At 52.1% G+C, this 57671-nt stretch carries 49 protein-coding genes, 2 tRNA genes and 1 riboswitch (2 of these 52 only partly in view); of the genes, 36 read left to right on the top strand and 15 right to left on the bottom strand.

Annotation, left to right across the window (positions count from 1 at the left end; translation table 11 throughout):
* The 9 genes from mtaB to EOV40_RS11910 form a co-directional block, all read left to right on the top strand.
* On the top strand, positions 1–730 hold the 3' portion of the coding sequence (gene mtaB / locus EOV40_RS11950) for a tRNA (N(6)-L-threonylcarbamoyladenosine(37)-C(2))-methylthiotransferase MtaB (protein ID WP_128106071.1). The gene continues 515 nt to the left of window position 1, outside the view; 730 of the gene's 1245 nt are visible here — the last part of the coding sequence; the start codon falls outside the window, past its left edge; its stop codon occupies positions 728–730.
* Between the two features lies 1 nt (position 731).
* A complete protein-coding gene (ftsY, locus tag EOV40_RS11945) occupies positions 732–1661 on the top strand; it encodes a signal recognition particle-docking protein FtsY (RefSeq protein WP_050818627.1) in 930 nt (309 codons plus the stop codon).
* Between the two features lie 119 nt (positions 1662–1780).
* Positions 1781–2083 carry an AtpZ/AtpI family protein gene (locus EOV40_RS11940; protein ID WP_128106070.1) on the top strand — a complete coding sequence of 101 codons (303 nt, stop codon included), beginning with the start codon at positions 1781–1783 and terminating at the stop codon, positions 2081–2083.
* A 54-nt stretch (positions 2084–2137) separates the two neighbouring features.
* Positions 2138–2887: a F0F1 ATP synthase subunit A gene (locus EOV40_RS11935; RefSeq protein ID WP_003624139.1), complete on the top strand. Its 750-nt coding sequence runs from the start codon at positions 2138–2140 to the stop codon at positions 2885–2887.
* Between the two features lie 55 nt (positions 2888–2942).
* Complete coding sequence (locus EOV40_RS11930; RefSeq protein ID WP_003624142.1) at positions 2943–3167, top strand: ATP synthase subunit C family protein; 225 nt, start codon at positions 2943–2945, stop codon at positions 3165–3167.
* Positions 3168–3216: 49 nt separating this feature from the next.
* Positions 3217–3798, top strand: a complete 582-nt coding sequence (locus EOV40_RS11925; protein WP_050820279.1) for a F0F1 ATP synthase subunit B family protein — start codon at positions 3217–3219, stop codon at positions 3796–3798.
* A gap of 23 nt (positions 3799–3821) precedes the next feature.
* Entirely contained in the window at positions 3822–4325 is a 504-nt protein-coding gene (gene atpF / locus EOV40_RS11920) for a F0F1 ATP synthase subunit B (RefSeq protein WP_019088569.1), read from the top strand.
* A gap of 26 nt (positions 4326–4351) precedes the next feature.
* The gene (locus tag EOV40_RS11915) at positions 4352–5125 is read left to right on the top strand and encodes a glycosyltransferase family 2 protein (protein ID WP_128106069.1); all 774 of its coding nucleotides are present in this window, start codon (positions 4352–4354) and stop codon (positions 5123–5125) included.
* Entirely contained in the window at positions 5119–6810 is a 1692-nt protein-coding gene (locus EOV40_RS11910) for an ArnT family glycosyltransferase (protein WP_128106068.1), read from the top strand. The genes EOV40_RS11915 and EOV40_RS11910 overlap by 7 nt, the downstream gene beginning before the upstream one ends.
* 85 nt (positions 6811–6895) lie before the next feature.
* Here EOV40_RS11910 and EOV40_RS11905 read toward each other — a convergent pair.
* Positions 6896–6968, bottom strand: a tRNA-Thr gene (locus EOV40_RS11905).
* Between the two features lie 171 nt (positions 6969–7139).
* Between EOV40_RS11905 and EOV40_RS11900 the strand changes: the two genes are divergently transcribed.
* Genes EOV40_RS11900 through EOV40_RS11890 form a run of 3 tightly spaced genes read left to right on the top strand, consistent with a single transcriptional unit; the run spans position 7140 to position 11018 of the window.
* Positions 7140–8609, top strand: a complete 1470-nt coding sequence (locus tag EOV40_RS11900) for a paraquat-inducible protein A (RefSeq protein WP_128106067.1) — start codon at positions 7140–7142, stop codon at positions 8607–8609.
* The gene (locus EOV40_RS11895) at positions 8606–10315 is read left to right on the top strand and encodes a PqiB family protein (RefSeq protein WP_128106066.1); all 1710 of its coding nucleotides are present in this window, start codon (positions 8606–8608) and stop codon (positions 10313–10315) included. The genes EOV40_RS11900 and EOV40_RS11895 overlap by 4 nt, the downstream gene beginning before the upstream one ends.
* Positions 10316–10319: 4 nt before the next feature.
* Positions 10320–11018 carry a PqiC family protein gene (locus EOV40_RS11890; protein ID WP_128106065.1) on the top strand — a complete coding sequence of 233 codons (699 nt, stop codon included), beginning with the start codon at positions 10320–10322 and terminating at the stop codon, positions 11016–11018.
* 82 nt (positions 11019–11100) lie between these two features.
* On the opposite strand, the gene purF is transcribed toward EOV40_RS11890, so the two are convergent.
* The 4 genes from purF to metH are packed head-to-tail and all read right to left on the bottom strand — an operon-like array spanning position 11101 to position 17089.
* Entirely contained in the window at positions 11101–12588 is a 1488-nt protein-coding gene (purF, locus tag EOV40_RS11885) for an amidophosphoribosyltransferase (protein ID WP_087651594.1), read from the bottom strand.
* 46 nt (positions 12589–12634) lie between these two features.
* Entirely contained in the window at positions 12635–13159 is a 525-nt protein-coding gene (locus tag EOV40_RS11880) for a CvpA family protein (protein ID WP_128106064.1), read from the bottom strand.
* A 51-nt stretch (positions 13160–13210) separates the two neighbouring features.
* Positions 13211–13561 (bottom strand): phosphoribosyl-ATP pyrophosphatase, encoded by a 351-nt coding sequence (locus EOV40_RS11875; protein ID WP_128106063.1) that lies wholly within the window; start codon positions 13559–13561, stop codon positions 13211–13213.
* Between the two features lie 21 nt (positions 13562–13582).
* Entirely contained in the window at positions 13583–17089 is a 3507-nt protein-coding gene (metH, locus tag EOV40_RS11870) for a methionine synthase (RefSeq protein WP_128106062.1), read from the bottom strand.
* Between the two features lie 170 nt (positions 17090–17259).
* On the opposite strand from metH, the gene EOV40_RS11865 reads away from it, so the two are divergent.
* The 7 genes from EOV40_RS11865 to EOV40_RS11835 all read left to right on the top strand — a co-directional run bounded on the left by EOV40_RS11865 (position 17260) and on the right by EOV40_RS11835 (position 29200).
* The gene (locus tag EOV40_RS11865; protein WP_244296927.1) at positions 17260–17571 is read left to right on the top strand and encodes a hypothetical protein; all 312 of its coding nucleotides are present in this window, start codon (positions 17260–17262) and stop codon (positions 17569–17571) included.
* Between the two features lie 182 nt (positions 17572–17753).
* The gene (locus EOV40_RS11860; protein WP_128106061.1) at positions 17754–20009 is read left to right on the top strand and encodes a peptidase domain-containing ABC transporter; all 2256 of its coding nucleotides are present in this window, start codon (positions 17754–17756) and stop codon (positions 20007–20009) included.
* Positions 20010–20013: 4 nt separating this feature from the next.
* On the top strand, positions 20014–21480 hold the full coding sequence (locus EOV40_RS11855; RefSeq protein WP_128106060.1) for an HlyD family type I secretion periplasmic adaptor subunit: 1467 nt from the start codon (positions 20014–20016) through the stop codon (positions 21478–21480).
* Positions 21481–21528: 48 nt separating this feature from the next.
* Positions 21529–23301 (top strand): SEL1-like repeat protein, encoded by a 1773-nt coding sequence (locus EOV40_RS11850; protein WP_128106059.1) that lies wholly within the window; start codon positions 21529–21531, stop codon positions 23299–23301.
* A 72-nt stretch (positions 23302–23373) separates the two neighbouring features.
* Positions 23374–26454, top strand: a complete 3081-nt coding sequence (locus EOV40_RS11845) for a glycosyltransferase (RefSeq protein WP_128106058.1) — start codon at positions 23374–23376, stop codon at positions 26452–26454.
* Positions 26455–26523: 69 nt separating this feature from the next.
* Positions 26524–27669: a hypothetical protein gene (locus EOV40_RS11840; protein ID WP_128106057.1), complete on the top strand. Its 1146-nt coding sequence runs from the start codon at positions 26524–26526 to the stop codon at positions 27667–27669.
* 76 nt (positions 27670–27745) lie between these two features.
* Positions 27746–29200, top strand: a complete 1455-nt coding sequence (locus EOV40_RS11835) for a glycosyltransferase (protein WP_128106056.1) — start codon at positions 27746–27748, stop codon at positions 29198–29200.
* Positions 29201–29258: 58 nt separating this feature from the next.
* Here EOV40_RS11835 and EOV40_RS11830 read toward each other — a convergent pair whose 3' ends face one another.
* Genes EOV40_RS11830 through EOV40_RS11815 form a run of 4 tightly spaced genes read right to left on the bottom strand, consistent with a single transcriptional unit; the run spans position 29259 to position 32750 of the window.
* Entirely contained in the window at positions 29259–29846 is a 588-nt protein-coding gene (locus EOV40_RS11830) for a PqiC family protein (RefSeq protein WP_196332624.1), read from the bottom strand.
* A complete protein-coding gene (locus EOV40_RS11825; protein WP_003630154.1) occupies positions 29846–30802 on the bottom strand; it encodes an MlaD family protein in 957 nt (318 codons plus the stop codon). The genes EOV40_RS11830 and EOV40_RS11825 overlap by 1 nt, the downstream gene beginning before the upstream one ends.
* A gap of 5 nt (positions 30803–30807) precedes the next feature.
* Positions 30808–31593, bottom strand: coding sequence for an ABC transporter ATP-binding protein (locus tag EOV40_RS11820; RefSeq protein ID WP_128106055.1), 786 nt, complete (start codon positions 31591–31593; stop codon positions 30808–30810).
* Positions 31593–32750: an ABC transporter permease gene (locus EOV40_RS11815; protein ID WP_128106054.1), complete on the bottom strand. Its 1158-nt coding sequence runs from the start codon at positions 32748–32750 to the stop codon at positions 31593–31595. Before EOV40_RS11815 ends, EOV40_RS11820 begins: the two co-directional genes overlap by 1 nt.
* A 306-nt stretch (positions 32751–33056) precedes the next feature.
* Between EOV40_RS11815 and truB the strand changes: the two genes are divergently transcribed.
* The 4 genes from truB to EOV40_RS11795 all read left to right on the top strand — a co-directional run bounded on the left by truB (position 33057) and on the right by EOV40_RS11795 (position 38181).
* Entirely contained in the window at positions 33057–33974 is a 918-nt protein-coding gene (gene truB, locus EOV40_RS11810) for a tRNA pseudouridine(55) synthase TruB (protein WP_035352292.1), read from the top strand.
* 31 nt (positions 33975–34005) lie between these two features.
* On the top strand, positions 34006–34275 hold the full coding sequence (gene rpsO, locus EOV40_RS11805) for a 30S ribosomal protein S15 (protein WP_014457520.1): 270 nt from the start codon (positions 34006–34008) through the stop codon (positions 34273–34275).
* A 277-nt stretch (positions 34276–34552) separates the two neighbouring features.
* Positions 34553–36703: a polyribonucleotide nucleotidyltransferase gene (pnp, locus tag EOV40_RS11800; RefSeq protein WP_050818608.1), complete on the top strand. Its 2151-nt coding sequence runs from the start codon at positions 34553–34555 to the stop codon at positions 36701–36703.
* Positions 36704–36762: 59 nt separating this feature from the next.
* The gene (locus EOV40_RS11795) at positions 36763–38181 is read left to right on the top strand and encodes an NAD(P)H-dependent flavin oxidoreductase (RefSeq protein WP_050818607.1); all 1419 of its coding nucleotides are present in this window, start codon (positions 36763–36765) and stop codon (positions 38179–38181) included.
* Between the two features lie 86 nt (positions 38182–38267).
* Here the strand turns inward: EOV40_RS11795 and EOV40_RS11790 are convergent, their stop codons facing one another.
* On the bottom strand, positions 38268–38453 hold the full coding sequence (locus EOV40_RS11790) for a YqaE/Pmp3 family membrane protein (RefSeq protein WP_050818606.1): 186 nt from the start codon (positions 38451–38453) through the stop codon (positions 38268–38270).
* 194 nt (positions 38454–38647) lie between these two features.
* Here EOV40_RS11790 and gyrA point away from each other — a divergent pair, with 194 nt between their 5' ends.
* The 4 genes from gyrA to EOV40_RS11770 all read left to right on the top strand — a co-directional run bounded on the left by gyrA (position 38648) and on the right by EOV40_RS11770 (position 42746).
* Positions 38648–41413, top strand: a complete 2766-nt coding sequence (gyrA, locus tag EOV40_RS11785; protein WP_128106053.1) for a DNA gyrase subunit A — start codon at positions 38648–38650, stop codon at positions 41411–41413.
* Positions 41410–41949: a pantetheine-phosphate adenylyltransferase gene (coaD, locus tag EOV40_RS11780; RefSeq protein WP_128106052.1), complete on the top strand. Its 540-nt coding sequence runs from the start codon at positions 41410–41412 to the stop codon at positions 41947–41949. Before gyrA ends, coaD begins: the two co-directional genes overlap by 4 nt.
* Positions 41950–41990: 41 nt before the next feature.
* Positions 41991–42482: a peptidylprolyl isomerase gene (locus EOV40_RS11775; protein WP_050818603.1), complete on the top strand. Its 492-nt coding sequence runs from the start codon at positions 41991–41993 to the stop codon at positions 42480–42482.
* Between the two features lie 188 nt (positions 42483–42670).
* A tRNA-Lys gene (locus EOV40_RS11770) sits at positions 42671–42746 on the top strand.
* A 52-nt stretch (positions 42747–42798) separates the two neighbouring features.
* Here EOV40_RS11770 and EOV40_RS11765 read toward each other — a convergent pair.
* The gene (locus EOV40_RS11765) at positions 42799–43716 is read right to left on the bottom strand and encodes a LysR family transcriptional regulator (protein WP_050818602.1); all 918 of its coding nucleotides are present in this window, start codon (positions 43714–43716) and stop codon (positions 42799–42801) included.
* 64 nt (positions 43717–43780) lie between these two features.
* Between EOV40_RS11765 and EOV40_RS11760 the strand changes: the two genes are divergently transcribed.
* The 6 genes from EOV40_RS11760 to gcvP all read left to right on the top strand — a co-directional run bounded on the left by EOV40_RS11760 (position 43781) and on the right by gcvP (position 52638).
* Entirely contained in the window at positions 43781–46207 is a 2427-nt protein-coding gene (locus tag EOV40_RS11760) for a tetratricopeptide repeat protein (RefSeq protein ID WP_208729343.1), read from the top strand.
* 154 nt (positions 46208–46361) lie between these two features.
* Positions 46362–46829, top strand: a complete 468-nt coding sequence (gene speD / locus EOV40_RS11755) for an adenosylmethionine decarboxylase (protein ID WP_014457515.1) — start codon at positions 46362–46364, stop codon at positions 46827–46829.
* A 110-nt stretch (positions 46830–46939) separates the two neighbouring features.
* Positions 46940–47812 carry a polyamine aminopropyltransferase gene (gene speE / locus EOV40_RS11750; RefSeq protein ID WP_128106260.1) on the top strand — a complete coding sequence of 291 codons (873 nt, stop codon included), beginning with the start codon at positions 46940–46942 and terminating at the stop codon, positions 47810–47812.
* A gap of 52 nt (positions 47813–47864) precedes the next feature.
* Positions 47865–47950, top strand: a riboswitch (glycine riboswitch).
* 159 nt (positions 47951–48109) lie between these two features.
* Positions 48110–49246 (top strand): glycine cleavage system aminomethyltransferase GcvT, encoded by a 1137-nt coding sequence (gene gcvT, locus EOV40_RS11745; RefSeq protein WP_050818600.1) that lies wholly within the window; start codon positions 48110–48112, stop codon positions 49244–49246.
* A gap of 45 nt (positions 49247–49291) precedes the next feature.
* Complete coding sequence (gene gcvH / locus EOV40_RS11740) at positions 49292–49657, top strand: glycine cleavage system protein GcvH (protein WP_128106050.1); 366 nt, start codon at positions 49292–49294, stop codon at positions 49655–49657.
* Between the two features lie 20 nt (positions 49658–49677).
* Positions 49678–52638, top strand: coding sequence for an aminomethyl-transferring glycine dehydrogenase (gcvP, locus tag EOV40_RS11735; RefSeq protein ID WP_208729188.1), 2961 nt, complete (start codon positions 49678–49680; stop codon positions 52636–52638).
* Between the two features lie 164 nt (positions 52639–52802).
* Here the strand turns inward: gcvP and EOV40_RS11730 are convergent, their stop codons facing one another.
* The 4 genes from EOV40_RS11730 to EOV40_RS11715 all read right to left on the bottom strand — a co-directional run bounded on the left by EOV40_RS11730 (position 52803) and on the right by EOV40_RS11715 (position 56043).
* Complete coding sequence (locus EOV40_RS11730) at positions 52803–53576, bottom strand: CHAP domain-containing protein (protein WP_050818598.1); 774 nt, start codon at positions 53574–53576, stop codon at positions 52803–52805.
* 293 nt (positions 53577–53869) lie between these two features.
* Entirely contained in the window at positions 53870–54220 is a 351-nt protein-coding gene (locus EOV40_RS11725; protein WP_003624223.1) for a RidA family protein, read from the bottom strand.
* An 87-nt stretch (positions 54221–54307) separates the two neighbouring features.
* A complete protein-coding gene (locus tag EOV40_RS11720) occupies positions 54308–54958 on the bottom strand; it encodes a nucleotidyltransferase family protein (RefSeq protein ID WP_128106049.1) in 651 nt (216 codons plus the stop codon).
* Positions 54952–56043, bottom strand: a complete 1092-nt coding sequence (locus tag EOV40_RS11715; RefSeq protein ID WP_128106048.1) for an XdhC family protein — start codon at positions 56041–56043, stop codon at positions 54952–54954. The genes EOV40_RS11720 and EOV40_RS11715 overlap by 7 nt, the downstream gene beginning before the upstream one ends.
* A 115-nt stretch (positions 56044–56158) precedes the next feature.
* Here EOV40_RS11715 and EOV40_RS11710 point away from each other — a divergent pair, with 115 nt between their 5' ends.
* The 3 genes from EOV40_RS11710 to EOV40_RS11700 form a co-directional block, all read left to right on the top strand.
* Positions 56159–56581: a host attachment protein gene (locus EOV40_RS11710; protein ID WP_003631043.1), complete on the top strand. Its 423-nt coding sequence runs from the start codon at positions 56159–56161 to the stop codon at positions 56579–56581.
* 113 nt (positions 56582–56694) lie between these two features.
* Positions 56695–57366, top strand: a complete 672-nt coding sequence (locus tag EOV40_RS11705) for an MBL fold metallo-hydrolase (protein ID WP_128106047.1) — start codon at positions 56695–56697, stop codon at positions 57364–57366.
* Positions 57363–57671, top strand: the 5' portion of a protein-coding gene (locus tag EOV40_RS11700) for a DUF192 domain-containing protein (RefSeq protein WP_050818593.1). 222 nt of this gene lie beyond the right edge of the window; only the first 309 of its 531 coding nucleotides appear in the window; the start codon lies at positions 57363–57365; its stop codon lies off the right edge, out of view. The genes EOV40_RS11705 and EOV40_RS11700 overlap by 4 nt, the downstream gene beginning before the upstream one ends.

Genomic DNA, 57671 nt, shown 5'->3' with positions numbered 1-57671 from the left:
GCAATCAGGGTATCGGGAAGTGGTGTTGACTGGGGTGGATATGACATCTTGGGGGGAAGACCTGCCTGGCAAACCGGTGCTTGGTCAGCTTTGCCGCCGCGTGTTGCGCCTGGTGCCAGAACTGGAGCGCATGCGCCTTTCTTCGGTTGATCCGGTCGAGATTGATGAAGATATCTGGCAGCTTCTGGCTGAAGAGCCGCGTTTTATGCCCTATCTGCATCTTTCCTTGCAGGCTGGGTCTGACCTTATTCTTAAGCGCATGAAGCGGCGGCATTTGGTGGCAGATGCAGCACGCGTGGTAGAACGTGCGCGGAACCTGCGGCCAGATATTGGTATTGGCGCGGATGTTATTGCGGGTTTTCCAACAGAAGACGAATCGCTGTTTGAAGAAACCCGCAGTTTTCTTGCACAGCAGGCGCTGCCGTATCTGCACGTGTTCCCGTATAGTGAGCGGCCTGGAACGCCTGCAGCGCGTATGCGTGCAGTGCCTGTGCCTGAACGCAAGGCGCGTGCCGCGCAGTTGCGGGAAGTGGGGGCAGCCTCTGCCGCCCGGTATTATGAAAGCCTTATAGGTCAGCCCTTACGTGTGCTGATGGAAACCCCAACCACCGGCCATAGTGAGCAGTTTGCGCCGGTGCGGCTTGCGCAGGGTGAAGCCGAGGTGGGGGAAATTATAACCCTTCAGCCCACAATGGCCGAAAGTGCAGGGCTGGTGGTGGAAAGGATCTGAGATGGCGCTTGGTTTTTTCTCTCGTCTCAAGCAGGGATTGTCACGTTCTACCCAAAAGCTGGGTGGGGGTATTACGGGCATTTTCACCAAGCGCAAGCTGGATGACGAGGCACTGGAAGAGCTGGAAGATCTGCTGATTACAGCAGATATGGGGCCGGCTGTTGCAGAGCGTATTATCGAATCCTTCCGATCCTCCCGTTTTGGCACTGAGGTGACGGACGAAGAAATTCGCACCACCTTGGCAGACGAAATTGCCACCATTCTTGAGCCAGTTGCCAAACCTTTTGAGCCTGACCCCGCGCACAAACCGCATGTTGTGTTGGTGGTGGGGGTAAATGGTGTGGGTAAAACAACCACCATTGGCAAAATGGCCCGCTTTTTTACTGAGGAAGGTAAGAAGGTGATGATGGTGGCGGGTGATACCTTCCGCGCCGCTGCGGTGGAGCAACTGCAGATTTGGGGGGAAAGAACCGGTTGCCCGGTTATTGCTGGCCCCCCGGGTGCAGATGCCGCCGGTTTGGCCTTTGAAGCGCTTAAACGCGGTAAGGCTGAAGGGGCTGATCTGCTGTTTGTGGATACGGCTGGCCGCTTGCACAATAAAAGTGCGCTGATGGAAGAACTTGCCAAGATTATTCGCGTCATGCGTAAGTTCGATGAAACGGCACCACATTCCGTGCTGTTGGTGCTGGATGCCACAACTGGCCAGAATGCTGTGGAGCAGGTGCGGGTGTTTCGCGAACTTGTGAATGTGACCGGTTTGGTGGTGACAAAATTGGATGGTTCTGCCCGTGGAGGCATTGTGGTGGCGCTGGCTGATCAGTTTGGCCTGCCCGTGCATGCCGTGGGTGTGGGTGAACAGGCAGAAGATCTGCGACCTTTCTCCGCAGTGGATTATGCACGCGGTTTAGTGGGTGTGGCTGACACAGTCTGATTTTTTGTGGAGAATTATGGTGGAAAAGACAGATTTTGATGCTTCTATCCATCATGGTTTCTTGACAGGATATGACAGCCCCGTTAGCAAGCGCCTGCACCCCTCTGAAGGGGCGAAGAATGAGTAAGAACGGTGACGATTCCTTTGATGCTCGGCTAAAGGCGGCAGAACGCCGCTCTGGCTTGGAGAAAAAGGGAGATTCAGCCGAGAAAGAAGATGCTGTAGAGCAATCTCTTCCTGGGCTGGCGCTCAGAGCTGGGGCAGAAATGCTTTCAGCACTGATAGTAGGCGTTGCTATTGGGTGGGAGCTGGATCACTGGCTCAAAACCCGGGTAGTTTTTCTCATTATCTTCGCGCTGATGGGCGGAGGTGCTGGCGTGCTGAATGTTTGGCGGCTGGTCAAGTCGATAGACGGCAAGTAAGAAGCTGTAATCCGACACGATTCGGATGCGGTAAAGGGTTTTAGGAGAGCGGTTGTGGCGGGCGGTTCCAGCATCAACGTACTTGAACAGTTTGAGCTTCATCCCGTTCTTGGTGGGCTGGGCGAAGCATTGCGTTTCAGCCAATCCCCCCTGTACATGATTGTGGCAGTGTGTCTGGTTCTGGCGTTCCTGTATTTTGGTATGCGCCCAGCGGCAGTTGTTCCCGGTCGTTTGCAGGCAGCGGCAGAAGTTTGTTACGAATTTATTCATAACATGGCGGTTGATACGATCGGGCCAGAAGGCACGGCGTTCTTTCCGTTCATCTTTACGCTGTTCTTCTTTATTCTGGCCGGTAACTATATTGGTCTGCTGCCGTTTTCCTTTACGTTCACCAGCCATATTGCCGTAACCTTTGCGCTCGCCATGATGGTGTTTGTGCTTACGGTTATTGTCTCCCTTAAGGTGCAGGGGCTGCGTTTCTTTGCGCACTTCATGCCGGAAGGCGCTAGCCCGTTTCTGGCTCCGCTGCTGATCCCGATTGAAATTCTTTCTTTTCTTTCGCGTCCTGTCAGCCTCTCCATCCGACTGTTCGCCAACATGGTTGCCGGGCATGTCATGTTCGATATTTTCGCAAGCTTTGTTATCATGCTCGCCGGTTTTGGTGTGGTGGGTGACGTGTTTGCGGTTGGGCCGATTGCCATTAACGTGGCACTGATGGCTCTTGAGTTGCTTGTTGGTGTGTTGCAGGCCTATGTGTTTGCCATTCTGACGTGCATCTACCTGCGGGAGGCCGTGGCTCACTGAGGAGCTGCTTTGCCCGTTTCGTTTGAACTGTACTTGAAACAAGGAAGTGACTGATATGGACATCGCTGCAGCCCGGGAAATCGGTGCAGGTATCGCCGTGATCGCCCTTGCCGGCGTTGGTATCGGCCTCGGCAACATCTTCTCCACGCTGGTAAGCAGCATTGCGCGCAACCCGGCTTCCCGCCCGCATGTGTTCGGTCTGGGTATGCTCGGCTTTGCTCTGACAGAAGCTATCGCTCTGTTCGCGCTGCTGATCGCGTTCCTGATCCTGTTCGTCTGAGAAAGCTTTCAGGAAAGAGGAGAACATTCCTGTGGGTGTGATTAAGAAGATGCTTCGTGCCGGCCTGTTCGCAACGGTTTCCGGTGTGTCTCTTCTGGCCGTTTCCGCGCCTGGTGCATACGCCACGGGAATGCCTCAGCTAGATTTTGCCAACCCCCTTGTAACCGGTCAGGTTATGTGGGGCGCGGTAATTTTCTTCGTCTTTTATATGGTGCTCAGCAAAGCCATGCTGCCCGGCGTTGCCCGGGTGCTGGAAGACCGTAGCAAGCGTATTTCTGGGGATCTGGAAATTGCACGCGCTGCTAAGCAGGACGCCGATAAAGCTGTTGCTGAACTTCAGCAGGCCCGTAAAGATGCCATGGCAGAAGCCCAGGCGCATCTTGATCAGGTTCTGGCAGAAGAACATAAAGCTGCCGAACAGCAGATGCAGGAAATTAATGCGCGGGTAACAGCAGAAATTGCTGATGCCGAAAAACGCGTGGCTGAGGAAAAAACGCGTGCATTGAGCGCGCTTAAAGAAATTGCAGGTGATACCACGCAGGCTCTGGTTCAGCGTCTGACGGGTATTGTGCCTGATGCTCAGCTTGTTGCCCAGAAGGTTGAAAGCGCTTCGGCGCACAGCACTATCTGACCAGCTCCGGGGGAATTTTCGTCATGTCTGGCATTTTTCACGAAGCGGGTTTCTGGGTCGCTGTTTCGTTCGTTCTGTTCTTCGTGCTGGTTGGTAAAAAGATTTGGGGGCCAATTGCCACCATTCTGGATAGCCGTGCCAACCGTATCCGTGAAGAACTGGATGAAGCTGCCCGCTTGAGAAGAGAAGCTGAGCAGATGCTAGAAGATGCCACGCGTGATCGTGAGCAGGCACTGGCAGAAGCTAAGTCTTATGTAGAGCAGGCACATCAGCAGGCTGCTGAAATGGCCCAGAAAGCACGTGCAGAGGCAGAAGCCGCTGTGCAGCGCCATGAGCAAATGGCGCGTGATCGTATTGCCGCTGTAGAACGCGCTGCTGTTAAAGAAGTGCGCCAGTTGGCAATTGATGTGGCCGTACAGGCTGCCAACGGTGTTATTCCTCAGACGCTTGATGAGCAGAAAGCCGCAGGGCTTGTTGATCAGGCGCTGGCTGGTTTGCCTGCCGCTCTTGCGCGCAAGGCAGCCTGAAACATTATCAGCTGAATGGTGAATACGTGACAGGTCTGGTTTCAGCCTCACCGTCACAGCATAACGATGCTCAGTGTGAACTGAGCATCGTTATTGCTGTTTTGGATGAACAGGATAATCTGCCACAGGTTTGCCGTGAACTGGCCGAGGCCATGCAGCAATTGCCTGCGGCCGAAGTTGTTTTTGTAGATGATGGCAGCCAAGATCAGACCGTAGAAGTTTTGCAGCGCTTGCGGGATGAATGTTTGCCAAGCTTACGCATTCTTTCCCATGATCGACGTTGCGGTAAGTCTGCTGCATTGCGCACAGGTATTACAGCGGCTCGTGGTAGATGGATTGCCACTATTGATGGCGATGGTCAGGATGACCCGCGTGAACTGGGCTCTTTAGTTTCTCTTGCTCAAGCGCAGGCATCCAAGGGCAGGGCACCGCTTGTGGTAGGGGTGCGCACACGCCGTAAAGATGGTTGGTCCCGCCGTTTTGCAACGCGTTTTGCTAACGGGCTGCGGCAGAAACTTTTAAATGATCAGTGCCCGGATACAGGCGCACCTATCAAAATTTTCCAACGAGCAGATTTCCTCCGCTTGCCGCAGTTTGAAGGTTTGCACCGTTTTCTTCCGGCGTTGTTTGGCTCTTACGGTGTGCCGTTGGTGTGCCACCCTGTTACGCATCGGCCGCGTTTGCATGGGCAGTCTAAATATACCAACTTCAATCGTGCGGTGGTTGGCGTGCGTGATCTGCTGGGCGTGATGTGGCTGCGGAATCGTACACATCTTCCAAAATCGATTCGTGAATGCTGAATCAGAAAAACGGTCACCAGCCACTTTCTCTTAAAGCCCTGCTGCTTTTAGGCCTTGCTGCTTTTTTGCTGTTTCTGCCAGGGCGAGCTGTTACGCCACCATTTGATCGGGATGAACCCCGATACATGGAAGCCACGGCGCAAATGCTAGAATCGCACAATTTTGTAGATGTGCGCTTTCAGGACAAACCACGTTATTTGCAACCCGCTGGTATTTACTGGCTGGAGGCCGCGGCTGTTTCTCTTACAGGAATGCAGCATCAGCGGGTTGTTTGGCCGTACCGTATTCCTTCACTTCTGGCTATGTCTGGCGCTGTTGTTCTTACGGCGCTTATTGGCTCCATGCTGTTTGGGGCTTCGGCCGGCTTGGGTGCGGGCTTGTTGTTTATGGCTTCTGTGCTGGTTGCAGCAGAAAGCCGTATGGCCACAATCGATTCCTGCCTGCTGCTTACAGTTTTGCTTGCGCAGTTGGCGCTAACAGGCGCTTTGCGGGATCGCCAGCAAGGTGTGGCCACACCCATAAAACGTGCGTTGCTGTATTGGGGCGCCATTGGCTGCGGCCTCATGTTGAAAGGGCCGGTTATTCTTATCCCATCTCTTGCAACACCGTGGGTGTTGGGAATGCTGGATCGAGATTTTGGTCTGTGGCGCAGAATGCGTCCGGCATGGGGCTGGCTTTTGTCCGCTGCTATTTTGGTGCCGTGGTGCGTTGCTATTGGGGTTGTGAGCCACGGTGAGTTTTTTCGGAATGCTGTTGGCACTAATTTCTTAGGAAAGGTTGCGTCTGGGCAGCAAGCACATGGGCTGCCGCCGGGCTACCACCTGTTGGTTTTTTTGCTGGCGTTTTGGCCTGGCTCATTTTTTGCAGCCTGTGTCGCACCTCTGGTTTGGCGCGCGCGCAAGCAAGAAACGGTGCGCTATCTGCTGTGCTGGATTGTTCCACATTGGGTGGTGTTTGAAGCGATTGCTACCAAGCTCCCGCATTACGTGTTGCCTACTTATCCCGCTATAGCCATTCTTATAGCTGCCTTTTTGGTTCAGGGCGGGGATGTATGGCGTCATTGGCCTGCCCGTGTTTGGGGCAAGGTGCTGCTAAGCATTTATGCTGTTGCGTGGGCTTTGGTGGGCATTGCCTTGGCCGTTGCGGGCCCAACTTTAGTGTGGGTGTTGGAACACAAAATATCTGCAGCAGCTATTGTTCTGGCCTTGGGTGTATTGCCGTTGGTTGGTCTTGCAACGTGGTATATTTCACGCGCACGTTTGCAACAGGCTGCTTTAACCAGTGTGGCTGCGGCTGTACTGCTCTATGTGGGTTTGTTTACGGTTGTGGTGCCGCAGTTGCAGAGCATCTGGTTGGCCCCGCGTCTGACAGCATTGGTGCAAGCACATCAACCGTGTGCAGAGTCGCATGTGGTGTCAGTATCATTTTCTGAGCCAAGTCTGGTCTTTCTGCTGGGCGGCAAGGTGTTGCTAACAGGTGCAGAAAATGCGGCAGCAGCCATAAAGGCAGATGCAAAGTGCACTGTGGCACTTGTTGATCAGCGAGATACCCCCGCATTTATGGCAGCCTTGGGTCATAAAGCAGCGGATGCCGTGAGCCTCGGCACAGTCGGTGGGCTGAATTACTCGAACGGCCATCATTTGCTCATAAGTTTGTACAAGCTGAATACGCCGCCAAAGCAGTAAAACTGTTTGAATGGGCGGATATAAAACGAATTTCTACAGCAGAATGTAAAAGTGCGTTCAGTATTTTGGGAAGTGCAAAGGGAAATGCCCGCTGGCGGATTCGAACCACCGGCCCCATCATTACGAATGACGTGCTCTACCAACTGAGCTAAGCGGGCACATTTTGTTTGCGGGGCGGTGACTATCATGATCCCTGTGCCTACGCAAGGAAAAACTGCAATTCACCCAGAGGTTTGGACGACAACAAAACGTTATTTCTGGCTTTAAGCAGGGGTGCCATTCTGTTTTGAGTGTGACGGAACAGTTTTTTCGTTTTAAGAACTATCCGTATGAACATGTCGCAGTTATTTGGCTTGGTGCGGGAGGCCCTTAATCCCGGGCAGAATGTTCCGGTTGATCAAAAACGGCATGTTCGGCTTGTGAAGGGAATTGTGGAATGCCCTTGCTGTGGTCATTACCAGCACCTGTCAGAACTTAAACCCGGAACACAGGCCCGTTGCTGCCGATGTGGGCAATTGCTGGATCGGCGCAATCGCACTTCTCCCATAGCAACACCCTTGGCTTTTTGTATCAGCTCGGCGTCTCTCTATCTGGCCATGCTGCTTTCCACATTGATGATGCTGGATCTGTATGGGCGAGAGAGAACCGTAGATATTCTGACCGGCCCGATAGAATTGCTGCATGAAGGCTGGGGCGAAATTGGCGTGTTGGTGGCCATAGCCACCATTATTGTGCCTGGGCTTGTGATCAGCATGATGATGCTGGTGCTGGTTGGCGCGCTTCAGCCCAAGTTGCCATTCTGGGTGCCTCACCTTCTTAAATGGTATGAAGGCTTGCGCCCGTGGTCGATGGTGGAAGTGTATATTCTGGGCGTTTTTGTGGCCTACACCAAGCTGTCAGATATGGCTTATGTGCAGGTGGGGGCTGCGGTCTTTCTGGTCGCCTCACTTATGGTCACCATGTCTGCCACAGATGCTACGTTGGATACGGAACTCATTTGGCGGCGCCGGCAAACAGATACCAGCTTGCGGCGTATGGATAACCAGCGCGTACGCCTATCCTGCGAGGAAGTAGGCCCAAGTGACCAAATGCCACCAGCCAGCCATATGGTATCCTGCCTATCTTGCTCTGCCGTGCTGCTGTTTGATGAAAAGCTGGATCAAACAGCCCCGTTAGGGTTCTGCCCTCGCTGCGGCCATGTGCTGCGCCAACGCAAGCCAGATAGCATTGCCCGCACTGTGGCACTGCTTGTTTCCGCTGTGGTGTTCTATCTGCCCGCCAATATCTACCCGGTTATGACCGTTATTCGGCTGGGTGCAGGTACGGGGCATACCATTGTTGAAGGGGCCATAGAGCTGTGGGAAAGCAACATGATACCACTTTCCCTGCTGGTGCTGTTTGCCAGTGTGCTGGTGCCCGTTCTTAAAATTATCGGGCTGATGTTTATGGTGATCAGTACCAAATACCATTCTGCACGAAATCTGGCTGCCAGATCCAGACTTTACAGGCTGGTAGATGTTATCGGGCGCTGGTCTATGATTGATGTATTCATGGTTTCCATTCTGGTGGCCATGGTGCGCTTTAGCAGTATGGCCAGCATTAGCGCTAATGGCGGTGTGGTATGTTTTGCCGCTGTTGTGGTGCTGACAATTTTTGCAGTGCATGCATTTGACCCTCGGCTGATGTGGGATGCAGCGGGCAAAAACGGTGATTCGGCCCCAGCCGATGCCGGGCAAAATTGTCCGGCAAAAATTGAGGCCGCTGCACATTGGGACAACATGGAGCCGGACAGGGCGTGAACGGACACAGTCATAATCATTTCTCTCCTCCAGAAGGGGAAAGTGCTCAGGATGCTCTGGTAAGGCGCATTCGGTTTTCCATTATCTGGATTATTCCCATTGTTTCCGTGCTGATTGCGGGCTTTTTGGTCTGGCGCAGTTTTATGGACAATGGACCAGAAATTACCGTTGTATTTGATACAGCCGATGGCCTGACCAGCGGCCAGACACAGGTCAAAAATAAATCTGTGGTTCTGGGCACGGTGGAAGGTGTTTCGCTGACTGATGACCTGCGGCATGTCAAAGTGCGTATCCGTATGAACAAGGGTACGAATGATATGCTGACGGATAGCGGCCGGTTCTGGGTTGTGCGTCCACGTATCAACGGTGCCAGCATTACCGGTTTGGAAACCCTGATGTCTGGCGCGTATATTGCGTTTGACCCGGGGCTGAACAAGGATGGCCACCCCGCAGGCAAACGCACCACAACCTTTGAGGGGCTGGAAGCTCCTCCGGGTGTGCGTTCAGATCAGCCCGGCCGTATTTACACGCTGGTAGCCGGTAATATTGGGTCTATCGGGCAGGGAGCACCTGTTTTCTTCCGTGATGTGGATGTGGGGGAAGTGCTGGGTTACACCATGCCACCTGGTGGGCGCGGTCCTGTACTGATCCAGATTTTTGTGCGCGAACCTTACGATCATTATCTGAACACCAATTCCCGTTTCTGGAACGTTTCTGGTGTTAAGGTTGGGTTTGGTGCAGGTGGTCTTAAGGTGCAGCTGCAATCTTTGCAGGCATTGTTTTCTGGTGGCGTGGCTTTTGGTCTGCCGCCTGTTGCAGAAAGCCGTTTGCATCCAGCATCAGAAGCTCCAGCCAACACAGTTTTCAAGCTGTATGACACCCATGAAGATGCAGATAACGCAGGCTACCGTGAGCGCGTGCCACTTGCCACTTATGTAATGTCTTCTGTCAAAGGTTTGGATGTTGGCAGCCAGGTGACGATGTTCGGGATCCAGGTGGGGAATGTGACCAGCGTGAAGCTGGATCTAAGTTCCAACCCGGGGCACCCGCGTGTGCGTATTGGTATGGAAGTTCAGCCAGAACGCGTGCTGTCTCCGGCTGAACTGCGGAATAATAATCTGACAGATATGTTCCGCACTCTGGTGGCGAATGGCCTGCGTGCCTCAACAGACAGTGTCAGCTTCCTGACGGGGAAGGGGATGATTTCCCTGAACTTCATCAAGAACCCCGCACCGGCCACAACCAGTATGGAAGGTCCTACGCTGGTTATTCCAAGCCAAGCCGGTGGTATGGGCGGAATTATGGATTCGCTGTCCACGATTACGTCTCGTCTGGCGGCTATGCCGTTTGAACAGATTGGCACAAACGCCAATAACCTGCTGGCTCATGCAGATCAGACGTTGGTTAGCCCGGAAGTTAAGCAATCTCTGGTTGGATTGCGCAATTCCATGCAGAACCTGCAGGCCCTTACGCATGATCTGCGCAATGGCATGGCACCGTTGAGCAAGCGTCTGCCAGAAATGGCACAGCAACTTGATCAAACACTGCAGAATGCCAACCGCCTGCTGGCCAGTTATGGCGGCAACAGTGATTTCCATCGGAATCTGCAATCCATGGTGGTGCAGTTGGGGCAGACAGCGCGCTCCCTGCGGTTCCTGTCAGATTTCCTGACCAACCATCCTTCTGCGCTGCTTTCAGGACGATAAGATCATGACGCAAACTGTTTCTTGCAAGCCCATGAACACCCGTCTTGACCGGCGTATGTTGTTCCGTCTGAGCGGGGTGGCCGGACTGGGTGTTATGGCCTTTACGCTCACGGCCTGTTCTGGCGGGAGCCCATCACTTTACACATTGGCGGTTACGCCCGGCCAACCGCAGCCAGGTGGACCACGCTTTGTAGAAGTGCGCCTGCCTACGGTGGCATCTGGATTGGATAGAGACCGGATTGTTACGGCAGATAGCGGCTATAAGCTTACAGTCTCTTCTGCTGATGCATGGAGCGATTCCCTGCCAGCCCAGATCAGCCGCGTTATGGCGGGTGATCTGGCGCAGCGCCTGCCGGGCACAGGCGTGTTTGTAGAGAATGATACCGTGGCGACTGAGCCGGAAGCCTATGTGGATATGTCCATCAGTCGCTTCTCAACCGGTCCGTCTGGCAATGTGGAGCTGGATGCCACGCTTTCCATCCAGCCCGCATCAGCTGGTGCTCCTGGCAAGGATGAGCAGTATTATATGCAGAACTTTACACTGCAGGGCACACAGGCCAGTGCCACCATGCCAATGGTGCAGGTGTTAAGCCAGTTGCTGGGCCAGTTGGCGGATGTTGCTGCCCAGCAGCTACGTCAGCTTCCTTCCGGTCAATCCACCGGGCGGCACACCATTGTGCGCAAGAAAGCACAGCACGGATGATATCGCTCTAAACTGTGGTGAGTGAAGGTTACAAAAAAAAGCGGCCAATTTGGCCGCTTTTTTATTTGGTCATAAGCTGGCCTCAGGCGGTGCCTGGGCCAAACTCAGCATCGTGGTCGATCAGGGGAATAGGGTAGTCCCCCGTAAAGCAGGCATCGCAATAGCGGGCATCGCTTGCCTGACGGTCTTTGTAACCCATAGCGCGATACAAACCGTCTAGCGAAATAAAGGCAAGGCTATCCACGCCAATCAGTTCCGCCATGGCTTTCAGATCATTCTGAGCTGCCAGCAGTTTGCTGCGTTCTGGCGTATCAATGCCATAGAAGCAGGAATGCCGAGTGGGTGGGGAAGAAATGCGCATATGCACTTCTGTTGCCCCTGCAGCCCGCACCATATCCACAATCTTGCGGGATGTGGTGCCGCGCACGATGGAATCATCCACCAGAATAACGCGCTTACCGCTCAGAATTGGGCGATTGGGGGAGTGTTTCATCTTCACACCCAAATGCCGGATCTGATCTGTGGGTTCGATAAAGGTGCGGCCCACGTAATGGTTGCGGATAATGCCAAGTTCGAACGGAATACCGCTGGCTTCAGCGTAACCGATAGCTGAAGGCACGCCGGAATCAGGCACCGGCACCACCACATCGGCTTCTACATGGCTTTCACGCGCCAGTTCGTGGCCAATCTGCTTACGCACTTCGTAAACAGGCAGCCCTTCCAGAACAGAGTCGGGGCGTGCGAAATAGATGTATTCAAACACGCAAAAACGTGGGTGTGTATCACCAAACGGGCGCAGAGAGCGGATACCGTTTTCATCAATCACAACCAGTTCGCCCGGTTCCACATCACGCACAAATTCTGCCCCGATAATGTCCAGACCACAGGTTTCGGATGCCAGAACCCAAGAGGGTTCTTTACCATCTTCAGAAGGCAGCTTGCCAAGCACCAGCGGGCGTACACCCATGGGGTCACGCACACCGATGAGGGCATCTTCAGACAGCACAACCAATGAATACGCGCCGGTTACCCGTTTTAGCGCATCAATCAGCCGGTCTTCCACTGTTGCGTAAAGAGAAATGGCAATCAGATGGATGAAAACTTCCGAATCCGTGGTGGACTGGAACAGGCAGCCACGGCGTATAAGTTCGCTCCGCAGGGTATCGGCATTTGTCAGGTTGCCGTTATGGGCCACAGCCAAGCCGCCAAACGCAAATTCAGCAAACAGTGGCTGTACGTTACGGAGCAGCGTGGCGCCTGTTGTGGCGTAGCGGTTATGGCCAATGGCACGTGTGCCTTTGAGCGTAGCCATAACGCGGGAATCTGCAAACACATCACTGACAAGGCCTAGGCCTCGGTGAGAGTGAAAGCGACGTTCCTGCGGGTCAAAACAGACAATACCGGCGGCTTCTTGCCCGCGGTGTTGTAGGGCGTGCAAACCCAGAGTGGTAAGGGGAGCAGCATCCTTAGCGTTCCAGATACCAAAGACAGCACATTCTTCGTGTGGATGATCATCATCCAGTGTCAGTGGATCAGGCAAGGAAGCAGACGGCGTGGGATGGGCGAGCATAAGCGTGCAGGGCCTCCGCAGAAGGTCAGAAACTGGCCGTATGGGATCACAAGGTGGCGTCATGACCTGTAGAAGGATTCCGCGCAACCCCTTTTGCGCTTAAATCCGGTAGATATGGCTGGATATGGGATGCGCCGAGCCGGATGTAAGGGGTAAGCCGGCTATCTTCTGTCAGGGCGGCCATGTCTTGGGGTTGTAGTAACCATTGTGCGGCCATGAACAGCACGACCACCAAAAACATCCCCCGCACAATTCCAAAAAGCAGGCCCAGTAACCGATCCAGCGCATCCAAGGGTGTAGCTTTAACGATTCGGACAATGGCAGCAGAAAGCACATAACCCGCGCACAATACCCCAAGCAGAAGCAGAGCAAAGGAGCCTATCTGTGCGCCGGTTGGGGAAGTGATAAATCGCTGCACAAAAGGCAGAAAAGCTGCATGGAAACGCAGCGCCAGCACAATGGCAATGCCCCAGCTTACAAAGCCGAGCGCATGCCGGGTGAACCCTCGCCAAGCACCATGCAGGGCAGACAGGCCAATAATCAGCAGGGAAAGGGCATCTATGGCAGCCATGAGGCAGGCTTTATGCCAATGAATGAGCGACCTGTCATGCGCTTCTGTATTTTATGGCAGTTTGCTGGTGGTAACGCGCCAAGGGCGCATAACCTTGCCATTTCTTTTTTTCCGATGCGGCGGTTGATTCAACTTCATCAACAGCTCTGCCACTTCCAGCCTACGCAGCAGTTCTGTCCATACTTCGGCCGGATCAACATCCTGGCTTTCCCACAATTTGTGCAGGGTTTGCAGAAACAAAGCGCTTTCATGCACAATATCCTGCTCCCGGTTATCTATAAACGCGGCAGTGCAGTTTGTGGCATGAAGCCCGACCTGCCGGCAGAGCCGCTTGAGCGCGGTGCTGGCTGGAGGAGAGGCAGGTGGAAGTGAAGTAACCATAAGGTGAATGATGCGCTGCATCTTCACCCTTGGTCAATGGTATTAGATTGTGAAGTATTTTGCGTGCTTGTTGAGAATAACAAGTGCGGAGGTAGACTGTTCTGGATGGAGTTGATCTCCATCTGTTAAGGAAACCCCAATACGCTCGGCGTCTAGCAGGGCTAGAATGGGGTGTTGATCTTCCAGTCGTGGGCAGGCCGGATACCCGAAGGAATAGCGAGAGCCGCGATATCCCTGCTGAAGCAGTTTTTCCATATCCCGCGCATCTTCCCCAGCAAAGCCGAGTTCTGCCCGGATACGCTTGTGGGTGTATTCGGCCATGGCTTCGGCCATTTCAACAGAAAGACCGTGCAGATACAGATAATCCTGATACCGGTTTTCTTCAAACCAATCACGGGCGATGTCGGATGCTTTCTGGCCGACAGTGACAACCTGCAGGCCGATAACATCACGTTCTGGTTCTGAGATATCGCGCACAAAGTCAGCAATACATTCACCATCTGCCTTTGGCTGGCGTGGGAGTGTAAAGCGGCAGGCTTCGGTTGTGCCGTCTTCTTCAAACAGCACCAGATCATTGCCATCCCCGGCAGCTTTCCAGTAGCCGTAAATAGCCTGCGGTTTGAGAATGTTTTCTTTGGCTGTCAGATCCAGCATCCGGCGCAGGATTGGGCGGAGTTCCTGCCGCGCCCATACCAGGAAATCATCCAGGGAGCGGCCTTGTTTACGGAAGCCCCACTGGAACTGATACAGCGCGCGTTCGTTCAGGAACGGCAGAACCGCTTCTGGCGTAGCTTCCAGAACGCGAGAACCCCAGAATGGCGGAACCATGGGCGGTTCATCTGCTGTCAGGCGTTCACGCCGCGCGCGGGCCGCAGCAACATCAACGGGGCCAAAGCCGCGTGTTTCTGCTGTTTCTAGCGTGCGGGCGTTGGTGCGTGTGGCTTTGCCTTCGCGCCGTTTCTGGATGGCTGCCAGATAATCATCAAACTTATTCTGGCTGATCTGATCCATAAGTGTCAGACCATCAAAGGCATCACGCGCATAGGCTACACGGCCTGTAGGCGCATAGGCGGCAACGCAATCTTCTTCCACATAGTTGCGGGTAAGAGCCGCACCGCCTAGCAGGACAGGTGTATCCAGCCCAGCGCGGGAAATTTCTTCCAGATTTTCGCGCATGATAACGGTGGATTTCACCAACAGGCCAGACATGCCAATGGCATCGGCCTTTTCCTTGCGTGCAGATTCAATCATGTCCTGCACAGGCACTTTGATGCCCAAATTGACAACGCGGTACCCATTGTTGGTGAGGATGATATCCACAAGGTTTTTGCCGATATCGTGCACATCCCCTTTAACCGTAGCCAGCACGATTGTGCCGCGCTGCTGGCCATCTATCCGCTCCATATGCGGTTCCAGATAGGCAACAGCGGCTTTCATGGTTTCGGCAGATTGCAGCACGAAAGGCAGCTGCATCTTGCCTGCACCAAACAGTTCGCCAACCACCTTCATGCCATCCAGCAGAACGGTGTTGATGATGTCCAGCGGGGCCATGTTTTGCATGGCTTCGTCAAGGTCTGCTTCCAGCCCTTTCCGGTCCCCATCAACAATACGGTCTTTTAGGCGTTCTTCTGCTGTTTCTGCTCGTTTCCGCTTTACCGCATCTGCAGCCTTACGATCTGCAAACATGGCCAGAAGCGTTTGCAGTGGGTCGTAATCTTCTGTGCGGCGGTCGAAAATCAGGTCTTCCGCAACTTTCACCTCTTCGGGGGCGATCAGGTGCAGCGGGCGGATTTTGGAAACATGCACAATGGCGGCTGTCATGCCCGCCTTAACGGCATGGTCCAGATAGACTGAGTTCAACACCGCACGTGCGGCCGGATTCAACCCGAACGAGATATTGGAAAGGCCGAGCACAATCTGAATATCCGGGAAGGTATCCCGAATCATTTTAATGCCCTCAAGCGTCCATTGCCCCAGTTTGCGGTCATCTTCCGCACCGGTGGCGATGGTGAAGGTGAGGGGGTCAATCATCAGGTCAGACTGTGGCAGACCGTATTTTTCGCAGGCAAACTCTACAAGACGGCTGGCAATGCGCAGCTTGTCTTCCGGCTTGCGGGCCATGCCTTCTTCATCAATCGTCAGGGCAACAACAGCGGCACCAAACTTGCGGGCCAGCTCCATGCGGTCTGATGCAGGGCCTTCGCCATCTTCAAAGTTGATGGAGTTGATAATGGGTTTGCCGCCGTGCAGCTTGAGGGCAGCCTCAATAACCGGCGTTTCGGTGGAATCAATTACCAGAGGTGCGTTTACGGATGAGGTGAAGCGTTTGATCACTTCATCCATTTCTGCACGTTCGTTACGGCCAACAAAAGCTGTGCAGATATCCAGTGCGTTGGAGCCTTCACGGATCTGTTCACGCCCTACGGTTACACACCCATCCCAGTCATGTGCTTCCTGCAGTTCACGCCATTTTTTGGAGCCGTTGGCATTACAACGTTCCCCAATGGAGAAGTAGGCGTTTTCCTGCCGGAGGGGCACTTGAGAATAAAGGCTGGCAACAGAAGGCACCCATACAGATGTGCGTGGTACAGGAGCAGGGCGTAGGCGGCCTGTTCCTTCTGCGCGGCGGCGCAACATGGCATCTAGAGCTTCTGTATGCGGGGTGGAGGTCCCACAGCAGCCGCCAATCAGGTTCAGGCCATCTTCTGTAATAAAGCGCTCAACCCATGTGGCCATTTCTGCGGGTGTAAGGGGATAATGGGTCTGGCCATTTACCAGTTCTGGCAAGCCCGCATTGGGCTGCACGGAAATTAGCCGTGGCCAGTTTTCAGACAGCCATTTCACATGCTCGGCCATTTCCTGCGGACCGGTGGCGCAGTTCAGGCCCATCAGATCCACATCAAGGCTATGAATAACTGTGGCTGCCGCAGCAATGTCCGGCCCTACCAGCAGGGTGCCTGTAGTTTCTACGGTAACCTGCACAAAAATCGGGGTTTTGGTGCCCAGTTCTTTCCGTGCAATCTTTACGCCGTTTACAGCTGCCTTGATTTGAAGGGTATCTTGGCAGGTTTCAATCAGGATTGCGTCTACACCGCCTTCAATCAGGCCGCGGGCCTGCTCTGCCAGAGCTGCTTCAAGGCTATCGTAATCAATATTACCCAGAGAGGGCAGTTTTGTGCCGGGGCCCATGGAGCCCAGAACATAACGGGTGCGGCCATCGGCAAAGCTTTCTGCAGCTTCACGCGCCAATATGGCGGAGTTTTTGTTGATCTCACGCGTTCTGTCTGTCAGCCCAAATTCGCCCAGTGTGATGGGGGAGCCGCCAAACGTATTGGTTTCCACCATGTCTGCACCGGCTTCAAAATAACCGCGGTGGATTTCACGGATAAGTTCCGGGCGTGAGAGCGTAAGAATTTCGGTGCAGTTTTCCTGCCCCCAGTAATCACGCTGGACATCTAGGTCCAGCATCTGGATACGTGAGCCCATGCCTCCATCACAAAGCAGAACCTGATCACGGAGGGCATCAAGAAGGGGCAGACGAGAAGACATGGCGACCATAAAATATAAAAGGAAAGGGAAGGGTGCTTTCCCAACACCGCAAAGCACAAGGCTTCACGTTATTCCAGAGAGCAGCCCATATGTCCACTAGCCTTATGGAACAGAGCGTAAAGCCGAGAGATGGGCGGATTACACTTCATATTTGTACATCAGTGCCGGATATGAAGCCTGATCAGCAAGAAGATGCACTTTTATTTGTTAATACAGAAATAACGCAAGAACAGAATGCAGAGTGGTGTCATGTTTGGCACTGGAATGGACAAGTAGGGCATCATGCTGCGCATTGTGTATGCTGTACCGGGCAAGGCAGCTTATCGGCATTTTTGCTGGCGCGCGCTCAGGAAAGCGTTTTAGGCCGCTGTGCGCCTTATCAATCTGTGTGGATTATATGTTGCAAAAATGAAGCAGAACGCGTGCAGAACCGGTTGAAGAAAGAAGGATTTTTAAATTCTTTTTATAAATTTGTCGGTTAAAGTTAATTTTCTGCCTTTATTACTACTCAGTTTTCTTTACATATTTTGCAATAACCTACACAGAAAAACTTGGAGACTGTGTCTTCTCCTGTCATAACGGCGCATGTGCCGGGCAGGAACGTATCTGCTGTATTTGTGCGGTACGCTGTATTGTTAAGTTGGTTTAACCAAAAGGGTTGTGCGTGGACCAGACTGATCATGTGCCGGAACAGGCCGGTTCTCCTTCAGATACAGATCGCGGTCAGGGAGCTCCTGTTTCTGCGCCTGTTATCCGGTTAAAAGCTGTTGTCGCAGCTGCCAAATATCATGGTCTGGAACTGGATATCCGTGATTTTGCCGCGGAGCCAGGAGAGGATACGCCATCCCCTGCAACATTAGTGCGCTGGTTAGAAGATCAGGGTGCTGTCGCAAAGGCCGTGCGGATTAAGTGGCGTTATCTTGTCAAGATGACCAACTCTCCGCCGATTGTTCTGATGTTCCGGGACGGTTCCGCGGCGCTGATGGTGAATGCGACACCAGATCGTGGGGTCGTATGGTTGCAGGATCCGCTTAAAGGTGCATCTGTAGCAGCTGTGCCGGTAGATGAACTGCGCCTTTCCCAGATATGGACTGGTGATATTCTTCTGATCAAGCGGCGTAAGGGGGAATCGGAAGCAGATGCTCCGGTCAGTCTCGGATGGCTGGCCCAAATGGTGCTGCGTGAAAAGCGCTCTTTGCGCGATATTGGTATCGCATCCATGACGCTGAGTGTGCTGCAGATTTTTCCACCACTTGTTGTTATGCAGGTGGTTGATAAAGTGGTGGGTTACCACTCCATGTCAACGCTGGTTTCAATTTCTGGGTTGTTATTTATATTTTCACTATACGAGGTACTTATCAGTTATGGGCGGCGTGAGCTGTCTATGGTGCTGACAACACGTATTGATTCTCGCATTTCGTTACATCTTTTTAGCCGCCTTGTGTCTTTACCGTTGGAATATTTTGAACGCCAGCAGGCAGGGAATGTGCTTGGGCGCGTGACAGCTATTTATAAAGTGCGAGATTTTCTGACCGGGCGGTTGATGAGCACTGCTCTGGATATGTTTACGCTCGTTGTTATTCTGCCTTTCCTTTTTATGCTCAGCTCAACGCTCGCTTGGATGACAGTTGCTTGTGCCGGTCTTATTGGGTTGGTCGTTGTGGTTGCCATGAACCCACTTGCCAAGCTCATGACACAACAACTTGCTGCAGATCGGAACAGAAGCGCTATCCTGTATGAAAGCGTGGCTGGTATCCGTACTCTGAAAACGCTTGCTTTGGAGCCTATTCGTAAACAGGCATGGGATGATGCCACAGCAGAGGTTATTCGCTGGAAACTTGCTGTAGGGCGTTTTTCAAACTGGGTCCAAACAATAGTCATGCCGCTTGATCTGTTTATCAGTCGCGGCATTATTTTGGTGGGTGCATATCTGGCGCTTGTGAGCCCTTCTTCCGTGGGAATGGGGGGGCTTGTTGCGTTCATGATGCTTGGGGCACGCGTTGCTTCTCCGTTAGTTGGTTTGGCAAGGCTCATGGATGACTTTAACGAAGTTATGGCATCACTAGGGGAAGCTTCATCGGTTCTAAATCAACCAACAGAAACGAAGGCACTTACGACTGGGATGCGCCCGCGTATTAAAGGGGCACTATCTTTCGAGGGCGTTAATTTTTCCTATCCTGGATCTACTCAGTTGGCTTTGAAAAACGTCAACTTCTCGGTGCCAGCGGGCACTATGCTGGGGCTTGTTGGGCGAAGCGGATCTGGTAAATCTACCATTACCCGTTTGTTGCAAGGGGTTAGTCGGTCCTACACAGGTTATCTTAAGCTGGATGGTGTTGATTTACGTGAAATCAATCTGACCCACTTGCGCCGGTCTTTTGGTGTGGTGTTGCAGGATAACTTCCTGTTCCGCGGTACCATTCGCGAAAATATTACGGCTGGCCGCCCCGGGCTTACGATTGATGATGTTGTGCATGCAGCCAGAATGGCCGGAGCCGAAGAATTTATTGAACGGATGCCTGCAGGTTATGAAACCTTCATTGAAGAAGGTTCAACCAACATTTCTGGTGGCCAGCGTCAGCGGCTTGCTATTGCACGTGCCGTCATTACTGATCCTAAACTGATGATTTTGGATGAAGCAACGTCTGCGCTGGATCCAGAAAGTGAGGCTTTGGTAAATGCCAATCTGGAGCGGATTGGTAAAGGCCGTACTATGGTCATTGTTTCGCACCGTCTCTCTTCTCTCGTGAACTGTGATCAGATTTGTGTGATGGATCAAGGGGAAGTGGCAGATATTGCACCCCATAATGTTCTGCTTGAACGATGTGATATTTATCGGACACTTTGGATGCAGCAAAACCGGCATACAGAAGGACGCACTTCTTCTGAAGGTGCATCTTTGATCGCGGAAGGGGAGTAGTTCCATGAGCGAACAGGATACACAGATCGTGCCTAATGGCGGCTCATCTGATGAAAATCAGCAGAACTCTGTAATGCCCGCTACAGATGATTTTCTTAAGCAAGCTGATGATCCTTACGCGCAAGGTGACACGCCCATTGCGCTTTTAGAGTTTCATTCTCCTACAGCGGCATTGGTCAATATGCCACCCACCCCCAGTGCGCAGTATATTGTGTGGGTTATTGGTGGGATGATACTGTTTTCTTTGGTAGGGATGACGGTCTTTCCGCTTGATCGTATTGTTTCCACTTCGGGTCGTTTAATTTCGAGTGAACCCTCGCTTGTGATCCAGCCTTTGGATACATCAATCATACGCTCGATTGATGTGCGGGAAGGAGATTTTGTTCATAAAGGCGATGTTTTAACGCATCTGGATCCTACGCAAACAGGCGCAGATAGTGACAATCTGAAAAGCCAGATGGATCAGTATCAAGCTGAAGTGGATCGCCTTACGGCAGAAGCTAACGGGCAGGATTATAAGCCTGATCTGGGCAATACGGCCGCGTTACCACAGGGTGAGGCCTATTTGCGGCGTATGGCGGAATTTAACGCTAAAGTTGAAAATTATAATAAACAGATTGCCAGTTTGCAGAGTGATTTGCAGGGATATGTTGCAAACGCAGCAATGTATGCTGCGCGTGCCAAAGTGGCCGGTGACGTTCATAAAATGCGCATGGAGCTTCAGAAGGATCAGGTCGGAAGCCGTCTGTCTACTCTGAGTGCCCAGAATGAGTTGATGGAAGTTGAACGTTCACAGATTTCAGCTCAGCAGCAGGCAGCTTCTACACGGAATAAGTTGGCAGCTGCGGTTTCTGAAAAAGAAGGTTATATTCAAACTTGGAAGGCCGAAGTTTATAAAGATTTGATAACGGCACAGCATAAGCTGGCAGAAGCAAAGAGTGCTTATCAAAAAGCTATTTTACATAGCAGCATGGTGGCACTGAAAGCTGATGAAGATGCAGTTGTTCTGAATATAGCTAAAATTTCCGTTGGGTCTGTTGTTACTCCGGCAGAAAAAATTATGACCCTTGTGCCTGTAGGGAAAGGGTTGGAAATTGAAACCGTTATGTCTGGGCAGGATGTTGGTTTTGTACGGCTTGGAGATAAGGCGCAGATAAAGTTTGCGACTTTTCCTTACCAGCAATATGGCGGTGCCGAAGCAACAGTTAAAACCATTAGTGCAGATTCATTTGTATCAGGTGGCAGTAGTGGACCTAGCTCGGAAGATGTTACGCCAGACAATACTTCTAAGTCGTTTTATACTGTTCGCTTGAGGGTAGATAAATATACATTGCATGGTGTGCCTAATTTCTTCCATCCGCAGCCTGGTATGCCAGTTACGGCAGATATTCGCGTTGGTAAGCGTACAGTCATGCAATATATGTTGAATAGCTTTGTGCCGTTGATGACAAATGGGATGCGTGAACCCTGATTGGTAAAGGGTGTAATATAATACTCTGTTATATAGAGGGTTAAGAATTTGGTCTGGAAACTGTTTCAGAAAACGTTTGGTAGGTCGGGTAAAAATATTGAAACCCGCCTTGAACAGGCCAAAGCGCAACTCAAAGAACAACCAGCAGATGCCTTTAGCAAGCTGGCTGTTCTTGCGCGAGACGGAAGCGCAGAAGCCCAATTTTTAGTTGGGCAATGTTATCTTACGGCACAGGGGGCGCCACCAGACTTGGTGGAAGGAGCGCGCTGGGTACGTCGTGCGGGGCAGAATGGATGGGCTGAGGCTTCTTTTGTTCTGGCAACGCTATATTTGCACGGTTTGCCGCAAGAGGTAGATGCAAATACTCCGAAATCTATTTTTGACGATCCAACAGAGCAAAGAAAGCGGGAACCAGATTTTGTTAAAGCAGCAGAGTGGGCCCGTCGTGCGGCAGAGGCCGGGTATGCTGATGGGCAGGCTCTGTATGGATATGTTTTAACGGCTGGCCCGGAAAGTATTCGCAATCCAGAACAGGCTTTGGAATGGTATCAGGCTGCCGCGTCTCAGGGGTGCGTACAAGGCCATTTAGGGCTTGGTCTTGCAGCGCTCGCAAAGGCGAAAACACAGGAAGATTATACCGCGGCTGCTGTAGAGCTCAAAAAAGCAGCTGATGGTGGTATGGGCACAGGCCTGTATCTTATGGGCGTTATGACGGAGCGTGGTATAGGCGTTCCGCAAAACATTCCTGAATCTACATCCTATTTTGCAAAAGCGGCAGAAAAGAAAGTGCGTGGTGCACAAGCAAAATATGGCTTGGCCCTACTTGCTGGCAAAGGTGTTGCGCGTGATGTGGTGCGAGGTGAAACGTGGTTAAGGCGTGCAGCTTTGGCAGGGGATGCTGAAGCTGCAGCTATTTTGGGAGATATGCACGGGCGAGGTGGGGAACTGCCGCCCAACTATGCGGAAGCGATTTCCTGGTATCGTTTTGCTTCGGATCAAGGGCACGCGGCATCTAGCCGCACTTTGGGCAATATTTATCTTAGTGGCGTGGGGGTTCCGAAAGATCCGCAGGCCGCAGCGCAGTGGTTTAAGGTTGCTGCAGAGCAGGGAGATAAAGAAGCTACGGCTGAATTGGGCAATCTGGCCTTGGCTGGTATTGTACCCACAGTAGAGGCAGCGGAAGTTCTGGAATGTTATCGGAACGCTGCAGCACAGAATGATTTTCTGGCTGCCTTTAATGTCGGGGTTGCGCTTGCTCAAGGGATCGGTGCTCAAAAGGATGAAGAAGCAGCCCTTAAGTGGATACGTAAAGCAGCAGATAAAGTTGTGAATGCCCAGTATTGGTATGGGCGTATGCTGCTGGAAGGCCGGGGTGCAGAACGTAATCCGCAAGAAGGGCGGGAGTGGGTGGCAAAGGCCGCTGAATCCGGCATGACCGAAGCGCAGCTAGCCTATGGCCACTTGCTTATTACCGGAACAGGTGGTGCAAAAGATCATCCTCAAGCACTGCAATGGTACAAAAAAGCGGCTGAATCTGGCAATATAGATGCCATGTTCTCTATGGGTGCCATGTATGGTGGAGGCCATGATGTTCCGGCAGATTTGGTTTTGGCCCGCTCATGGTTTCAACAGGCGGCAGAGGGCGGTCATGGCCTCGCACAGTTGATGATGGGGCGTTATCTGGCCAATGGAATTGGCGGAGATAAGGATATTGAGGGCGCGCGATCTTGGTATCGTAAAGCAGAAAAACAGAATGTTCTGCAGGCCAGTATCGAACTTTCCAAGATCGGAAATCAGGAAGTCACTCAAGCATCTTCCTAGAAAGGATCGTGTACTTTCCAAGATTCTGACATTGTATTTTGACGACATACTTAAAAGAGTAGGTGCACATCTATGGCAACCCTGAAGCAGTCTGAAAGTCAGCAGGCGGGGTTTGTCACAGAGGCAGATCGAACGGTATATGAACAATATGCAAGTGCTGCGGCACAAGAATCTTTCAGGCAGGGAAATGCTGCTTGGCAGGCTGGTTCTTATGCTCTTGCATGGGATTTGTTAGAAAGAGCCAATAGGCAGGCGCGTGATAACCCGCATGTTATGTTTGCACTGGTTTTGGCGCGTCAGGCGGTAGGACATCATGACGCTGCTATTGAGCTTTTAGAACAGCTTTTAGAAAAATTTGATTTTCGTGAGGGCTGGAGCCTGCTGGCAACGTTACAGCAGGCGCATGGCGTTGGGTATCAGGCCTTACGTGCTCTTCGGTATTTGCTCACAGATTATGCTTGCACCCCAGATGTAGAAAAGCAGGCGACAATTATTGCACGTTTAAATGGTGTTGCTAGCTGGTATGGAGTGCAGGGGAATGGCCAAATTGTAGGGGTGGGCCTGCCAGAAAAAGGTTTGCAACTGGTTGTCGATGGTCAGTTAAAGAAAGCAGTGCGTAAGAAGGGAGCGTGGTTTTGCCCTTCAGGCTGGCAAAAGGCCCATACGCTTTGCATAGTATCTGCACAGAACAATATTTTTCCAAATGAAGGTGTGTGTCCACAAAAGATTGTTCAGTGTGAAGGGTTAGTAGATGTGGGAGAGGAAGGGCTAACGGGCTGGGCCTGGTTACCCCGTGATTCGGATAATGCACCTGTTTTGAATGTTCTGGCCGCGCAGACAGGAAAGAAAATTCTAACATTTTGCGCAGAAAATTTTTGTGATTCTGTTAGTTTCAAACAACCATTAGCGCGATATAGAGCATTCACTGTTCCATTTTCTGCATTACCAGAAGGTCCGGTGAGAGTAATAGGGCCAGATGGGAAAAATCTGCCTGGTAGCCCAATAGATGCAGATATGTTGTGTTTGGCAGCTAATCAGATTGCACACTACGTGGCAGATCAGAGTAAAGGTAAAGAACGATCTCGCATACGCGTATCTATTCCAAAAATTATGCCTCTTCCTGTTGTAGAAGAAGGAAGAACACAGCCAAAAGTTTCAGGTCATAAAGTTGAAGTTGCGGTTGTTATTCCGGTTTTTAAAAATGCTGCGCGTACTTTGGCCTGTTTGCGTAGCGTGCAAGCAAGTTTGAAACCCAAGGCTGGTGCGCACGTTTGGGTGGTGAATGATGCATCTCCGGAGCCTGATTTGATAACTTCTGTTGTGAGTTTTTGTCAGCAGGCGGGTTTCCATTATTTAGAAAGAGCACAGAATGGTGGGTTTCCATGTGCGGTGAATGAGGCGCTACGCCATCTCACAGCGCATGACGTTGTGTTGCTGAATAGCGATACGTTGGTACCAGAAGGGTGGCTGGAAGCGTTGCGGAAGGTTGCCTATCTAGAACCGGATACAGGTACAGTTACCCCTTTTTCCAATGATGCCAGTATTTTTTCCTATCCAGATAAAAATGGTGCAAATCCGGTACCAGATCTGGAAGAAACAAATATGTTTATGCAAATGGCACAGGCTGCCAATGTGGGTCGTGCTGTAGAAGTGCCTACTGCTCACGGCTTTTGTATGTATATCCGGCATGATTGTTTGCAGCAAACAGGGTTGTTGCGTGAAGATGTGTTTGCGCAAGGTTATGGTGAAGAAAACGATTTTTGTATGCGTGCCCGTGCCCTTGGGTGGAAACACGTAGCTGCTCCTGGTGTTTTTGTGGCGCATGTGGGGAGCGGATCGTTTGGGGAAAGTGGCAACCCCTTAATGCTACGAAACCAAAAATTTTTGGAACGACTGCATCCTGGCTACCACGATTACGTTGCACAATGGATTAAAGCAGACCCTCTTTTTTTGGAACGCAGGCGCCTTGATCTGGTTCGGTTCAGAAGTGATAGGGCAGAAGATTTTTCAGATCAGGCCGTTTTGTTGGTGACACATGCCGTTGGCGGAGGCGTAGAAAAGGTTGTGCAGGAGCGTGTTGCCTTTTGGCGTAAGCATAAAATACGCCCGCTAATCTTACGTCCATCTGAGCAAGGATGTGTGCTGGAAGATGGAACGGGTGAGGAAAAGTATCCTTCCCTATGTTTTACATTTTCTAAAGATATGGTGCTTCTTCTGCGTCTTTTGCGTGCAGAAGGCGCTGGGCGGATTGAGTTCCATCAAATTACAGGACATGATCAGCGTGTGATGGATCTGCCGGCACGTTTGAAATGTGACTATGATGTATTTGTGCATGATTACATCTGGTTTTGTCCTCGCATTTCATTGATGGGGTTGAAAAATCGTTATTGCGGTGAACCTGATGAGGCAACGTGCGAAGTTTGCGTTACTGTAATGGGACGCCGCGTGGATAACACGCTTAGCGTTGCCGCTTATCGTAAAGCGGCACATATCTTTTTAAAGAAGGCAAAGCAGGTTTTTGTGCCATCGCAAGATACTGAGCGAAGAATGCGAAAATATTTTTCTGACGTTCAGTTTTCGGTAAAAAAATTAGAAAACGATCGTTTTTTTAAAAAAACATTTCAGCTCCCAGAACCAAAGAACCGCAAAACGGCACAAGCAAGTGCATTTTTGGCGCAGGGTTCTAAGCGCGATGTTTCTCGTATTCGGGTATGTGTTGTTGGTGGGATAGGGTTTGAAAAAGGTTATGATATTTTGTTTGAGGCAGCAGTAGATGCTGTTTTGCGCAATTTACCGTTAGAGTTTGTGCTTGTAGGCCATACACGCGATGATGCGAAATTGTTAAAAATAGGACGCATTTTTGTAACCGGTCAGTTTCAAAAACAGGAAGCTGTTTCCTTAATTCATTCAGTAGATGCGGATATTGCTTTCCTGCCATCTGTATGGCCGGAAACATGGTGTTTTGCTTTGGGAGATATCTGGAAGGCCGGATTACATGCTGTTGCGTTTGATCTGGGGGCTCCGGCGGAGCGCATCCGTTCCACAGGTTTGGGGAGTGTGGTGCCGTTTGGTATTTCCATACAGGAGTTGAATGAAAAATTATTGGAAAAGGGTAAGGAAATGGCAAAAAAAAGAAAGCTTTCCCTTACTTAACTCTTTCTTTACTTGCCGGTGTTTTTTTGTTTTACAGTTTAGCTGAAAATTTAGGACGGAAGAGGTTTTATGTCTCAGGCAAGCCAGCAGCGGATTACTGATCTGAAAGTCACAGGTCATCTGATGACACTCCAGACCGGTCTGTTCTGTATCAGCCATGCAGCAGGGCAGCAGCCACCAACTGCTGCCGGGTTGCCCGGAGTGCGCATTTCTCTTCCTCCTGTTTCTGCTCCGGGCAATGTTCAGATTGTAACGTTTGAGCAAGACGGTTGGTTGGGTGGCAGAAACAATGCTGCTTTAGTGCGTGTGCGCCGTGGCCCAGCGCAGGTGATGATCACCATTTATCAGGAAATGAACACGCGGCATGATGCGCCACGTTTGCAGGTGATTCAGCTGAGTGCAGAATCTGATCCGCTGCCGGTTCCTGTACCTGCTGCGGTGCCTGTGGCATCTGAGGCTGCTACTCCTCAAGAAGCTCCGCCGGCAGAAGCTCCTGTGGTCCAGAAGCCTGAAATTGGTGCCCATATTCAGCGGCGTGGTGATGTTACCGGTATGCTGGGTGAGTGGATGGGTGTGCCCGGTAGTCAGGCATGGATTGAAGGTTTTGGTATCGCACCAGCACATCTTATTCAGTCGGATGATATTGAGTATCAGGCTGTTCTGGGTAAGGGATGGCTTTCTCCGTGGGTAGAAGGTGGCCAGTATTGCGGTAGCCGTGGCATGGCCCTGCCTATTTTGGGTTTGTGTGTGCGCCTGAAAGGTGCAGCCGCTAAAAAACTCATTTGCCGTGTTACAGCCAGCTTTACCGATGGCACCAAAATCGGGCCGGTTGAGAATGGTGAACCTGTAGAAGCTGATAGTCTTGCACCGTTGGAAGCGTTCCTTGTTGAAATCCTTCCGCGAGATGCAGACAGTAAAGCCAAGCGTGGTGGACGCAAACGGAAGCAGAATGCTGCAGAAGATCTGGCGGCCCTGCTAGAAGAAGAGATAGACGAGCTGGAAGCAGAAGTTCTGGAAGAGGCCGCAGAGCTTCTTGAAGAAACAGAGCTTGAAGACGAAATAGAAGAAGTTATCGAAGAGGAAATTCCGGTTAAACCGGTAAGGCGCACAGCTAAATCTCAGCCTCGTCGTGCTTCTTCTTCTGCCCAGCAGGCTAAAAAGCCAAAAACGACAGGGCGCGGCGGAGCGCGCGGGCGTAAGCCTTCCCGCCGTTAAGATATTCAGGGAACAGGTCTGGTTGAAATACCGGGCCTGTTTTTATTTGTGATCTGAGCAGCACGCAGGTGCAGGTTTGAAATACCTTTTTATCCATCAAAATTTTCCCGGCCAGTACCTGCACATTGTGCGCCATCTGGTGCAAAACGATGAAAACGAAGTTGTTTTCATTAGTGAAGATAACCAGAACGCCATTAAAGGTGTGCGCCGTGTAAGGTATCGTATGCCCCGAGGTGCTGCCGCGCAGGCCCATTTGGCCGTGCGTGAGCTAGATATGGGCATGGTACGGGCTAATGAGGTTGAAAAGGCCGCGCGTACCTTAAAAAATCTGGGATTTCAGCCTGATATTATTATCGGCCATCATGGATGGGGAGAGCTTCTGAATATTCAGGATGTTTATCCCGATGTGCCTGTATTGGGGTATTTCGAGTTCTATTATCATACAGAACCTGGGTTTGATGTAGGTTTCGACCCAGAATTTCCGCTTCAGCCCCAGATGTTGCCAATTGTGCGGGCCAAGAACGCCATTAACTTGCTGGCTCTTACAGGCCCTGGCTATGGTCAGACGCCTACGGATTTCCAGAAAAGTGCTTATCCTGCATGGGCAGCAGACAAAATTACCGTGCTGCGCGAAGGCGTAGACTTGGAAACCTGCAAGCCAGATCCGAAACTTGCAAAGAAGATTTTCAAACTGGGTGACATCAAAATCTCACCTAAAAACAAACTGATTACCTATGTCTCGCGCGATTTAGAGCCCTATCGCGGCTTCCATGTGTTTATGCGTGCGCTTCCTCGGATTTTGGAAGAGGAACCCAACGCACACGTTATTATGGTTGGGGGGGATGGAGTCAGCTACGGGGCGCCATTGGCATCTGGTTGCTGGCGGGAGAAAATGCTTCAGGAGCTGGAAGGTCAACTGGATCTGAGCCGTGTGCACTTTGCCGGTAAGGTTGATTATCAGGATTTTCTACGTCTTCTGCAGCGTTCAGATGCTCATGTTTATCTTACTTATCCTTTTGTAGCCTCGTGGTCTTTGCGTGAGGCAATGGCTATGGGGTGCGCTATTGTTGGAAGCGCCACAGCCCCCGTGCAGGAATTTCTGACAGATCAGGAAACGGCTGTGCTGGTACCGTTTACGGAGCCAGACAAAATTGCCGATGGTGTGTTGGAAGTGCTTCATAATAAACCGCTGGCAACCCGTTTGCGCCGCACAGTAAGAGAAAAAGCTGAGCAGACTCTTTGTATCAAGTCATATCTGGCTGAGTATGAAGCGCTGATTGCCCGTTTGGTTGCGAAGCACAAACCGGAAGCGGAATTGTCGTCTCAGGAAAACGCGGAAGAAGTTAAACAACCGGCAAAATCTGTGAAAAAGCCAGCGTCACGCCGTGTTGCCAGTAAAACGGTTGCTGCGCGTACCCCGCGCACCGCTAAAAAAGCGGTATCCACTACTGCAACCACAAAATCCCGTTCTACGGCCCAGAAAGTGGCTGCAAAGCCGCGTAAAACTACATCCGTTAAGCGGCGAAGTTAAAAGCTTGGCCCGATATAATTATCCGGAAAGTGCGGGAATGGTTATATCGGGTCGCTTTTTACTGTGTGGGTGGAATGGAAAGATTAACTTGATCTGCCAGCTGAATAACCAGCTTACGCATTAAAGATGCTGTATCCGCATCTGTAGAAACAGATCCTGTGGCCGTGAGGTGCGCACGGTTGCGAATGAGCGGTTTTTTAGGATCCCGGGGGATAACAGCCCAGTTTGCGTCCAAAACTGCTTGACCATCTACATTCACATCAAAGCGTGAAACGTTAATCTGAACGCGCATATTGGCTGCATCTGCCAATGGCTGGTCTGTAATCAGTTCATTGGGGTGGGATGATGCAATTTCGTTGGTCACCAAATCTGTAATGCCGAGAGAAAGCCGCGTTGCCCAGCGCGAACGCGGGCTACGAATGACCTCTTCTCCCTGCCGGGTGATCATGTCTTGGCTATCCAGATAATCAGGCAATACCGTGCGGCTGATTTCTATTGTGGTCAAACGGGCGGAAAGATGCGGCTGTTGAACATCCCGGTCGCCCGGCATCCCAAGTGTGTACAGCCGAAGAGGGGGAGAGGCACAACCTGCAAGCAGGGTGCATGCCCCCAGAAAAGCCAGAGCAATACGGCGTGGAGGAAACATCATGGACGGCGTCCCATCAGCAGAAGTTGCGGGTTACGTTCCACATCGCTGGCGAAGCCACGTAGCGAGGCTGCTGCTGCAGCAATATCTCGCAGGGAGGCATCCAGATTTGCTCGGTCGATAGAACGTGGTGAAAGGATATCCTGCAAGGAATCCAGAGTTTTTGTAGCAGAGGCCAATGTTGCGTGCAGATCCTTGCCACGGGCATCAAGCTGCGTATTGCCGGTATCCATCAGCTTGTCCATTTTCAACAGTGTCACATCCAGCTTGGCCTGTAGATCCTTAATGGCATCTGTTGCAGCCTGCACTGTTTCGTGGGAACGATCAGCCGTTTCCTTCACGCTGGAAATCAGCGGCGGCAGGTCCTCACGCAAATGATCGCTCAAGGAGGTAATGGAAAGCAGGGCCAGATCAGCATGATGGCTGATATCCTTGATGGGAATCTGGCCAATGGTGTCTTTCAGCTTTTCCATAGTGGAAAGACGGACAGGAATTTCCGGCAGGTTGGTAATGCGTGGGTGCAGAACAGGCGTAACGGATTTATCAAAATCCAGCTCGATGTTGGACTGCCCTGTTACAAAGCTTTGCAGGTTCAGTTCGGCACGCAAACCATTGCTGATCATTTCCTGAATGCTGACTTTGGTGCCTCCCGGCACGTCTTTCACCACATGGATCTGGTCTGGCTCTAGCGTGAGCACAACAGGAATGTAAGCTTTACGGTCCTGCGGATCAAAGCGCAGGGTAATGCTTTTAACCGTTCCCACCTTAACGCCGCGGAAATTTACGGGTGCACCCACAGACAGGCCGGTGATGGAGTTCTGGAACACAACGGCAGCTTCACGCGAGGGGGTGAAGAAGCGCATGTGCCCAAAAGCCATGATAATGAACAGGCCCAGCAAGCCGCCAAGGATCACAAACGCGCCGATCAGAGTTTTCCGGTTTGTGCTTTGAGACATGCCGTTCAGCCTTCTGTCTTGTCTGCGGAGGGAATAGAGGCAGATCGGTTCATAAACGCCGTTACCTCAGGAATCTTGCAGGTGTCGTGCAATGCGCGCGGTGAACCATGCGCAATAGGTGTGTGTGTTTTGGCATCTAAAAAGATGCCATCGTCTGCAATGGCAAACAGGCTGGGCAGTTCGTGGCTGACAATCATAATGGTTGCCCCCAGCCCATCCCGTAATGTCAGGATCAGATCATCCAACCGGGCAGATGTAATGGGGTCTAGCCCTGCGGAGGGTTCATCAAAAAACAGAATGTCGGGTTCCAGGGCTATGGCACGCGCCAGGCCTGCACGTTTGCACATGCCACCGGATATTTCGGAGGGGAACAGATCAATCGCCTGTTCCATACCCACAAACCCGAGCTTGAGTTCCACCAGACGCCGAATGGTGTCAGGCTTAAGCGAAGTGAACATCTCCAAAGGCAGGGCGACGTTTTCTCCTACCGTCATGGAGCTCCACAAAGCACCGCTCTGAAACAGCACACCGTATCGGTGATTGATATCCGTGCGGCGGGCATCGGGTTGCGCCCAGTAATCTTCTCCATCTACCAAAATCTGCCCGGCAGTGGGGCGCAGCAGCCCGATCATGCTTTTAAGCAGCGTGCTTTTGCCGCAACCTGAACCGCCCATAATGGCAAAGATAGAACCGCGCTTTAGATCAAAGGAAACATTTTTCTGAATGATCTTGGGGCCAAACGATAACTGCAAATCGCGGACGGAAATAAGGGTTTCAGCGTCAGACATCATCAGATTCCAAGCGCGTTGGCTATCACGGCAAAAATGGCATCCATGGCAATAATGCCTACAATACCAATCACCACGGCGCGTGTGGCGGCAACACCCACATCAGCGGCACTGCGGCCGGCTTTCAGGCCCACACGGCAGGCGGCCAGAGCAATGAAGCTGGCAAAAAAGAAGGATTTGATAAACCCGAAGATAAATTCCTTCAGCTCAACGCCATCAAAGGTGGAAATCCAGTAGCCGATGGGGGAAACGTCCATCATGCTCATGGATACGGCAAAGCCGCCAAAGATCGCAATAATGGTGCCGTACAGATAAAGTAGCGGCATCATCAGCGCCAGAGACACAATGGATGGCAGCAGAATGTAGCTGGAGATAGGGATGCCAAATACCTGTAGGGCATCAATTTCTTCGTTGCCCAGCATGGTGGAAATGCGGGCTGCATAAGCGCCACCGGTCCGGCCCGCCATAATAATGGCTGTCATGATGGCAGAAATTTCACGCGCACAGGCAATGCCAACCAAATCTGTAACGTAAATTTCTGCAGCAAATTTCCGCAGTTCAACCAAGCCGACAAAAGCCAGAATGGCACCGACAAGAAAGTTGACGATGCCAACAATCAGCAAGGCATCGGGGCCAGCATTCCAGATATCCAGCAACAGGTCTTTCATGCGCATGGCACTTTTGCCACGTACAGCCTGTGCGGCACCTTTAGCTGTCTCTAATGCCAGCTCACTTACTGTGCCGGTTTCGGCCAATCCATTAAGAGTTGCGTCACCTACCTGTGCAAAAATGCCTTCATTATTGCGTGGTGGTTGTGCGGGCTCAGCAGGTGCATCGGGTAAAAGGGCCAAAAGCCTTTGCGCGGGCGCAGGAAGGTTTTGCTCGTCAAAGTGAAGCTGTGCCTTGCTGGCAGCTTGTTTGACATCCCACAGGAAAGCAACAAAGGCTGAATCCCAGTTTTTTAAACCGGTTGTATCGATGTGGAGAATATGGCCGGGTTCAACAGGTAGTTTATCTTGTGGAAAAGGTGTTGTTCCGCCAGCCTGAACTGTCCAAGCCCCTTCAATACTCAAGCATACGCCATCTGCCGTGTTCTGAAGAGACCACGAAGGTGTATCGGCAGCCTTGTTAAGACCGGAAGGGGGAGATTGATCAGCCATAATTTGGTGGCGACATTACGGCACAGGCAAGCCTATGACCAGCCCCTTTGGCACACACATGCTAGAAGTGGTAAACCTTGGGTTTACCTTGGTTTAAGAGCAATAACTTGGCTGACAGTCCTTTTTGACAGGCCAGCATTGCGCCTGATGGCAACATTGCATGGCATGGTGGCCTTCGGCTACATGCTGCGCCAGATGGAGTATGCACTCCATAATTATTAGGTCTTGATACAAACGCAAAAACCTTCTGGCTGAGCCGTTCATGGCTGCTGCATGGTATTTGATGAATCGCATACGGGAGTTTTCATGCGACGCAGACGTGGGCGGCCCCTTAACGGCTGGCTGATAGTAGACAAGCCTTCCGGCATGACATCAACGCAGGTGGTGGGGCGTGCCAAGAGGCTGTTTGATGCGCAAAAGGTAGGGCACGGCGGCACATTGGATCCGTTGGCAACAGGGCTGCTGCCTTTGGCTTTTGGTGCGGCCACCAAAACTGTGCCTTATGTTATGGATGGCACCAAGGTGTACCGCTTTACCCTTAAGATGGGTGAGGCGCGTGATAGCGATGATGCCGATGGCAATGTTATTGGTACATCTGATGTACGCCCTTCAGATGAAGAACTGCGTGCTGCCTTGCCGGCGCTTACAGGCGATATCATGCAGGTGCCGCCCGTTTTTTCTGCCTTGAAAGTGGGTGGAGAGCGTTCTTACGATATGGCGCGAGAAGGCCGTCCGCCAGAATTGCCGCCACGGCCTGCACGGGTGGATCGGTTTGAGCTGATTGAACGGCCAGATCGGGATACCGCGGTGTTTGAGGTCGAATCCGGCAAAGGTGTTTACATGCGTGCGCTGGCGCGTGATGTGGCTCTGGCATGCGGAACTGTGGGCCATATTACCGTGCTGCGCCGCCTGCGCGTGGGGCCTTTTACAGAAGCCGATGCGATTGTGCTGGACAAAATCACCCCAAACGACGACAACGCCCATGCTTCACCGGAACTTCTGCGTCCGGTCTCGACCGCGCTGGCCGACATCCCGGCGCTGGCCTTGACACAGGATGAAGCAGTTCTGCTACGGCACGGGCAAGCTCTCGGCCTTGTTGATCTGATGGGGCGTATCCCACAGACCGCCGAGGAAGGGGGCGTTGTGCGTGTTATGGACGGTGAGCACGTGCTGGGTATTGGCCGTCTGGAAGACGGATGGTTGAAGCCGGTACGGATTCTCTAAAACCTGATATGTTTTTTGATGGAGACATGTGATGTCGATTACTGCTGAACGTCGCACGCAAGTTATTGCTGAATACCAGACTGCACCGGGTGATACGGGCTCCCCGGAAGTGCAGGTGGCGATCCTGACCGAACGGATTAACAACCTGACCGAACATCTGAAGACCCACGCGAAGGACTTCCATTCTCGCCGTGGTCTGCTGATTCTCGTTGGTCGTCGCCGCAGCATGCTGGACTACCTGAAGGGCAAGAGCCAGACGCGTTATGAAACGCTGATTGGCCGCCTGGGCCTGCGCCGCTAAAACCGGCTTAACGGGCGGGAAGAGGGATTGTGCATACATGATCTCTCTTCCCGTTCGGGATTTTCGCTGGCACTTGTTTGTTGGCGTTACCATATTGGATACAGCCACAGGTTTTACATCAGGGCGTTTCGTGCCCGGTAAGCCACGGCGTTTCCGACCACATGGCGCCTGGGAGGTTTGTTCCGCCAGTCACCATGCCGTCCGAGGCGCTGTCCGCCCAGCCGGTCTGTCCTGTTGTTCTGTGGCTCTGAAGTGAAATAAAACAGAGGCTTACAGAATGTTTAACTACTTCCGTAAAGAGATTGAATGGGGCGGCCGCCCACTGATTCTGGAAACCGGTAAGGTTGCCCGTCAGGCTGATGGCGCCGTTATGGTTACCTACGGTGAAACCGTTGTATTGTGCACCGCCGTTGGCGCAAAAGACGTAAAGCCGGGTCAGGATTTCTTCCCGCTGACGGTTAACTATCAGGAAAAAGCTTACGCCGCTGGTAAGATTCCGGGTGGTTTCTTCAAGCGCGAAGGTCGTCCTTCTGAAAACGAAACCCTGGTTTCCCGCCTGATTGATCGCCCGCTGCGTCCGCTGTTCCCCGAAGGGTTCCGCAATGAAGTGCAGGTGATTGCTACCGTGCTGACGCACGATATGGAAAATGATCCTTCCATTCCTGCGCTGATCGGTTGCTCCGCAGCTCTGACCCTGTCTGGTATTCCGTTCTTTGGCCCCGTTGGCGCTGCCCGCGTTGGCTTTAAGGATGGCGCATTCATCCTGAACCCCACACAGGAACAGATCAAAGAATCAGATCTGGAACTGGTTGTGGCTGGCACGGCTGAAGGCGTGCTGATGGTGGAATCCGAAGCTTCCGAACTGTCTGAAGAAGTGATGCTGGATGCTGTAACATTCGGCCATACAGCATTCCAGCCGGTTCTGGATGCCATTATCTCCTTGGCAGAACACGCAGCCAAGGAACCTTGGGCACTGGCAGAGCCGACCAAGGAAGAAATTCAGCTGCGCAAGCAGGTTGAAAAAGCTGGCCGCAAGCTGATTGCTGATGCTTACAAAGAAAAGCAGAAGCAGGTCCGCTACGAAAAGCTGAAAGCTGCGCGTGAAGCGATTGTTGAAAAGCTGACGGCTGATGAACTGGATGTTGCTGCTGCCAAGCCGATGATCAAGGATCTGGAAGCTGACGTGGTGCGGTCTTCCGTTCTGAAAACCGGCAAGCGTATTGATGGCCGTGATCTGGTAACTGTTCGCCCAATCGTGCCGGAAGTGGGCATTCTGCCGCGCGTGCATGGTTCTTCCCTGTTCACTCGTGGTGAAACACAGGCGCTGGTTGTGACCACGCTGGGCACCGGGCAGGACGAACAGGTTATTGATGCGCTGGAAGGTGAATACCGCACCAACTTCATGCTGCATTATAACTTTCCGCCCTTCTCTGTGGGGGAATGTGGGCGTATCGGTTCTCCAGGTCGTCGTGAAATCGGGCATGGCAAGCTGGCATGGCGCGCTATTCACCCGCTGATGCCTTCCCGTAAGGAATTCCCGTACACAGTGCGTGTGGTTTCCGAAATTACGGAAAGCAACGGTTCTTCCTCCATGGCAACCGTATGCGGTGGCTCTCTGGCTCTGATGGATGCTGGTGTGCCGTTGAAGCGCCCGGTTGCTGGTATCGCCATGGGTCTGATCAAGGAAGGCGATGATTTCGCTGTTCTGTCCGATATCCTTGGCGATGAAGATCACCTTGGGGATATGGACTTCAAGGTAGCCGGCACCGAACAGGGTGTGACAGCCCTGCAGATGGATATTAAGATTACCTCCATCACGCCGGAAATCATGAAGATTGCTCTGGGCCAGGCTCGTGATGGCCGGATGCACATTCTGGGTGAAATGAGCAAGGCGCTGACAGAAACACGCACCAACGTGTCTTCCACAGCACCGAAGATCACCACCATGAAAGTGCCCCGGGAAAAGATCCGTGATGTGATCGGTTCTGGCGGTAAAGTGATCCGTGAAATCGTGGAATATTCTGGCGCCAAGGTTGATATTGGGGATGACGGCACAATCACCATTGCCGCAGCTTCTGATGATCAGGCACAGAAGGCCATCGATCGGATCAACGGCATTGTAGCGGAACCAGAGCTGGGCCGCATTTACGATGGTAAGGTTGTTAAAACGGCAGACTTTGGTGCGTTTGTAAACTTCCTTGGTGCGCGTGATGGCCTGGTGCACATTTCCGAACTGGCGCAGGGTCGCGTTGGTAAAACCACGGATGTGGTGAAGGAAGGCGACACCGTGAAAGTCAAGGTCATCGGCTTTGATGATCGCGGTAAGGTTAAGCTGTCCATGCGTGTTGTTGATCAGAACACAGGTGCGGATATCACGGAAACTGTGGGTGAAAAGCCCTCACGTGGCCCCCGTCGGGATGCTGAATAAGCATCCCTTTTCGGGTCAGTTTCAACCATACGGATAGTTGCAGGAACGATAGGACGGTCATGAAGGCGATCAATACGGTTCGCATGGGGGGTGTGGATATCCTACCGCTGGTGGAAGGCGGTAAGGGGGTTTCTGTCTCCACAGGCGTATCGGCCGGGGCGTGGGCTGCAGCAGGTGGCGCAGGCACGGTTTCTATCGTCAATGCAGATAGTTATGATGAAAACGGGCAGCCAGTTCCCCAGATCTATCACGGTCGTACGCGCCGTGAGCGGCATGAGGAACTGGTAGATTACGCCATTCGTGGTGGTATTACCCAAGCGCGTGTGGCGCATGAAATGTCCGGTGGAAAAGGCCGGATTCATGCCAACATTCTGTGGGAAATGGGATCAGCCGAGCGGGTGATTACCGGCGTGCTGGAAGGCGCACCGGGCCTTATCCACGGTCTTACATGCGGCGCGGGTATGCCGTATCGGCTGTCTGAAATTGCAACACGGTTTGGGGTGCATTATTACCCCATCGTGTCATCTGCACGCGCTTTTAATGCGCTGTGGAAGCGGGCTTACCATAAATCTGCCGATTTGCTAGGCGGCGTGGTTTATGAAGATCCTTGGCGTGCAGGGGGGCATAATGGCCTTTCCAACACGGAAAATCCGTTAAAGCCGGAAGATCCTTACCCACGCGTTGCAGCTTTGCGTAAACTTATGCGCGGATTTGGATTGGATACTACGCCTATCATCATGGCGGGTGGTGTGTGGTGGCTGGAAGAATGGGAAGACTGGATTGATAATCCTGAGCTTGGCCCCATTGTGTTCCAGTTTGGCACACGCCCACTGTTGACGAAGGAGAGCCCTATTCCAGAGGCATGGAAGCAGCGCTTGCTTACCCTGAAAAAGGGTGATGTATACCTGAACCGCTTCTCTCCCACGGGCTTTTACTCATCTGCAGTTAACAACAGTTTCTTGCAGGAATTGCGTGAACGGTCAGAGCGGCAAGTTCCTTTTGCTATGGCAGCAGAAGAAGATCTGGTCGTGCCCTACGGCATTGGTGCGCGTAAGCGCGAAGTGTTTGTAAAGGCTGATGATCTGCCGCGTATCCAGCAGTGGGAACAGCAGGGCTTTACTGAAGCCCTTCGTACCCAAGATTCTACGCTGATTTTTGTAACACCAGACAGAGCGCGTGAGATTCTGGCAGATCAGGCCGATTGCATGGGCTGTCTGTCTGAATGCCAGTTCTCTAACTGGAGCCAGCGTGGGCCCAATTATTCCACGGGCCATAAGGCAGACCCACGTTCTTTCTGTATTCAGAAAACACTGCAGGCTGTGGCGCATGCCAGCGGGCCGGATGCGGCTCAGGTGCTGGATCATAATCTGATGTTCGGTGGCACAAACGCATGGCGTTTTGCGACCGATCCTTTCTATGCCAACGGGTTTGTGCCAACGGTGCAGCAGTTGGTGGATCGGATTATGACCGGGCGTTAAATCCAGCAAGGGTAAATACTGATTATCCAAGGAAAAGGCGGTTCCCATAGGGAGCCGCCTTTTTCATTAACCTATGTATTGGGTTTTTATCGGCTCATCCGGGAAAGTTTTTTATCTGTTTCATATTGGTTGAGCGCATAAACAGACCAGATGGCTGCCGGAATCCAGCCGATAACAGTTATCTGCAATATCAGGCAGATAATGCCCGAAAATGGGCGGCCAATCGTAAAAAACTGAAACCACGGAAACAGTAATGCCAAAAGTAGGCGCATGGCTGGAACTCCTTATAGTGTGCATCATGATGGGCACAGCCTTTTGCCCGAAGCAAGTCTGCTATTTCAGCCGCTAGGTGGTGCGAGTTTTGTGTGCTAGAAAATATTCTGCAAGTGCCGGGTAACCGGTGCAGAAGTGGATTTGGCACATGCTCCATAATCTGGAGCGTGCAGCATGACAGAGCGGATAAACCTTGACCGAGATTTCTGACCAGCCGGGTGTACCGGAACCCTCAGACCTTCTGCCCGTAACCATTGAGGAGGAGATGCGCTCCTCCTACCTCGCGTATGCGATGTCGGTTATTGTCAGCCGTGCGCTGCCGGATGTGCGAGATGGTCTTAAGCCTGTTCATCGTCGCATCCTGTATGCCATGCATGAGAGCGGTTTTACCTACGATAAACCTTACCGCAAATCTGCCCGCGCAGTTGGTGAGGTGATGGGTAAATACCATCCGCATGGTGACTCCTCTATTTATGATGCCATGGTGCGTATGGCTCAGTCTTGGTCCATGCGGGTCAAGCTGATTGACGGGCAGGGTAATTTTGGCTCGGTGGATGGTGATAGCCCCGCCGCCATGCGTTATACCGAAGCTCGGCTGGCCAAAGCTTCCACATTTCTGTTGAATGATATTGACCGCGATACGGTCGATTTTCAGCCGAACTATGATGAAAGTGAAGAAGAACCAACCGTTCTTCCTGCCACTTTCCCAAATCTGCTGATCAATGGTGCCACGGGTATTGCGGTGGGTATGGCCACCAATATCCCTACGCATAATCCATCAGAAGTTATTGATGCCACGTTGGCACTGATTGCCAATCCAGATCTCTCGCTTGATGATCTGATGGAATATGTGCCGGGGCCGGATTTCCCCACAGGTGGTATTATTCTTGGGCGGTCTGGTATCCGCAGTGCGTTTGCCACAGGGCGCGGGGCCGTTATTATTCGTGCCAAGGCAGATATTGAAGAAATTCGCAAAGACCGTAAGGCCATTATCGTTACGGAAATTCCGTATCAGGTTAACAAGGCCACTTTGCAGGAACGTATTGCCGATCTGGTACGCAACAAGCAGATCGAAGGCATTGCCGATATCCGTGATGAATCTGATCGCTCCGGTATGCGGGTGGTTATCGAAATCAAGCGTGATGCCACACCAGAAGTGGTGCTGAACCAGCTTTATCGTTTCACCCAGCTTCAGACATCCTTTGGCGTGAACATGCTGGCGCTGGATGGTGGCAAGCCCCGCCTGATGGGGCTGAAGGATGTGCTGGAAGCCTTTATTGCGTTCCGTGAGGAAGTGATTCTCCGCCGTTCGCGGTTTGAGTTGAACAAGGCGCGTGATCGCGGGCACATTCTGGTGGGGCTGGTTATTGCCGTTGCCAATATTGATGCCGTTATTGCTCTGATTCGTGGGGCACCAGATGCCGCTGCAGCGCGTGAAGCGCTTATGGCTGCGCAATGGAATGCCGCAGATGTAGAACCCTTGCTGGCCCTGATTCATGATGACGGCAACGTGGTTGTAGACGGCAAGGTGCGTCTGACAGAAGCACAGGCACGCGGTATTCTGGAACTGCGTCTGCAACGCCTGACAGGGCTGGAACGCGATAAGATCCAGCAGGAACTCTCGGAAGTTGCTCAGCGCATTAACGAGCTGCTGGAAATTATCGGCAGCCATATCCGCCGCATGGAAGTGCTGCGTGATGAACTTTCCGTAGCCCGCGCAGAAATTGCCACCCCACGCATGACCGAAATTGCGGATTATGCGGGGGATCAGGATGATGAAAGCCTGATCGAACCCGGCCAGATGGTTGTAACCATTACGCGGGAAGGGTTTATTAAACGCACGCCGCTGGATGTGTTCCGTGCGCAAAACCGTGGTGGCCGCGGCCGCACAGGTGCCAGCACCCGTGGCGATGATATTGTTGTACGGTCCTTTAATGCCCACACCCATCAGTGGGTCATGTTCTTCTCTTCTGGCGGTAAAGTGTATCGTCAAAAGGTCTGGCGTCTGCCAGAAGCCGGGCCAGCCGCCAAAGGCCGCGCCTTGGTGAACCTGTTGCCAGATTTGGGTTCCGATAGCATTACGGCTGTGCTGCCACTGCCGCAGGATGAGGAACTGTGGGAGGCCCTGCATCTGGTCTTTGCAACAGCCAGCGGCAATGTGCGCCGTAACCGTTTGAGTGATTTCCGCAATATCCGCTCGTCCGGCATGATCGCCATGAAGCTGGATGAAGGGGATAGCCTGATAGGTGTTGCCACCTGCCGGGAAGGGCAGGATGTGTTCCTTGCGACACGTGGGGCACGGTGTATCCGCTTCCAGATTACTGATGACACATTGCGTGTGTTTGCTGGTCGTGGGTCTTCTGGTGTGCGGGGTATCCGCCTTGCAGAAGGTGACCGCGTGATCAGCCTTGCTGTGCTGAATCATGTTGAAGCAACGGTAGAAGAACGCTCAGCTTACCTGCGGATGGCAAATGCCAAGCGTCGGGCGGAAAACGCAGCAGAAGCTGCTGAGGAAGATGCAGATACCGTGCAGGCCGATTCGGATGAAGAAGAAGGCAGCAACACCGATGCACTGCTTTCTCCGGAACGTTTTGCGCAGCTCGAAGAAGCTGAAGAAATTCTGCTGATTGTCAGTGATGGTGGCTTCGGGCGCCGCTCTTCCGCGTATGATTACCGTGTAAGCGGGCGTGGCGGGCAAGGCATTACCAACATGACGTTCTCCGCCAACAAGCGCGGGAAAGAAGTGGCTGCCACCTTGCCTGTTCTGGAAGGCACGGATGTGATGCTGGTAACGGATGCTGGTCGCCTTATCCGTGTGCCAGTTGATCAGGTCCGTGTCATGGCGCGTCAGGCTAGCGGTGTAACGCTGTTCCGCCTGAATGATGATGAACGCGTCACCAGCGTCTTCCCCGTTATGGATGATGGTGAAGATGAGGCAGGAGAGGCTGAGGGGGAATGAACACCCCCGTAGGCTCCGTGCCCAAGCGGGTAGGCTTTTACGCTGGCACGTTTGATCCGGTAACGGTTGGCCATCTGGATGTGATTGAACGCGCATCCCGTTTGGTGGACCGGCTGGTGATAGGTGTGGCCCACAACCCCGGCAAAAATCCGCTTATGCCATTGGATGAGCGGATTGCCTGTGTGGAAGAAGCCTTACCCGCCATTCGCCACAACACGGGTGGGGATATTGTGGTGGTGCCATTTAATTCCCTGTTGGTGAAGGCTGTGCGAGAACACGGTGCAACGCTGATTTTCCGCGGTCTTCGGGTGCTTTCAGATTTTGATTACGAAATTCAGATGAGCGGCGTAAACCGCAAACTGGATGCCGGAATTGAAAGCGTGTTCCTTATGGCTTCGGAACACACCCAATTTATTTCTTCGCGTCTGGTGAAAGAAATTGCCAGTTACGGCGGAGATATTTCGGAATTTGTAACACCAGGCACGCAGGCGCGTTTGTTGGCACGTCTAGCTGACAGGAAAAACGTTTCTGTCTGAAGTGGCAAGCATAGGTGTTGCAAACACAAGGAGAGTTTCTGATGTCTTCAGAAGATAAAAACGATATCATTCATATGGATATCCCGCACGGTCGCGTCATTATTAGACTGCGCCCGGATCTGGCCCCCAAGGCTGCGGAACGTATTCGCACGCTGGCGGCAGAAGGTTTTTACGATAACGTACCTTTCCACCGTGTTATTCCTGGCTTTATGGCGCAGGGTGGTGACCCAACGGGCACGGGTATGCATGGCAGCAAACTGCCGGATCTGCCTGCAGAGTTCACCAACAAAGCCAAGTTTGAACGTGGCACCATCGGCATGGCTCGGACGTCTGATCCGAACAGTGCCAACAGCCAGTTCTTCATCATGTTTGAACCTTCTCCGCACCTTGATGGTCAGTACACCATTGTGGGTGAAGTGATTGAAGGCATGGAAAACGTAGATAAAATTAAACATGGTTCTGGCATGTCCGGCATGGTGAAGGATCCGGATCGGATTTCTCGCATGCGTCCGGCAGTTGGCGAAAAATCCTGATTTTTCGAATATCTGCAAAAAAGCGTCACTCCCGTTGGGGTGGCGCTTTTTTTATGTCTGAAAGCAATCAAACCATCTGATTTTACAGGAATGGCACAAAATTCTTTCTACTGCTTGACAGAGGTAAGGTAATCCGTTTAGGAACACCTCCATCGCGCAGACATCAAGTTTTGCACGGTTAAAGGTGTGAGCCGGTAGCTCAGTTGGTAGAGCATTCGACTTTTAATCGAATGGTCGAGGGTTCGAGTCCCTCCCGGCTCACCATTTTAGAATCTTTCAAAATATAAAAGACAATTTTTCCCATATATCTCTTGGGCTATGCCGCGTTTTCCCATGGCGGAATCGGGCCATAACACTGAGCAAGATAATCAATCATGGCACGGACTTTTAAGGGAATACTTGTGCCGGGTGCATAAACGGCGTGTAAGTCTGGTCCCGGTGTGGTGGGGTAATCTAGCGATAAAGCAATAAGTTGGCCGCGTTGCAGTTCTTGGCTCACAACAAAAAGCGGCAAATAAGCAATGCCAGCGCCAGCTACTGTGGCCTCCCGCAAGGCATCTCCATTATTGGCGGAGAGCAGGCCGGAAACAGAAACGGTTTTTTCTCCGTTTTCTCCAAAATGCCAGCGGGATGCGCTGTTGTTCCCGCTCAGGGTATATCCAAGGCAATTATGATGCTGCAATGCATCGACATGCGTGGGTGTGCCAGCTTTTGCCAAATAAGCAGGTGAGGCACAGATAACCATACGCACAGCAGCCAATTTACGTGCACGCAGCGTGCTGACTGTTAGATTACGGATACGCAAAGTGAGATCCCAGCCTTCCTCAACCAGATCAACAGGTCTGTCATTCAACCCAAGTTCTATCTGAACCTGCGGATATCTTCGGCTGAATTCAGGCAGATAAGGTGCAACATACCGTATGGCGAAGGAAACAGGGGCATTCAGGCGCAATTGCCCACGCGGTTCACGGTACTGTTCGCTTACGGTTTGTTCCATGTTTTCTACATCGGCCAGAATGCGCTGGCAGCTTTCCAAAAACAGGCGTCCCGCTTCAGTTAAGGAGAGATGCCGCGTGCTGCGTTGAAACAGGGAAACGCCTAACCGTGTTTCCAATGCCGTGACATGTTTGGTTACCATGGTTGGAGAAAGCGCCATAAGGCGCGCGGCACCCGTAAAGCTACCTGCTGCTACAACTTTGACAAAAATCTGCATACTGGTGATGCGATCCAGCATTTATAGCGCCCCAGCATGATGGAAACGGTTGGTTTTTTCTAGCATAGGCTGTGGCTCCTTTGTCATGCAGGCCGTATGCTGCCAAAAGCAGCATTGCAGCATGTTTGAGGTTGGAGGAGATGTGGCAACAGGTAAATCTGTAATGGGCAAATATATGTGCGGAATGCTTTCTGCGTGTTTATTGCTGCCCATGTTGCCAGCTGTAGCCGGTGAAGATGGCCTGCACGCTCTTCCCGTTCCTGCTGTGCAGGAAGAATCTCTGGATGGTCAGCAAGGAGCATCTCTTTTTCTGCCTATAGGGGCAGAGGTTGCGCTTGCCGCTTTTTGGTCTGGGCCTGATCTACTGATAGTGGCGGATCGTCCTGTAGCATCTTTGGCGCACAATTTTGCAGGCCAAGGCATTTTTGCAGATACGGATGTTACGGTTCTGGAAAGTGCCACCGTTTTGCGTGTTCATATGCCATCTCATCCGCATATTGTGTTGCGCAAAAAGCTAGATGGCTGGCTGGTGGTGCAGCTTCAAAAAGACGATTCAGATCGCACAAGGTCTGCACCGCCTGCGGTTATGATGCCAGAGGCCGTTCTCTTTCCACAAAAACAGTCTGGTCACGTTATCTCGTTTCCAGATCCAGCTACCGGCACACGGTTGCTGATTGTGCCAGCTGTTACGGAAACCGGAAATCGTTCTGCCTATAGGGCCATAGGGTATGGCGTGCGTGGGTCTGCCCAAGGTGTTGTGGTGGCAGCAGATTCATCGCAGATCAGATTGGACGTTGTCACAGATAAAGGCGTCTTTCTTTCAGCATTGGGGCTGGATGCTTTGCCAGTAGGGCTGGGAACACCAGAAACAGCACCGCTGGAAGGTGGGCAGGATTGGTTCTGGTTGGGGTTACGTTCGGCGCCAGCTGCTGTTTTACAAAAGGACTGGCTCACAGCAAAAACTGATGCTGAAAAGGCTCCACCTTCTTTGCGGTGGCCAGCGCAGGTTGCTGCTGCACGCGCTGCTTTTGCGGCCGGACATCCGGAAGATGCGTGGCATCTTGTTAAGAATATGCCCCAGCGTTCTGCACCAGGCGGCCCACCGGTGGGAGTACTCTTTCTGCGGGTATGCGCAGCGTTGCTAAGCCACGATGTAAATGCTGCAGCGCCCGTTCTGGCGCAAATGGAAGGGGCAGTTCTAGAACTGGAGATATGGCATGCGCTGTATCTGATGTTGAGTGGTGCAAGCAGCAAAGATGCATCTGTTCTGCTTGCACGCCATTACGAACAGATCCTGCGCTATCCACAACCGTTGCGTGATCTGCTTCTTCCTCAGGTTATAAATTATATTGCACGTTATGGCACGGATGAAGCAGCATCCATTCTGGAACCTCTGCCCACTGATGGCGTTTATGATCTCGCGCGTGCGCTTATGCAAAACCGTGAAGGAAATGCAGAATCAGCACGGATTACGCTGGAAAATCTGACAGCTGCAGCAGACTCGGAAAAAGCCGCTTATGCGCGTGCAGATCTGGTGAACTTTCTGTTGCAACATGATCAGATTGATGCCGGCATGGCCGCAGAGAGCTTTCAAAACCTTCTTGATGGGAAAGAAGGCGTTGGAAAGGCTGTGCCTTCTGCGCGCGCATATACCAATTTCTTATTGTCTTCAGCACTGGTGCAATGCGGCCGGGCAAAACAGGCTTTAACAGTGCTGGATGGGCTTTCTGCCTCGGCACAAATGCCACAGGATAGGTTGGAGGTTTTGCGGCGGCAGGCCTTGTACGTGCTTGCGTTTAATACTCTGCCATCAGGCAAGGCAGTGGGCGGAGAGGACGGGGCATTATCTGCAGAGCAACGGGTGCATATTTTGCAAACCCAACTGCCTTTACTGGAAGATAATGCATACAAGGCAAAACTGTTGAGAGGCTACGGAGCGCTTCTGTTGCAGATAGGGCAGGCCGATGCTGCGGTTATGGCGTTCAAACAAGCTGTTGTGCTGACAGCTGATCCGGTAGCACGAGCAGAAATACAGGAGCAAATTGTTCAGGCCGCTTTCAAGGCAGGTAATGTAAATGCCGCTATGGTGGCATTGGAACAAAGCACTGTGCCCGGCTTGCCGGAGGATATGGCTGCACGCCGCCATTATGATGAAGCGCATCTTGCGCTGGCCAAAGGGGATAGAGCAGGCGCATTGGCCCTACTGGCTGATGATGAATCCGATACGGGTTTGGAACTGCGCGGGCAATTGTATGAGCAAGGCAAGCAATGGGCAGATGCTGTGCAGGTGGTTGGGCGTTTGGCTAGTCATGCCCTGCCAGAAACAGGGGCTTTAACACAGCGTCAGCAAGACCTTGTCATGCAGCTTGCGGCCGATTCTGCCGCAGCACATGATGCAGATACCTTGCAGCGCCTTAAGGCTTGGCTGGGAGGGCGAACGCTGGGAAAAGGGCAGGATCGCCAGTTTGACATTCTTGTGAAACAAACTGTGCATTCTTCTACAGAGCGTTGATTATTCTGTATTTTAGGGTGGCGGGTTTCTGAAAAATTGATGAAACACGTAAATAATGCTTGCAACGTAGGCGCAGGGGTCCTACCAAGCGCGCTCTTGGCCCAAGGGGGCAATTTTTGCCCAACAGGCTGTCTACTGGTTTGGGGGTACGTCAATGAACGCACTTGCTCAACTGGGGATGGTCTCGGAACACCCGAGCAATAACCAGGCATTTTCTGTTCCGGTCTCGTCTGCTGACGAAGAGCGTAAAGATTACTTCGTCGAAAAGAATGGCGAGAAGTTTGCAGGTACTCACCTGCTTGTCGATATGTGGGGCGCCACAAATCTGGATGATCCAGAAAAAATCGACGCAACACTGTGCGAAGCAGCGCGTGCTGCCGGGGCCACAATCCTGCACAGTCATTTCCATCATTTTTCACCCAACGGGGGTGTTTCTGGCGTGGTGGTGCTGGCTGAAAGCCATATTTCCATTCACACATGGCCAGAACGCGACTTTGCTGCGGTGGACATCTTTATGTGTGGCGCGTGTGATCCGCACCTGTCCATCCCTGTTATGCAGCGTCTTTTTCAGGCCAAACGGCTTGAAGTGGATGAAGAACGCCGCGGCCGCGTAGTTGCCTAAAGGCTGTTTTTCTTAAAGTTGTAAACTCTGTTTGACGGTCGTGCTGATACAGTTCTGAAAAAGGGCGGTGTCAGCACGGCCCATCTGCGTATGTGGAAGATAAAGCTGGTATGGCAGAAACATGGATTGAAGAAACCCTGTACGATAACTGGGGGCAGCGTTTCCGTGTGGTAAAGGAACTGGCACGCACGCGTAGCCCGTTTCAGGATATTGTTGTTTTTGAAAGTGACTCCCACGGTCGTGTGCTCATGCTGGATGGCGTGGTGCAGATTACCGAGAAGGATGAATTTGTTTATCAGGAAATGCTCACGCATGTTCCGCTGTTTACACATGCCAACCCAAAAAATGTGCTGATTATTGGCGCAGGGGATGGCGGTGTTCTGCGCCGTGTTCTGGAACATCCTGGTATTGAAAAAGCCGTGATGGTGGAAATTGACGGTGCTGTTATAGAGCTTTCAAAACAGCACCTTCCGTCTATCGCTGGGGATGCATGGAACAACCCACGCGCAGAAGTGATTGTGGGAGACGGCATAGATTACGTTGCCCGCGCGGCGGATGCCTCGTTTGACGTGATTATTGTTGATAGCACAGATCCGATAGGGGTGGGCGAAGTGCTGTTTACAGATTCCTTTTACGAACACTGCGCACGCATTCTGACCTCTGAAGGGTTGATTGTGAACCAGTGCGGTGTGCCCTTTATGCAGGCGGATGAACTGCATGAAACCAGCGAACGCCGTGCAAAGTTCTTTCCGCATGTGTCTGCCTATGTGGCCGCTGTGCCAACCTATGTGGGTGGGTTCATGACACTGGGGATTGCCAGCAAGGGGAGCAATCTGCAAGCGCAGGACGTGGAACAGGTGCGTGCCCGTGCACAGGCAGCCGGTATTTTGGAAAAGACCCAATACTGGACACCTGAAATCCATGTAGGTTCGTTTAATCTGCCGCCTTATATTGCCAAGCATTTGCCCAAAGCTGCTGGCTAATACGTGTAACAGGGGCCGTGATTGACTTGAAAGCGAAATGATGTCACGGTTCCTGAACGCAGAGGGAGAGACTGGCTTGGCCAGCGCCGAAGGAGCAACCGCCCCGGAAACTCTCAGGCAGAAGGACCCTGCGTTTTAAAACTTCTGGAGAGAGGTGCAATCGCACCCGCCGACGGGATAGCGATCTCAGGCAAAAGCACAGAAGGGGCAGCGGATTGTGTAATCCGGAGCCTCGTGTTGTGCTGATGTGTCTGTCAGATTGCAGTGGGTTCCGGCCTTTTTGGCAAGGCGGCGTGCATGGGCACCGATACTCTCCTTCATACTCCCCTCTATTCATTGCATGAAGAATCCGGCGGCAAGATGGTGCCGTTTGCGGGTTATGCCATGCCTTTGCAGTATGCAGATGGCATTATGGCCGAGCACCGGCATGTGCGTGAGCATGTTGGGCTGTTTGATGTTTCCCACATGGGGCAGGTGCTGCTGCGCCCCCGTTCGGGCGATGTAGATGATGCAGCTTTGGCGCTGGAAAAACTGGTGCCTGCAGATATTGCTGCCCTTAAGCATGGTCGCCAGCGTTATACCCAGTTCACCAATGCTGAAGGTGGCATTCTGGATGATCTGATGGTGGCGCGTCTGGAAGATGGCCTTCTGCTGGTGGTGAATGCCGCATGTAAGGAAGCTGATCTGGAACTCCTGCAATCTGAACTGGTGGCAGAATGTGTTGTGGAGTTGCAGGAAGATCGGGCGCTGCTTGCCTTGCAGGGGCCAGAAGCCGAACAGACTTTGGCTGTGTTTGCCGATGATGTGCGCAAGATGGTGTTCATGGATGTGCGCACTCTGGATGTGGATGGTGCTCGCTGTGTGATTTCCCGTTCCGGCTATACGGGCGAAGATGGGTTTGAAATTTCTGTTTCCGCCAAGGATGCAGATCGGGTTGCCCGTAAACTGCTGGAACAGCCGAACGTAAAACTGATCGGCTTAGGTGCGCGAGACAGCCTGCGGCTTGAAGCAGGTATGTGCCTGTATGGTTCCGATATTGATACCACTACCACGCCGGTTGAAGCCGCACTTGAATGGTCTATCCAGAAGTCTCGCCGTAACGGTGGCGCACGTGCTGGCGGGTTCCCCGGTGCGGATATCATTCTTGGCCAGCTTGAAAATGGCGTAAGCCGTCGCCGCGTTGGGTTGCGGCCGGAGGGGCGTGCGCCTGTGCGGCATGATGCGCCTTTATATGCAGATGCAGAATTTGCCACGCATATCGGCAAAGTTACGTCTGGTGCATTTGGCCCCACAGTGGGTGGGCCGGTAGCGATGGGCTACGTGGCTACTAATGACAGCCAGATAGGGCATACCGTTTTTGCAGAATTGCGTGGGCGTTCCGTGCCTTCCGTAATAAGTGCACTGCCTTTTGTGCCAGCGCATTTCAAACGCTAGGCCGTTGAGACACAGATTGACTTTACCCTTGGAGAAATTGAGAAAATGACCCTGTATTTCACAAAAGAACATGAATGGTTGCGCGTGGATGGTGAAACAGCAACCGTAGGCATTACGCGCCATGCAGCCGATGAACTGGGTGAACTGGTGTTTATTGAAGCACGCCCATCCGGCACGGAAGTAAAAGCAGGGGAATCCATTGCAGTTGTGGAATCCGTTAAGGCTGCTTCTGATATTTATGCCCCAGTTGATGGTGAAGTTCTGGAAAACAATGCTGCGTTGGCTGATGATCCGGCACGGGTAAGTTCTGACCCAGAAGGGAAAGGCTGGATTGTTAAATTCCGCATTACCAATCCGGATCAGCTTTCCGGGCTGATGGATGCCGCAGCATATGCAGCTTTTGTAGGCTGATTTCTGCCTGATTGGAAAAAATGGCCCGTTCCAGACGGGCCTTGTTCAGGAAAATTTTCTACATGTTCTCCCTTGCTCCCGGTTCGGATGCACGTGCTCAACAGAGTATTGAAGCTCTGCCCGCTTTTGCTGCTTTAAAAGCCGAAGGTGCAGCGTTTGCCACACGTCACATTGGCCCAACTGCAGCAGATCAGGCCGAAATGCTGCGTGTTGTTGGTGCTGCCTCTTTGGATGATCTGATAGATCAGACACTTCCTGCTTCCATTCGCGCCCAGAAACCCTTGGGGCTTGGCGCTGGGTGGACGGAAACGCAGGTGCTTGCGCGCTTGCGTGAACTGGCCGGACAAAATCAGGTTATGACATCCCTGATCGGGCAAGGGTATTACGGTACGGTGCTGCCAGCTGTTATCCAGCGGAATATTCTGGAAAATCCGGCTTGGTATACAGCTTACACACCGTATCAGCCAGAAATCAGTCAGGGCCGTCTGGAAGCTCTGCTGAATTTCCAGACCATGATTACAGAGCTAACAGGGCTGGATATCGCCAATTCTTCTCTGTTGGATGAAGCCACGGCAGCGGCAGAAGCCATGGCATTGGCCCGCCGGGTAGCTACCTCCAAATCCACCGTGTTTTTTGTGGATGCGGAATGTCTGCCGCAGACCATTGCTGTATTAAAAACCCGTGCAGAGCCTATGGGCATTACGCTCCAGATAGGTCGGCCCGAAACGGATCTGGATGCCCAAAACGTATTTGGGGCCATTTTCCAGTATCCCGGCACATCTGGCCAGATTACAAACCCGCAAAAACAGATTGAAAGCCTGCATGCTGCAGGCGCTATTGCTGTTATGGCGGCAGATCCGCTGGCTTTAACATTGCTTGCAGCCCCGGGTGAACTGGGGGCAGATATTGCCATTGGTTCTACCCAGCGCTTTGGTATTCCCATGGGGTATGGTGGGCCGCATGCAGCGTATATGGCTGTGCGAGATGCCTATAAACGCAGCATGCCGGGGCGCTTGGTTGGTGTTTCGGTCGATAGCGCTGGGCGTCCGGCATATCGTCTTGCCCAGCAAACCCGTGAACAGCATATTCGGCGCGAAAAGGCCACGTCCAACATCTGCACCGCGCAGGTGTTGCTGGCTGTTATTGCTGGCATGTATGCTGTTTATCATGGGCCAGAAGGTTTAAAGGCGATTGCGCAGCGCATTCACGGTCTTGCTGCTACATTGGCCGCTGGCTTGCGGGCGCTGGGTGTAACCGTTGAAACAACTGCATTTTTTGACACGCTGACGGTAAATGTAGGCGAAGGCGCTGCTGATTTACTGGAACGTGCACGTTCTGCAGGCATGAACCTGCGGGATGCAGGGAACGGACGCATTGGCATCAGTCTGGATGAAACCAGCACGCCAGAAACCGTTTACGCTGTGTGGTCTGTTTTTTGTGCCGAGCACGGACGTGTAGAAAAAATGGCGCAGGCCCTTCCGGCAGCTTCCATAGCATTGACCGAAAATGTGCGCCGCCAGTCTGGCTTTATGGCGCAGCCTGTGTTCCGTTCCTGTAGTTCAGAAACAGATATGCTGCGTTATCTGCGGCGCTTGTCAGACAAGGATCTGGCGCTGGACCGGACGATGATCCCGTTGGGGTCTTGCACCATGAAGCTGAATGCTACGGTGGAAATGTTGCCGATTACGTGGTCTGGCTTTTGTGACATCCATCCGTTTGCACCAGCAGATCAGGCAAAAGGCTATCAGGTTCTTTTGCAGGATCTGGAAAAGTGGTTGTGTGCTATCAGCGGTTATGATGCGGTTTCTTTCCAGCCCAATTCTGGTGCGCAGGGTGAATATGCAGGCTTGCTTGTTATTCGTGCGTATCATCACGCCCGAGGGGAAGGGCACCGGACAGTTTGCCTGATTCCTGCTTCTGCGCATGGCACCAACCCGGCTTCTGCTCAAATGGCGGGCATGAAAGTTGTGGTCGTAAAGTGTGATGCAGGCGGCAACATCGATCTGGAAGACATGCGTGAGAAAATAAAAGCGCATGCGAATGATCTGGCTGCTGTCATGATTACCTATCCTTCCACTCACGGTGTGTTTGAAGAAAACATGCGTGAAATCTGTGATCTGGTGCATGCAACCGGTGGGCAGGTATATGTGGACGGCGCCAATATGAATGCTCAGGTGGGGCTGGCCCGTCCGGCAGATTATGGTGGGGATGTGAGCCACTTTAACCTGCATAAAACTTTCTGCATCCCGCATGGTGGCGGTGGGCCCGGTATGGGGCCAATTGGTGTGCGGGCGCATCTGGCACCTTATCTGCCCGGAAACCCGGCAGACGCAGAGGTTCCCATGGCTGTAAGTGCGGCTCCTTTTGGGTCAGCCTCTATCCTGCCGATCTCATGGGCCTATATTCGCCTGATGGGGGATGAAGGGCTTAAGCGGGCTACGCAGGTGGCTATTCTCAACGCCAATTATATTGTGAGCCGCCTGAAAGATGCTTACCCTGTGCTTTATCAGGGCGCACATGGGCGTGTTGCGCATGAATGTATTCTGGATTTGCGTCCGATCAAGAATACAACGGGCGTGACCGTAGATGATATGTCCAAGCGTTTGGTTGACTACGGTTTTCATGCACCAACGGTGAGCTTTCCGGTGGCAGGTACTTTCATGATCGAGCCAACTGAATCTGAAGGAAAAGCAGAGCTGGATCGTTTTTGCGATGCCATGTTGGCTATGCGTGAGGAAGTGCGTGCCATTGAAAATGGCGAGGTGACAGCTGAAGATGCAGTGTTACGTCATGCGCCCCATACAGGCCTTGCGCTGACAACAACGGAATGGATGCATCCTTATACACGGCAGGAGGCATGTTTCCCCGGTAATGTGCAGCCAGCAACCAAATATTGGCCACCGGTAGGCCGAATTGATAACGTATATGGTGACAGAAACTTGGTTTGTTCTTGCCCGGATATTGCGGAATGGATGGAATAAACTAGACGTTTCTTCTTGCTATTAAAAAAGGGGAGCAGCCAATCAGGTTGCTCCCCTTTTTATATTCTGCCCCGGCGATTTTGGAGCATGGAAAAGGCAATAAAAAACGCCCGACAAAGCCGGGCGTTGAAAAAACTGTTTCGTGCAGAAACTAAACGTAGATTTTAGTTATTATCATCAAAGGCAATATTGGGGTCTTCCTGACCAGCGGATATCTGGCGAGGTGTTGCCGGGGCCTGAGCCAACTGTGTTGTCGTGCCTTTCTTGGCCCATGCCGTCATAACTTCCTGCTGCATGTTCCGTTCTGCACCAGGGTGGCGGGCATAAATAAAGCCATAGGTTGGATAGATAGACCCGAAGCCACCAGAATGATTGTTCAGTGCAACACGCACAGCAGACCAATCATTGTTGGGGGAAACATCAATCACGGCCACGTTGCGGCTGATGCCTGCCTGTGCCCAGTGTGACTGATCAATCATAATCGTACGGTTATCTACAACATTGCGCACCACAGCAACGTGCCCCAAGGGCATGCGGCGTGTTGCGCGGAAGTTCAGCACACTGCCTGCTTCTGGGGCATGGCCGCGGTCATAAACGCCGCTTGCATTATGCCACCAGTCACGCGCATTGCCATGTAGCATTACTTCAGATGCAGATTTGGCGTAAGCAACGCACTGGATAACGTGCCCACCATGATACCCGGACCGATAACGCCCTGCAGCAGGGTGCCAACGGCCACCTGCATATCGGCCAGCAGCATGACCGGATGCAGAGAATACGATTTTATGCACACCGGTATGATGAGAAGCCGCATGATAGGTGCGGGCAGATGCAGATGCAGTAAAAGCAGAAACGGACAGAAAAGATAAAACGGCCAGCTTCAGTTTGAGAATTCCGGACCGTCCGTGCCGCATTGTGCTTACCTTTCCTGATCGCATTTGCCGTGAGTTGGGGTACTGCAATGTTCGGGTTCAGGTATTAAACATCCATGCAGATCAGGCAAGCGTTCATTGCGCACCAAAATCGTTAAAGTTACTCTTTGCTGTATTAATGAGTATCAAAAAGAAAAATTAGGATTTTAATCCTAACGGGTGTCACGAATTCGCCTGATTCCGTTTCATTTAGGGTTTTGTTTAGGAGAACAGGGAATGCGCGCCAGTTGGTGATGATTCGGGGGAATGTTGCATGAATGCCACGTTCTTTCTCATCACCAACTGGCAGAGATCAGGTCTTATTTTGTGGTGGTGACCATGATTTCCACAAGGATACGTGGGTCGGCCATCACAGCCTGAACGCAAGCACGGGCAGGGGCCATATTTTCTGGCAGCCACGCGCTCCAGATTTTGTTCAGCTTATCGCGATCATTAATGTCTTTTACCCAGATTTGTGCCTGCAAAATGCGGGTGTTGTCTGTGCCGTGCTGTTCCAGCAGTGTGTCAATCTGTTCCAGCACATCACGTGTCTGGCCTTCAACATCCTGATCCAGATTGCGGGCGACAACACCCTGCGTAAAAATAAAACCGTGGTATTCAACCGCCGCAGAAAGAATGGGGTTGGGGTTGGTGCGTAGGATTTTGCTCATGATGATCCCTTGTTGAAAACAGACAAAACGACCGTTCAGTGAAAACTTGCGGCCTGTTTTGAATTGTCGGAGGGTGTGCCCCTCTGGTCAACTGTCTGGAAAAGACATCTGACGATATATTGCCAGTCGTTCTGGCGTATCAAAGTCAACCAGTTCGGCAGAATTGGCTGGAATAAGGCGTATATCAGCGCCCAGATTGCGCAAAACCGCCCTCCCTCCCTGATCTCCCGTGATCTGAAGCAACTTGCTGAATTGTGATGGATTCCAGACAACAGGGTTGCCAACCTTGCCGTTCCGTAAAGGCGCAGTGGCGGCAGGAGCATAGTGGTGCTGGGTTTCCATCAGGGTGTTCAGCAATGTTGTAGAAACCAGCGGCATATCACCCAGACACATAAGCAGGCTTTGTGCATTTCCTGCTTGAGCAGCCTGAACACCTGCGTGCAAAGAAGCAGAAAGGCCAGAATGTGCATTCAAAACAGTTTGTGACTGTAGCCTTCCTGCTTTGAGGGCATGGTGGAAATATGAGCGGATAACTGCTTCCAGTTCCGGCTGCTCTGGCGGTAAAAGTGCCAGAACAGTTTCAGCTTTGCTGTTGAGAATATTTTTGAGTGTCTGAACCAACATAGGTTGCCCCGCCGCGTCTGGAGCTAACAGTTTGTTGGTGGGAGCAGTACGAGAAGAACGGCCCGCGCATAGCACGCAGGCCCATGTTCCCGGCAGGAATGGAGGTGTTACCACCCGCGTATATCTGCCAGGGGAGCATGACGGCGGGTGGCAACAATTTCTGCCATAATGGAAAGGGCAATTTCTTCGGCCCCTACTGCGCCAATAGCTAAGCCAACCGGGCCGCGTATGCGTTTAAGGTCTTGTTCGGTAAAGCCTAGAGTTTGCAAGCGTTGTAACCGGCTTGCCTGTGTTTTGCGTGATCCTAAAGCGCCAATATAAAAAGCAGGGCTTTTCAAGGCCGCTTCTAGGGTTGGGTCATCCAGCTTGGCATCATGTGTCAGGGTTACAATGGCGGTCATGGTATCAACCCCCAAGGCTTCCAGGGCTTCGTCCGGCCATTCTGTAATAAGTGTGGTGCCACTTTCCAGGCCCGGGAAACGGTCTGGTGTCGCCAATGCTTCCCGCGGGTCTATAACGATGGGAGAAAAGCCGGTTATCTGCGCCATGCGCGCGAGATACTGCGCAATATGTACCGCCCCTACAATAAGCAGGCGCGGAGGTGGAATAATGGGTTGCACAAACCATTTTTGGCCATCTGCTTCTTCTACAGTTGTGCAGCGCCCATCTTGTAGCTGATGAAAGGCCGCTTCCTGCACGGATGGAGGAAGCCCTTCGTGGGTATTTTGTTGGGGAGCTTGTACAAGCACATGCTGTTTACCATCCAAGCTGCGCACGAGTACTGCCGCTTTGCGGGAAGCTTGAAGGTCACATATCTGTTCCAGCAAATGTAGCGGCCATGTGCCTGTTGGGCAGGCAGGGCTTTGAATGGCCTCCACCATAACATCCAGCTTGCCACCGCAGGCCAACCCAACTTCCCATGCTTTGGCACTGCTCACGCCATAGGAAATGACAGTTGGTGCTTGCCCATCCATAATTTCTTGGGCGTGCAGCATAACATCTGTTTCCACACAGCCGCCGCTTACAGAACCTTCCATAAGGCCATTTTTGCTCATGACCATATTGCTGCCTGCAGGACGGGGGGAACTGCCCCACGTGCCTGTTACAGTTGCGATGGCAACGGCCTGCCCCTGGCGTGCCCAGAGGAGAGCGTGATCAAGAGGCGTAACAAGTTGGGAAAAGGGGGCTGGAACTGTCATGCCTCAATCCTATATCACTCAGCACGCAGACTGCACATCAGCAGCGCAGCAGCGCTGGTGGTTAAATGTCGCATAATACGGCATGCTGGCAGGCTGATAGAGTGATTTGAAAAGGATGTATTCCATGACGGAAGCAAGAGATGGCCTGGTAGTTTACGTTGTTGCAGATGGTGGCAAGGTACGTTTTCTGCATGATGCGGAAGGCGAAATGCGCGATGTGCAGGATTTTGATACGCGTGGCCATGAAGGTACACCGGGTAAAATGCCTTCCGGCTCGACCCCGGCAGATGATGCAAAAGATGCTTTTGCCCGCGTTGTGGCAGACCGCATGAACAGCATGATTGCTCATGGCGGTAAGGTTGATGGTTTTGTGGTGGCTGCTCCGGCACCCATTATTCATGAAATCAAAACACATCTGAGCAAGCCCGCAACGGCAAAAATTATCAAAACATTCACCAAGGATCTGACCAACGTGCCGGCGCATGAACTGCGTAAGCACTTTGATATTCCAGAAACAGGCTGGGTGCTGCCTCAATAAGCAGAACACTTTGTTGTATAAAAAACTGCCAGACACTGGTTCTGGCAGTTTTTTTTTGTGTAAAACCCATCAAAGCATTGCTCAGGCAATATAGAGAACAGAGGAATTAAGGCATGCAGGTCAATTACCCGGATATGCAGTTGCGTATCGTGCCGGTTACGCCATTTCGGCAGAATTGCTCTGTTCTGTGGCATGAAAAAACACGTAAAGCCGTTGTTGTGGATGCTGGTGGGGATGCGGATGTCCTGCTTGATTTCTTAAAAAAAAATATACTGGAAGTAGAAGCCATTCTGCTCACGCACGGTCATCTGGATCATGCCGGAGGGGTGGCGGCTTTGTGCCGAGGGCTAGAAAATACGCAGAAAACCCGGCCAGATGTTATTGGGCCGAATATTCATGATCAGTTTTTGCTCCAATCTATTGTAGAGCAAGCCCGTCATTTTGGGCTTTCGGATTTAGAAAATGCAGATGTTGACCGTTTTACCGAAGACGGTGAAAGTCTGAACTATCTCGGATGTACATTTCGTGTTGTGCATGTTCCGGGGCATACGCCCGGGCATGTTGTATTTGTGGATGAAAAGGCGCGCTTTGCTTTTGTGGGAGATGTTCTTTTTAGAGGAACAATAGGTAGAACAGATTTTGCATACGGTAATAGCCAACAGCTTATTCAAGGCATAAAGGAAAAACTACTTCCTTTAGGGGATGACATTGTTATCGTGCCAGGGCATGGCGGGCTGACGACACTAGGGGCAGAACGTGCCAGTAATCCATTTCTGCAAAGATGATGGGACCAAGGAGAACAGATAAGGTGCTGACAAAAAAACTGTTGGGGCTGATGGCAGCCTGCATGATCGGCGGTGCCGCGGGTTCTCTCTTACCTGCTTATGCAGAAGAAACCGGAGAGCCAACACAAGCTCAGTCTGAATTGCCGCGGGAAGAATTGGCTATAGTTTCCCCAAGTGGGCGGCATGTTTTTTCAGTTGAGTTGGCAAAAACCCCGCGTGAACAGCAGGTGGGGGAAATGTTTCGCCAGCATCTTCCAGAAAACTCAGGCATGCTTTTTGTGTGGAAAACACCACAGCAAAGTGAC

It is taken from the genome of Acetobacter oryzoeni (assembly GCF_004014775.2).
Taxonomy (GTDB): Bacteria; Pseudomonadota; Alphaproteobacteria; order Acetobacterales; family Acetobacteraceae; genus Acetobacter; species Acetobacter oryzoeni.
The sequence above is the reverse complement of the archived record's forward strand: the minus strand, read 5'-3'. Positions and strand labels throughout refer to the sequence as shown.

What these genes read in the sequence shown, in the direction of transcription:
- ftsY (WP_050818627.1), top strand. Translation starts at nt 732, where the DNA reads ATGGCGCTTGGTTTTTTCTCTCGTCTCAAGCAGGGATTGTCACGTTCT.
- EOV40_RS11940 (WP_128106070.1), top strand. Translation starts at nt 1,781, where the DNA reads ATGAGTAAGAACGGTGACGATTCCTTTGATGCTCGGCTAAAGGCGGCA.
- EOV40_RS11930 (WP_003624142.1), top strand. Translation starts at nt 2,943, where the DNA reads ATGGACATCGCTGCAGCCCGGGAAATCGGTGCAGGTATCGCCGTGATC.
- EOV40_RS11925 (WP_050820279.1), top strand. Translation starts at nt 3,217, where the DNA reads ATGCTTCGTGCCGGCCTGTTCGCAACGGTTTCCGGTGTGTCTCTTCTG.
- atpF (WP_019088569.1), top strand. Translation starts at nt 3,822, where the DNA reads ATGTCTGGCATTTTTCACGAAGCGGGTTTCTGGGTCGCTGTTTCGTTC.
- EOV40_RS11910 (WP_128106068.1), top strand. Translation starts at nt 5,119, where the DNA reads ATGCTGAATCAGAAAAACGGTCACCAGCCACTTTCTCTTAAAGCCCTG.
- EOV40_RS11900 (WP_128106067.1), top strand. Translation starts at nt 7,140, where the DNA reads ATGAACATGTCGCAGTTATTTGGCTTGGTGCGGGAGGCCCTTAATCCC.
- EOV40_RS11890 (WP_128106065.1), top strand. Translation starts at nt 10,320, where the DNA reads ATGACGCAAACTGTTTCTTGCAAGCCCATGAACACCCGTCTTGACCGG.
- purF (WP_087651594.1), bottom strand. Translation starts at nt 12,588, where the DNA reads ATGCTCGCCCATCCCACGCCGTCTGCTTCCTTGCCTGATCCACTGACA.
- EOV40_RS11880 (WP_128106064.1), bottom strand. Translation starts at nt 13,159, where the DNA reads ATGGCTGCCATAGATGCCCTTTCCCTGCTGATTATTGGCCTGTCTGCC.
- EOV40_RS11875 (WP_128106063.1), bottom strand. Translation starts at nt 13,561, where the DNA reads ATGCAGCGCATCATTCACCTTATGGTTACTTCACTTCCACCTGCCTCT.
- metH (WP_128106062.1), bottom strand. Translation starts at nt 17,089, where the DNA reads ATGTCTTCTCGTCTGCCCCTTCTTGATGCCCTCCGTGATCAGGTTCTG.
- EOV40_RS11865 (WP_244296927.1), top strand. Translation starts at nt 17,260, where the DNA reads ATGAAGCCTGATCAGCAAGAAGATGCACTTTTATTTGTTAATACAGAA.
- EOV40_RS11855 (WP_128106060.1), top strand. Translation starts at nt 20,014, where the DNA reads ATGAGCGAACAGGATACACAGATCGTGCCTAATGGCGGCTCATCTGAT.
- EOV40_RS11845 (WP_128106058.1), top strand. Translation starts at nt 23,374, where the DNA reads ATGGCAACCCTGAAGCAGTCTGAAAGTCAGCAGGCGGGGTTTGTCACA.
- EOV40_RS11840 (WP_128106057.1), top strand. Translation starts at nt 26,524, where the DNA reads ATGTCTCAGGCAAGCCAGCAGCGGATTACTGATCTGAAAGTCACAGGT.
- EOV40_RS11830 (WP_196332624.1), bottom strand. Translation starts at nt 29,846, where the DNA reads ATGTTTCCTCCACGCCGTATTGCTCTGGCTTTTCTGGGGGCATGCACC.
- EOV40_RS11825 (WP_003630154.1), bottom strand. Translation starts at nt 30,802, where the DNA reads ATGTCTCAAAGCACAAACCGGAAAACTCTGATCGGCGCGTTTGTGATC.
- EOV40_RS11820 (WP_128106055.1), bottom strand. Translation starts at nt 31,593, where the DNA reads ATGATGTCTGACGCTGAAACCCTTATTTCCGTCCGCGATTTGCAGTTA.
- EOV40_RS11815 (WP_128106054.1), bottom strand. Translation starts at nt 32,750, where the DNA reads ATGGCTGATCAATCTCCCCCTTCCGGTCTTAACAAGGCTGCCGATACA.
- truB (WP_035352292.1), top strand. Translation starts at nt 33,057, where the DNA reads ATGCGACGCAGACGTGGGCGGCCCCTTAACGGCTGGCTGATAGTAGAC.
- rpsO (WP_014457520.1), top strand. Translation starts at nt 34,006, where the DNA reads ATGTCGATTACTGCTGAACGTCGCACGCAAGTTATTGCTGAATACCAG.
- pnp (WP_050818608.1), top strand. Translation starts at nt 34,553, where the DNA reads ATGTTTAACTACTTCCGTAAAGAGATTGAATGGGGCGGCCGCCCACTG.
- EOV40_RS11795 (WP_050818607.1), top strand. Translation starts at nt 36,763, where the DNA reads ATGAAGGCGATCAATACGGTTCGCATGGGGGGTGTGGATATCCTACCG.
- EOV40_RS11790 (WP_050818606.1), bottom strand. Translation starts at nt 38,453, where the DNA reads ATGCGCCTACTTTTGGCATTACTGTTTCCGTGGTTTCAGTTTTTTACG.
- coaD (WP_128106052.1), top strand. Translation starts at nt 41,410, where the DNA reads ATGAACACCCCCGTAGGCTCCGTGCCCAAGCGGGTAGGCTTTTACGCT.
- EOV40_RS11775 (WP_050818603.1), top strand. Translation starts at nt 41,991, where the DNA reads ATGTCTTCAGAAGATAAAAACGATATCATTCATATGGATATCCCGCAC.
- EOV40_RS11765 (WP_050818602.1), bottom strand. Translation starts at nt 43,716, where the DNA reads ATGCTGGATCGCATCACCAGTATGCAGATTTTTGTCAAAGTTGTAGCA.
- EOV40_RS11760 (WP_208729343.1), top strand. Translation starts at nt 43,781, where the DNA reads ATGCAGGCCGTATGCTGCCAAAAGCAGCATTGCAGCATGTTTGAGGTT.
- speD (WP_014457515.1), top strand. Translation starts at nt 46,362, where the DNA reads ATGAACGCACTTGCTCAACTGGGGATGGTCTCGGAACACCCGAGCAAT.
- speE (WP_128106260.1), top strand. Translation starts at nt 46,940, where the DNA reads ATGGCAGAAACATGGATTGAAGAAACCCTGTACGATAACTGGGGGCAG.
- gcvT (WP_050818600.1), top strand. Translation starts at nt 48,110, where the DNA reads ATGGGCACCGATACTCTCCTTCATACTCCCCTCTATTCATTGCATGAA.
- gcvH (WP_128106050.1), top strand. Translation starts at nt 49,292, where the DNA reads ATGACCCTGTATTTCACAAAAGAACATGAATGGTTGCGCGTGGATGGT.
- gcvP (WP_208729188.1), top strand. Translation starts at nt 49,678, where the DNA reads ATGGCCCGTTCCAGACGGGCCTTGTTCAGGAAAATTTTCTACATGTTC.
- EOV40_RS11730 (WP_050818598.1), bottom strand. Translation starts at nt 53,576, where the DNA reads ATGCGATCAGGAAAGGTAAGCACAATGCGGCACGGACGGTCCGGAATT.
- EOV40_RS11725 (WP_003624223.1), bottom strand. Translation starts at nt 54,220, where the DNA reads ATGAGCAAAATCCTACGCACCAACCCCAACCCCATTCTTTCTGCGGCG.
- EOV40_RS11715 (WP_128106048.1), bottom strand. Translation starts at nt 56,043, where the DNA reads ATGACAGTTCCAGCCCCCTTTTCCCAACTTGTTACGCCTCTTGATCAC.
- EOV40_RS11710 (WP_003631043.1), top strand. Translation starts at nt 56,159, where the DNA reads ATGTATTCCATGACGGAAGCAAGAGATGGCCTGGTAGTTTACGTTGTT.
- EOV40_RS11705 (WP_128106047.1), top strand. Translation starts at nt 56,695, where the DNA reads ATGCAGGTCAATTACCCGGATATGCAGTTGCGTATCGTGCCGGTTACG.